The 54,803-nt window shown below is 71.5% G+C and carries 55 protein-coding genes (1 of these 55 only partly in view); 34 read left to right on the top strand and 21 right to left on the bottom strand.

Annotation, left to right across the window (positions count from 1 at the left end; translation table 11 throughout):
• A protein-coding gene (locus ACIPJI_RS23325; RefSeq protein ID WP_402248507.1) for a GMC oxidoreductase crosses the window boundary here: on the top strand, window positions 1-714 show its end. It extends 942 nt beyond the left edge of the window; the window shows 714 of its 1,656 coding nt (coding positions 943-1,656); the start codon falls outside the window, past its left edge; its stop codon occupies window positions 712-714.
• 37 nt (window positions 715-751) lie between these two features.
• On the opposite strand, the gene ACIPJI_RS23320 is transcribed toward ACIPJI_RS23325, so the two are convergent.
• Together ACIPJI_RS23320 and ACIPJI_RS23315 are read right to left on the bottom strand one after the other, a co-directional pair.
• On the bottom strand, window positions 752-1,231 hold the full coding sequence (locus ACIPJI_RS23320) for a carboxymuconolactone decarboxylase family protein (RefSeq protein ID WP_402248505.1): 480 nt from the start codon (window positions 1,229-1,231) through the stop codon (window positions 752-754).
• The gene (locus ACIPJI_RS23315; RefSeq protein ID WP_402248504.1) at window positions 1,228-2,307 is read right to left on the bottom strand and encodes a dihydrodipicolinate reductase; all 1,080 of its coding nucleotides are present in this window, start codon (window positions 2,305-2,307) and stop codon (window positions 1,228-1,230) included. The genes ACIPJI_RS23320 and ACIPJI_RS23315 overlap by 4 nt, the downstream gene beginning before the upstream one ends.
• A 178-nt stretch (window positions 2,308-2,485) precedes the next feature.
• Here ACIPJI_RS23315 and ACIPJI_RS23310 point away from each other — a divergent pair, with 178 nt between their 5' ends.
• The 3 genes from ACIPJI_RS23310 to ACIPJI_RS23300 all read left to right on the top strand — a co-directional run bounded on the left by ACIPJI_RS23310 (window position 2,486) and on the right by ACIPJI_RS23300 (window position 5,775).
• On the top strand, window positions 2,486-3,082 hold the full coding sequence (locus ACIPJI_RS23310) for a gamma carbonic anhydrase family protein (RefSeq protein WP_402248502.1): 597 nt from the start codon (window positions 2,486-2,488) through the stop codon (window positions 3,080-3,082).
• Window positions 3,083-3,214: 132 nt separating this feature from the next.
• Entirely contained in the window at window positions 3,215-4,045 is an 831-nt protein-coding gene (locus ACIPJI_RS23305) for an SDR family NAD(P)-dependent oxidoreductase (protein WP_402248500.1), read from the top strand.
• A gap of 155 nt (window positions 4,046-4,200) precedes the next feature.
• Window positions 4,201-5,775, top strand: coding sequence for an alkaline phosphatase D family protein (locus tag ACIPJI_RS23300; RefSeq protein WP_402248499.1), 1,575 nt, complete (start codon window positions 4,201-4,203; stop codon window positions 5,773-5,775).
• A 92-nt stretch (window positions 5,776-5,867) separates the two neighbouring features.
• Here the strand turns inward: ACIPJI_RS23300 and ACIPJI_RS23295 are convergent, their stop codons facing one another.
• From ACIPJI_RS23295 to ACIPJI_RS23285, 3 genes are all read right to left on the bottom strand, one after another.
• Entirely contained in the window at window positions 5,868-6,428 is a 561-nt protein-coding gene (locus ACIPJI_RS23295; RefSeq protein WP_307710010.1) for a hemerythrin domain-containing protein, read from the bottom strand.
• Between the two features lie 178 nt (window positions 6,429-6,606).
• Window positions 6,607-7,548, bottom strand: coding sequence for a carbohydrate kinase (locus ACIPJI_RS23290; protein ID WP_402248497.1), 942 nt, complete (start codon window positions 7,546-7,548; stop codon window positions 6,607-6,609).
• Window positions 7,545-8,159, bottom strand: a complete 615-nt coding sequence (locus ACIPJI_RS23285) for a TetR/AcrR family transcriptional regulator (RefSeq protein WP_356619371.1) — start codon at window positions 8,157-8,159, stop codon at window positions 7,545-7,547. The genes ACIPJI_RS23290 and ACIPJI_RS23285 overlap by 4 nt, the downstream gene beginning before the upstream one ends.
• 47 nt (window positions 8,160-8,206) lie before the next feature.
• Here ACIPJI_RS23285 and ACIPJI_RS23280 point away from each other — a divergent pair, with 47 nt between their 5' ends.
• Window positions 8,207-9,067 (top strand): alpha/beta fold hydrolase, encoded by an 861-nt coding sequence (locus tag ACIPJI_RS23280; RefSeq protein WP_402248495.1) that lies wholly within the window; start codon window positions 8,207-8,209, stop codon window positions 9,065-9,067.
• A gap of 35 nt (window positions 9,068-9,102) precedes the next feature.
• Here ACIPJI_RS23280 and ACIPJI_RS23275 read toward each other — a convergent pair whose 3' ends face one another.
• The gene (locus ACIPJI_RS23275) at window positions 9,103-9,879 is read right to left on the bottom strand and encodes a YhjD/YihY/BrkB family envelope integrity protein (protein ID WP_402248493.1); all 777 of its coding nucleotides are present in this window, start codon (window positions 9,877-9,879) and stop codon (window positions 9,103-9,105) included.
• Window positions 9,880-10,287: 408 nt separating this feature from the next.
• On the opposite strand from ACIPJI_RS23275, the gene ACIPJI_RS23270 reads away from it, so the two are divergent.
• Window positions 10,288-11,121, top strand: a complete 834-nt coding sequence (locus ACIPJI_RS23270; protein WP_307710015.1) for a class II glutamine amidotransferase — start codon at window positions 10,288-10,290, stop codon at window positions 11,119-11,121.
• Between the two features lie 343 nt (window positions 11,122-11,464).
• Window positions 11,465-12,880 (top strand): DUF2252 domain-containing protein, encoded by a 1,416-nt coding sequence (locus tag ACIPJI_RS23265; protein WP_402248491.1) that lies wholly within the window; start codon window positions 11,465-11,467, stop codon window positions 12,878-12,880.
• 188 nt (window positions 12,881-13,068) lie between these two features.
• Here ACIPJI_RS23265 and ACIPJI_RS23260 read toward each other — a convergent pair whose 3' ends face one another.
• A complete protein-coding gene (locus tag ACIPJI_RS23260; RefSeq protein ID WP_402248490.1) occupies window positions 13,069-16,065 on the bottom strand; it encodes a family 16 glycoside hydrolase in 2,997 nt (998 codons plus the stop codon).
• Between the two features lie 444 nt (window positions 16,066-16,509).
• Here ACIPJI_RS23260 and ACIPJI_RS23255 point away from each other — a divergent pair, with 444 nt between their 5' ends.
• Window positions 16,510-17,946: a Gfo/Idh/MocA family protein gene (locus ACIPJI_RS23255; RefSeq protein WP_402248488.1), complete on the top strand. Its 1,437-nt coding sequence runs from the start codon at window positions 16,510-16,512 to the stop codon at window positions 17,944-17,946.
• A gap of 37 nt (window positions 17,947-17,983) precedes the next feature.
• Window positions 17,984-18,979 carry an NEW3 domain-containing protein gene (locus ACIPJI_RS23250; protein ID WP_356619383.1) on the top strand — a complete coding sequence of 332 codons (996 nt, stop codon included), beginning with the start codon at window positions 17,984-17,986 and terminating at the stop codon, window positions 18,977-18,979.
• A gap of 59 nt (window positions 18,980-19,038) precedes the next feature.
• Here ACIPJI_RS23250 and ACIPJI_RS23245 read toward each other — a convergent pair whose 3' ends face one another.
• Complete coding sequence (locus ACIPJI_RS23245) at window positions 19,039-19,839, bottom strand: DeoR/GlpR family DNA-binding transcription regulator (RefSeq protein WP_307710020.1); 801 nt, start codon at window positions 19,837-19,839, stop codon at window positions 19,039-19,041.
• A gap of 242 nt (window positions 19,840-20,081) precedes the next feature.
• On the opposite strand from ACIPJI_RS23245, the gene ACIPJI_RS23240 reads away from it, so the two are divergent.
• Both ACIPJI_RS23240 and ACIPJI_RS23235 read left to right on the top strand, forming a co-directional pair.
• On the top strand, window positions 20,082-21,032 hold the full coding sequence (locus tag ACIPJI_RS23240) for an SIS domain-containing protein (protein WP_356619386.1): 951 nt from the start codon (window positions 20,082-20,084) through the stop codon (window positions 21,030-21,032).
• Between the two features lie 47 nt (window positions 21,033-21,079).
• Window positions 21,080-21,979, top strand: a complete 900-nt coding sequence (locus ACIPJI_RS23235) for a ketose-bisphosphate aldolase (protein ID WP_402248486.1) — start codon at window positions 21,080-21,082, stop codon at window positions 21,977-21,979.
• Here ACIPJI_RS23235 and ACIPJI_RS23230 read toward each other — a convergent pair.
• From ACIPJI_RS23230 to ACIPJI_RS23220, 3 genes are all read right to left on the bottom strand, one after another.
• Window positions 21,948-22,838: an SDR family oxidoreductase gene (locus ACIPJI_RS23230; RefSeq protein WP_307710023.1), complete on the bottom strand. Its 891-nt coding sequence runs from the start codon at window positions 22,836-22,838 to the stop codon at window positions 21,948-21,950. The genes ACIPJI_RS23235 and ACIPJI_RS23230 overlap by 32 nt on opposite strands.
• A 178-nt stretch (window positions 22,839-23,016) precedes the next feature.
• Window positions 23,017-23,301, bottom strand: coding sequence for a hypothetical protein (locus ACIPJI_RS23225; protein ID WP_402248484.1), 285 nt, complete (start codon window positions 23,299-23,301; stop codon window positions 23,017-23,019).
• Window positions 23,298-23,444, bottom strand: coding sequence for a hypothetical protein (locus ACIPJI_RS23220; protein ID WP_356619392.1), 147 nt, complete (start codon window positions 23,442-23,444; stop codon window positions 23,298-23,300). The genes ACIPJI_RS23225 and ACIPJI_RS23220 overlap by 4 nt, the downstream gene beginning before the upstream one ends.
• Window positions 23,445-23,609: 165 nt before the next feature.
• Between ACIPJI_RS23220 and ACIPJI_RS23215 the strand changes: the two genes are divergently transcribed.
• A complete protein-coding gene (locus ACIPJI_RS23215) occupies window positions 23,610-24,704 on the top strand; it encodes a glutamate--cysteine ligase (protein WP_402248482.1) in 1,095 nt (364 codons plus the stop codon).
• A 233-nt stretch (window positions 24,705-24,937) separates the two neighbouring features.
• Here ACIPJI_RS23215 and ACIPJI_RS23210 read toward each other — a convergent pair whose 3' ends face one another.
• Together ACIPJI_RS23210 and ACIPJI_RS23205 are read right to left on the bottom strand one after the other, a co-directional pair.
• Window positions 24,938-25,789 (bottom strand): class I SAM-dependent methyltransferase, encoded by an 852-nt coding sequence (locus ACIPJI_RS23210; protein WP_356619396.1) that lies wholly within the window; start codon window positions 25,787-25,789, stop codon window positions 24,938-24,940.
• Window positions 25,790-26,027: 238 nt separating this feature from the next.
• Window positions 26,028-26,951, bottom strand: a complete 924-nt coding sequence (locus ACIPJI_RS23205; RefSeq protein ID WP_402248480.1) for an NADP-dependent oxidoreductase — start codon at window positions 26,949-26,951, stop codon at window positions 26,028-26,030.
• A 123-nt stretch (window positions 26,952-27,074) separates the two neighbouring features.
• On the opposite strand from ACIPJI_RS23205, the gene ACIPJI_RS23200 reads away from it, so the two are divergent.
• The 4 genes from ACIPJI_RS23200 to ACIPJI_RS23185 all read left to right on the top strand — a co-directional run bounded on the left by ACIPJI_RS23200 (window position 27,075) and on the right by ACIPJI_RS23185 (window position 31,735).
• On the top strand, window positions 27,075-27,347 hold the full coding sequence (locus ACIPJI_RS23200; protein WP_356619400.1) for a hypothetical protein: 273 nt from the start codon (window positions 27,075-27,077) through the stop codon (window positions 27,345-27,347).
• A 138-nt stretch (window positions 27,348-27,485) separates the two neighbouring features.
• Window positions 27,486-28,634 (top strand): substrate-binding domain-containing protein, encoded by a 1,149-nt coding sequence (locus tag ACIPJI_RS23195; protein ID WP_402248478.1) that lies wholly within the window; start codon window positions 27,486-27,488, stop codon window positions 28,632-28,634.
• Between the two features lie 174 nt (window positions 28,635-28,808).
• The gene (locus tag ACIPJI_RS23190) at window positions 28,809-29,849 is read left to right on the top strand and encodes a hydroxyacid dehydrogenase (protein ID WP_402248476.1); all 1,041 of its coding nucleotides are present in this window, start codon (window positions 28,809-28,811) and stop codon (window positions 29,847-29,849) included.
• On the top strand, window positions 29,846-31,735 hold the full coding sequence (locus tag ACIPJI_RS23185) for a DUF2264 domain-containing protein (protein ID WP_402248474.1): 1,890 nt from the start codon (window positions 29,846-29,848) through the stop codon (window positions 31,733-31,735). The genes ACIPJI_RS23190 and ACIPJI_RS23185 overlap by 4 nt, the downstream gene beginning before the upstream one ends.
• Window positions 31,736-31,792: 57 nt before the next feature.
• Here ACIPJI_RS23185 and ACIPJI_RS23180 read toward each other — a convergent pair whose 3' ends face one another.
• From ACIPJI_RS23180 to ACIPJI_RS23170, 3 genes are all read right to left on the bottom strand, one after another.
• Entirely contained in the window at window positions 31,793-32,338 is a 546-nt protein-coding gene (locus ACIPJI_RS23180) for a tellurite resistance TerB family protein (RefSeq protein ID WP_307710600.1), read from the bottom strand.
• 154 nt (window positions 32,339-32,492) lie between these two features.
• Entirely contained in the window at window positions 32,493-32,849 is a 357-nt protein-coding gene (locus ACIPJI_RS23175) for a PRC-barrel domain containing protein (RefSeq protein ID WP_307710032.1), read from the bottom strand.
• Window positions 32,850-33,086: 237 nt separating this feature from the next.
• A complete protein-coding gene (locus tag ACIPJI_RS23170) occupies window positions 33,087-33,392 on the bottom strand; it encodes a hypothetical protein (RefSeq protein WP_307710033.1) in 306 nt (101 codons plus the stop codon).
• A gap of 189 nt (window positions 33,393-33,581) precedes the next feature.
• On the opposite strand from ACIPJI_RS23170, the gene ACIPJI_RS23165 reads away from it, so the two are divergent.
• On the top strand, window positions 33,582-33,755 hold the full coding sequence (locus tag ACIPJI_RS23165; protein ID WP_307710034.1) for a CsbD family protein: 174 nt from the start codon (window positions 33,582-33,584) through the stop codon (window positions 33,753-33,755).
• Between the two features lie 107 nt (window positions 33,756-33,862).
• Here the strand turns inward: ACIPJI_RS23165 and ACIPJI_RS23160 are convergent, their stop codons facing one another.
• The gene (locus tag ACIPJI_RS23160; RefSeq protein WP_402248472.1) at window positions 33,863-34,819 is read right to left on the bottom strand and encodes an aldo/keto reductase family oxidoreductase; all 957 of its coding nucleotides are present in this window, start codon (window positions 34,817-34,819) and stop codon (window positions 33,863-33,865) included.
• Window positions 34,820-34,980: 161 nt separating this feature from the next.
• On the opposite strand from ACIPJI_RS23160, the gene ACIPJI_RS23155 reads away from it, so the two are divergent.
• Complete coding sequence (locus tag ACIPJI_RS23155) at window positions 34,981-35,208, top strand: DUF6296 family protein (RefSeq protein ID WP_307710036.1); 228 nt, start codon at window positions 34,981-34,983, stop codon at window positions 35,206-35,208.
• Window positions 35,209-35,397: 189 nt separating this feature from the next.
• Here ACIPJI_RS23155 and ACIPJI_RS23150 read toward each other — a convergent pair whose 3' ends face one another.
• The gene (locus ACIPJI_RS23150; RefSeq protein WP_307710037.1) at window positions 35,398-35,715 is read right to left on the bottom strand and encodes a hypothetical protein; all 318 of its coding nucleotides are present in this window, start codon (window positions 35,713-35,715) and stop codon (window positions 35,398-35,400) included.
• 476 nt (window positions 35,716-36,191) lie between these two features.
• On the opposite strand from ACIPJI_RS23150, the gene ACIPJI_RS23145 reads away from it, so the two are divergent.
• Window positions 36,192-36,710, top strand: a complete 519-nt coding sequence (locus ACIPJI_RS23145; RefSeq protein ID WP_402248470.1) for a metallophosphoesterase family protein — start codon at window positions 36,192-36,194, stop codon at window positions 36,708-36,710.
• Between the two features lie 94 nt (window positions 36,711-36,804).
• Here the strand turns inward: ACIPJI_RS23145 and ACIPJI_RS23140 are convergent, their stop codons facing one another.
• Window positions 36,805-37,506 carry a cupin domain-containing protein gene (locus ACIPJI_RS23140; protein WP_402248758.1) on the bottom strand — a complete coding sequence of 234 codons (702 nt, stop codon included), beginning with the start codon at window positions 37,504-37,506 and terminating at the stop codon, window positions 36,805-36,807.
• A 212-nt stretch (window positions 37,507-37,718) separates the two neighbouring features.
• On the bottom strand, window positions 37,719-38,690 hold the full coding sequence (locus ACIPJI_RS23135; protein WP_356619414.1) for an acetylxylan esterase: 972 nt from the start codon (window positions 38,688-38,690) through the stop codon (window positions 37,719-37,721).
• A gap of 409 nt (window positions 38,691-39,099) precedes the next feature.
• On the opposite strand from ACIPJI_RS23135, the gene ACIPJI_RS23130 reads away from it, so the two are divergent.
• The 15 genes from ACIPJI_RS23130 (at window position 39,100) to ACIPJI_RS23060 (ending at window position 53,847) form a co-directional block, all read left to right on the top strand.
• Window positions 39,100-40,581 (top strand): cellulase family glycosylhydrolase, encoded by a 1,482-nt coding sequence (locus ACIPJI_RS23130; protein WP_356619416.1) that lies wholly within the window; start codon window positions 39,100-39,102, stop codon window positions 40,579-40,581.
• A gap of 128 nt (window positions 40,582-40,709) precedes the next feature.
• The gene (locus ACIPJI_RS23125; protein WP_402248467.1) at window positions 40,710-42,011 is read left to right on the top strand and encodes an alpha/beta fold hydrolase; all 1,302 of its coding nucleotides are present in this window, start codon (window positions 40,710-40,712) and stop codon (window positions 42,009-42,011) included.
• A 32-nt stretch (window positions 42,012-42,043) separates the two neighbouring features.
• Window positions 42,044-42,790: a PIG-L deacetylase family protein gene (locus ACIPJI_RS23120; protein ID WP_402248465.1), complete on the top strand. Its 747-nt coding sequence runs from the start codon at window positions 42,044-42,046 to the stop codon at window positions 42,788-42,790.
• Between the two features lie 67 nt (window positions 42,791-42,857).
• Complete coding sequence (locus tag ACIPJI_RS23115; RefSeq protein ID WP_356619422.1) at window positions 42,858-43,445, top strand: XRE family transcriptional regulator; 588 nt, start codon at window positions 42,858-42,860, stop codon at window positions 43,443-43,445.
• Window positions 43,446-43,524: 79 nt separating this feature from the next.
• The gene (locus tag ACIPJI_RS23110) at window positions 43,525-44,493 is read left to right on the top strand and encodes an NADPH:quinone oxidoreductase family protein (RefSeq protein ID WP_356619423.1); all 969 of its coding nucleotides are present in this window, start codon (window positions 43,525-43,527) and stop codon (window positions 44,491-44,493) included.
• Complete coding sequence (locus ACIPJI_RS23105) at window positions 44,490-45,677, top strand: acyl-CoA dehydrogenase family protein (RefSeq protein WP_402248463.1); 1,188 nt, start codon at window positions 44,490-44,492, stop codon at window positions 45,675-45,677. Before ACIPJI_RS23110 ends, ACIPJI_RS23105 begins: the two co-directional genes overlap by 4 nt.
• Entirely contained in the window at window positions 45,674-46,747 is a 1,074-nt protein-coding gene (locus tag ACIPJI_RS23100; protein WP_402248462.1) for an acyl-CoA dehydrogenase family protein, read from the top strand. The genes ACIPJI_RS23105 and ACIPJI_RS23100 overlap by 4 nt, the downstream gene beginning before the upstream one ends.
• A 99-nt stretch (window positions 46,748-46,846) precedes the next feature.
• The gene (locus tag ACIPJI_RS23095; protein WP_402248460.1) at window positions 46,847-48,439 is read left to right on the top strand and encodes an ABC transporter substrate-binding protein; all 1,593 of its coding nucleotides are present in this window, start codon (window positions 46,847-46,849) and stop codon (window positions 48,437-48,439) included.
• 23 nt (window positions 48,440-48,462) lie between these two features.
• Window positions 48,463-49,428 (top strand): ABC transporter permease, encoded by a 966-nt coding sequence (locus ACIPJI_RS23090; protein ID WP_356619608.1) that lies wholly within the window; start codon window positions 48,463-48,465, stop codon window positions 49,426-49,428.
• The gene (locus ACIPJI_RS23085) at window positions 49,421-50,287 is read left to right on the top strand and encodes an ABC transporter permease (RefSeq protein WP_402248459.1); all 867 of its coding nucleotides are present in this window, start codon (window positions 49,421-49,423) and stop codon (window positions 50,285-50,287) included. Before ACIPJI_RS23090 ends, ACIPJI_RS23085 begins: the two co-directional genes overlap by 8 nt.
• 116 nt (window positions 50,288-50,403) lie before the next feature.
• A complete protein-coding gene (locus ACIPJI_RS23080; protein ID WP_402248755.1) occupies window positions 50,404-51,300 on the top strand; it encodes an ABC transporter ATP-binding protein in 897 nt (298 codons plus the stop codon).
• Window positions 51,293-51,955 carry an ABC transporter ATP-binding protein gene (locus ACIPJI_RS23075; protein ID WP_402248457.1) on the top strand — a complete coding sequence of 221 codons (663 nt, stop codon included), beginning with the start codon at window positions 51,293-51,295 and terminating at the stop codon, window positions 51,953-51,955. The genes ACIPJI_RS23080 and ACIPJI_RS23075 overlap by 8 nt, the downstream gene beginning before the upstream one ends.
• A gap of 171 nt (window positions 51,956-52,126) precedes the next feature.
• Window positions 52,127-52,999 carry a phosphatidylinositol-specific phospholipase C/glycerophosphodiester phosphodiesterase family protein gene (locus ACIPJI_RS23070; protein ID WP_356619434.1) on the top strand — a complete coding sequence of 291 codons (873 nt, stop codon included), beginning with the start codon at window positions 52,127-52,129 and terminating at the stop codon, window positions 52,997-52,999.
• A 125-nt stretch (window positions 53,000-53,124) separates the two neighbouring features.
• Window positions 53,125-53,319 (top strand): hypothetical protein, encoded by a 195-nt coding sequence (locus tag ACIPJI_RS23065; RefSeq protein ID WP_005307764.1) that lies wholly within the window; start codon window positions 53,125-53,127, stop codon window positions 53,317-53,319.
• Between the two features lie 81 nt (window positions 53,320-53,400).
• Complete coding sequence (locus ACIPJI_RS23060; protein WP_307710052.1) at window positions 53,401-53,847, top strand: nitroreductase family deazaflavin-dependent oxidoreductase; 447 nt, start codon at window positions 53,401-53,403, stop codon at window positions 53,845-53,847.
• 21 nt (window positions 53,848-53,868) lie between these two features.
• On the opposite strand, the gene ACIPJI_RS23055 is transcribed toward ACIPJI_RS23060, so the two are convergent.
• The gene (locus ACIPJI_RS23055; protein WP_356619438.1) at window positions 53,869-54,450 is read right to left on the bottom strand and encodes an N-acetylmuramoyl-L-alanine amidase; all 582 of its coding nucleotides are present in this window, start codon (window positions 54,448-54,450) and stop codon (window positions 53,869-53,871) included.
• Window positions 54,451-54,803 lie beyond the last annotated feature (353 nt).

Raw genomic sequence — 54,803 nt, 5'->3', positions numbered from 1 at the left:
CAGCTGAACACCGGCGGCGACGTCACCGCGGTCAAGGCCGTCACCGCGGACAAGGTGTTCTTCGCGGCGGGAAGCGTCGGCACCAGTAAACTGCTCACCCGGCTGAAGGCCACCGGCGTACTGCCCGGCCTCAACGGCGAGATCGGAAAGGGCTGGGGCGACAACGGCAACGTCATGTGCGGCCGCGCCAACCACATGTGGGACGCGACCGGCAGACTCCAGGCGTCCATGCCCACCGCGGGGATCGACAACTGGCGGGCCGGTGGCGCCTTCGCCGAGGTCGCGCCCCTGCCCACAGGAATCGAGACCTACGCGTCCTTCTACCTGTCCATCACCAAGAACCCGCACCGCGCCGCGTTCTCCTGGGACGCGGCCGCCGGCAAGGTCGTCCTCGACTGGCAGACCGCGTGGAAGCAGCCCTCCATCGACGCCGCCAGGACGATCTTCGACAGGATCAACGCCAAGGAGGGGACGATCTACCGGACCGACCTCTTCGGCGCGTACAAGATCTGGGGCGACCACCTCACCTACCACCCCCTGGGAGGCGCCGTACTGAACCGGGCGACGGACAACTACGGCCGCCTCCACGGCCATCCGGGGCTCTACGTCATCGACGGCTCGCTGATCCCCGGCAACACCAGCGTCAACCCGTTCGTCACCATCACGGCGCTCGCGGAACGCAACATCGAAAAGATCATCGCCACGGACCTGTGACGGGGACGGCCGGTGCGACCGGTCCGCCTCGGCCGGCTCAGTGCCCGGGGAGCACGCACATGGTGTCCAGCCCCAGCACATGGTTGAGCCGGCCGAACGCCAGCCACGCGCCGATGCTCATGCTCAGCTCCACGATCTCGGTCTGGCTGTAATGCGAGGTCATCCGGCTCCAGAACTCGTCGTCGAGGCCGTGGTGGTCGGTGGCGTACCGCTCCGCGTACTCGGCGGCCAGCCTGGTGCGGTCGTCGAACGTGTCGGCGGTGCGCCAACCGGTCACCGCGTCGGCGAAGCCGTCCTCGACCCTGCGGCCGTCGCGTTCGGTCCGCCAGTCGAGGCAGAAGGAGCAGCCGTTGATCTGCGCGATCCGCAACCGCGCGGCCTCGAACTCCCGCAGGCCGAGGGTGGTGTGGGCGTACACCGCCAGGGAGAAGTCGGAGGCGGCCGTGCCGATGCCGGGGACCATCTCTCCCCATACGTACTCGATCGGGTCCCTGCCCTCGGGTATGTCGATGTTCATCGTCGTGTCCTTCCCAGTCTGCCGACCGCGGGGCGCAGGGGGACGTCGAGCGCGTCGTAGAGGCCCGGCGGCGCGTCCACGAGCCAGTCGACGGCGCTCACCAGCCGGCCCACCGCGGTGGCGTTGCCGCCCGCGGACCGGTTCTCGTCCTCGTCGGTGGCCTCGACCGTGACCTCGATACGTGGACGGCCCTCGATGATCACCCGGTGCGCGCCCGTGCCGTCGGGCGGCGCCGGCCAGCCGGGCGCGCAGGACGGGTGGATGCGGGTGATGTGCTCGACGACGATGCGGGGTTCGCCGCCGACGATTCCCTGCACCTCGAAACGCACCGCGCCCTGGGTGCCCGCCTCGAATTCGCCCATCGTCCTTGTGCTCACGGTGGCGTCCAGCGGACAGCGTTCCAAGGTCTCGCGGATCTCGTCGAGTTCGACGTCGAGGGCCCTCGCCATGAGCCGTATCTGCCCGCCCCACACCATGGTGGGGACCGTCGGCGCGAGCATCGGCGGCGCGTAGTCCATCGGCATCCCCATGCCGATCAGATACCGGACCGAGTCGGGCTGGTCATAAGTGGAGTAGTCGAAGATCTCCTGGCAGCGGATCGCGTCCACGGTGGTGCCGAGCCCGCTGATCAGCAGGGGCAGCACGTCGTTGCCCCAGCCGGGGTCGACGCCGGAGACGAACAGTGAGCCGCCGCCCGCCTCGACGGCGGCCAGCACCGGGTCCCGTAACTCCGCGGGGGCGCTCCGCGGGTCGTAGAGGGCGTACATCGACGGGGTGACGACGACGGCCCCCGCCCTGATCGCCCGGACGACGTCGGCGAGCGCCTCGTCGGGGCGGATGTCCCCGGTCGCCGCGTACACCACCGCCCGCGGACCGGCGGCCAGCACCGCTTCGACGTCGTCGGTCGCCGCGAGCCCGAGCCGGTGGCCGAGACCGCCCAGTTCACCCGCGTCACGGCCCACCTTGGCGGGGTTGTGGACGATGACGGCGGTGAGTGCCAGCGCGGGGTGGGCCGCCACGGCACGGATCGCCGCACGGCCTGTGTTGCCCGTTCCCCAGACCACCGTGGAAATCATGCGCCGGAGGGTAACGCCGGTGCCTGAAGGTTCCTAGAGCCATGACGGCGGGCATTCGGACGGAGCGACCGTCAGCCGCAGAGCGAGAAGGACGACCGCAGCCGTCGCGCTCACGAGGCCACGCTGCCCCGCTGGGACGCCGTGATGTCGTCGGCCGACAGGCCCTAGTCTCAGTGACATGCTGATCGAACACCGCGGCAGGAGCCCTGTAGTCCCCCCGTCCGCCTATGTCGCTCCCTCGGCAGTCCTGTGCGGAGCCGTCGTCCTGGGGGAGCGGGCGCGTGTGCTGCACGGCGCGGTCCTCACCGCGGAGGACGGCGAAGTGCGCATGGGAGCGGACGTGGTGGTGATGGAGCATTCACTCGTCCGCGGCCGGGCGGGGCATCCGGCGGTAGTGGGGGACGCGGTGCTCATCGGCCCGCACACGCATGTCAACGGTGCGATTGTCGAGGACGAGGTCTTCGTGGCGACGGGTGCGTCGATCTTCCCCGGCGCGGTGGCCGGGGCCCGCTCCGAGCTGCGGATCAACAGTGTGCTGCACGTCAACTCCCGGCTGGCGCCGGGGACGGTCGTCCCGATCGGGTGGATCGCCGCCGGAGATCCGGCCGAGTTGTTCTCCCCGGACCGGCACGACGAGCTGTGGGACAAGCAGCGGGAGCTCGACTTCCCGGGCACCGTCTACGGGCTCCCGCGAGGGACCGGGATGCGCACCCTGATGGCCCGCCAGGCCGCTTACTACGGAGCCCACATGGACGATCGGCCGCTGAACGGCTGACATGGCGTGCCCGTGCACACGGCCGTTCAGGCACCGGCGCACACGGCCGTGATCACGCCTGAGCCTGGTGGTGGTGACACCAGGCTCAGCACACACTCCCTGCCCGGTCGTCCGCCCACCAGGATGACCGGCATGAACGGACCCACCACTTTGATCACCGGCGCGACCCAGGGCCTGGGCCGCGGAATCGCGTTCGACCTCGCACGCCGCGGCGGAACCGTGCTGCTCCACGGCCGTGACCGGGGACGCCTCGACGCGGTGGCGGCCGAGGTGCGGGCGACGGCACCCGAGGCCACCGTGCGCACCTACCTCGCCGACCTGGCGGATCTCCGCCAGGTGCAGGCGATGGCCGCCCGGATCCTGGCCGCCGAACCGCGGCTCGACGCACTGGTGAACAACGCCGTCGCCGGTGGCGGCACCGAGCCCTTGCGGCGCGAACTGAGCGCCCAAGGCCACGAGTTGCGTTTCGCCGTCAACCATCTGGCGCCGTATGCCCTCGTCCGTGGCCTGCTGCCCCTGCTGACGTCCTCGTCGCCCGCCCGCGTGGTCAACGTCGCCTCGATCGGGCAGGAACGCATCGACTTCGACGACGTCATGCTGGAGCGGGGCTACGAGGGGCTGCGCGCCTACTGCCGCAGCAAGCTCGCACTGATCATGGCCACCTTCGAACTGGCCGGGGAACTCGCCGGCACGGGTGTCACCGTCAACGCCCTGCACCCGGCGCACCTGATGGACACCCAAGGGGTGCGGGACTACGGCCTCACACCCGTCATCGGCGTCGAGGAAGGCGTCAGGCCGACCGTACGGCTGGTCACCGATCCGGAGGTGGCCGGCGTGACCGGCCGCTACTTCGACCGCTTCACCGACTCCGCTGCCCACGAGCAGGCTTACGACGCCGAGGCCCGCAAGCGCCTCATGGAACTGACGCACCGCCTCATCGGAGAGCCGCACAACGGGCAGTGAGCGGCTGCCGGGCCCGGGGGAGCCCGGCGGCCTCGGCCCGATGGGTGTCGTGTTCACGTAAATCTGGGAAACCGGCCACCACGCGGGCGGCCGCGTGACACCGGCCCACTGAAGACTTCCCGGCGGTTCGCAGACGAACAGCCAAGGAGGACCTTGTGGGCGTACGTCCCGTAACCCGGCGGCAGTTGCTCGGCTTCGGCGGCGCAGGTGCCGCCGCCCTGATGCTCGGCACCGGCGAGTGGGGCTCCGGCTCCGCGTTCGCCTCGCCGGTCATGAAGGACGATCCCTTCTCCCTCGGCGTCGCGTCCGGCGAGCCGTGGTCCGACGGTGTGGTGCTGTGGACGAGACTGGCCCCGGAGCCCTTCGCGCAGGACGGCATGGGCGGCATGCCGGACCGGCCGGTGCGCGTGCACTACGAGCTGGCCCACGACGAGCGGTTCCGGCGGGTCGTCCGCCGCGGCAGCGTCGTCGCCACACCGGAGCTGGCGCACTCGGTCCACCCCGAGATACACGGGCTGCTGCCGGACCGTGAGTACTACTACCGCTTCCGTGCCGGCTCGTACGTCTCACCCGTCGGCCGTACCAGGACCACCCCGCCGCAGTGGAGCACCCCCCGGGACCTGAAGTTCGCGTTCGCCTCCTGCCAGGCCTGGCAGGACGGCTACTTCACCGCCTACGAGCACCTGGCGCAGGAGGACCTCGACCTGGTGGTGCACCTCGGCGACTACCTCTACGAGTACGGCGTCAAGTCCAACAAGCGCGGGCAGGTCACCGACCCCAGGTTCCACACGGAGACGGTCGACCTCGCCCGCTACCGCCTCCAGTACGGTCTCTACAAGTCCGAGGCCCCGCTCCAGCAGGCACACGCCCGCTTCCCGTGGATCATGACCTTCGACGACCACGAGGTCGAGAACAACTGGGCCGACGGCATCCCCGAGAAGGACCAGGACCCGCAGGCGTTCACGCAGCGCAGGGCGGCCGCGTTCCAGGCCCTGTACGAGCACGCGCCGCTGCGCCGAGCCCAGTTGCCGCAGGGACCCGACGTGCAGATGTACCGCAGGCTCTCCTACGGCAGGCTCGCCGACTTCACGATGCTCGACACCCGGCAGTACCGCGACGACCAGCCCTGCGGCGACGGCGTCTCCGCCGACTGCGCCGACCGCTTCGCCCCCGACCGCAGCCTCCTCGGTGACCGCCAGCGCGACTGGGTCCTGAACGGCTTCAGCCGGTCCGCCGCCCGCTGGCAGGTGCTGGGCAACCAGGCGCCGATGGGCCAGACCGACCACGACCCGGGGCCGGGCACGACCGTCTGGATGGACCCCTGGGACGGCTACGTCGCCGAGCGGAACCGTCTCCTCGCGGAGGCGGACGGCCGGGGAGTGCGCAATCTCGTCGTCATCACCGGCGACCGCCACCAGAACTACGCCTGGGACCTCAAGCGCGACTACGAGGACCCCGGGTCGGCGACCGTGGGCAGCGAGTTCGTGGGGACGTCGATCACGAGCGGCGGCGACGGCGCCGACATGACGGCCGAGGGCACCAGGTTCCTCGCGGCCAACCCGCACATGAAGTTCTTCAACGGCCAGCGGGGCTACGTGCGGGTGCGTGTCGAACCCGAGCGCTGGACGAGCGACTTCCGCGTCCTGCCGTACGTGACCCGGCCGGGCGCTCCCGTCTCCACCCGGGCCGGCGTCGTCGTCGAGGACGGCGTACCGGGCGTCCAGGTCTGACGTGCGGCACCGCGTACCCGGACTGGCCGGGTACGCGGTGCGGTCGGGTATGAGGGAGCGGGCCGGACGGGCGCGTGGCACGGACCGGGCGCCTAGCCGGTGGCGCGTCCGGTGAGGAGATCGCGGACCCGGTCCACCATGCCCATGCCGGGAGCGAGCAGCTTGTTGGCCTGGGCGGTGTCCGGGGTGGAGGGGTGCGGACGGGTCGGGGCGCTCTGCTTGGCCCTGCGGACCTTGTCGCCCAGCTCCATCAGCAGGTCCCCGCTGCACGACTCGGCGAGCAGTGGGAACAGCCGCTTCTCCTCGTCGGCGACGTGCGAGGTCACGGCGGACTTCAGCTGGGTGATCAGGGTGTCGAACCGGGGATCGTCGGCCTGGCAGCCCTCGAGCTCCTTGAGCATGCGCTCGATCTGGGCGTGGTCGGAGATCTCCTCGTCCGCCAGGTCGTCGCCGTCGTCGACGAAGCGGCGGACCGCGGGATACAGGTACTCCTCCTCGGCGACGGAGTGCCGGACGAGTTCCTTGGTCAGTTCGTCCGCCAGCTCCCGGCGCCGCGCGTCTCCGGCGGCCTGGGCCTCGATCTCGGCGAACATCTGGTCGACCTCTCGGTGGTCGGCCGTCAGCTCCTGGATGACGTTCCCGCCGTGTGCCATGTCCTGGCGTCCTCTCTCGCTTGCTGCGAAGGATCCCCCCACGGGCGTGGCTGCCGCGCCTCATCGGCGACACTAACGCGCGTACCCCGCTCCGGCGCGCCCACAAGGCCTCGGACACCCTGCGGTTCCGCCACCGGCGGGAAGTTTCCCCGGCAGCCGTTACAGAGCTGTCGGACCGTCACAAGGCCCCGGCGGCAGGCCGTTCCCCGCCGCCCCACAGTTCGCGGGCGTACGGAGGTTCGGCCCCGGCCTTCGTGCAGGTGAGCGCCGCGGCCCTCGCCGCGAAGCCCAGCACCTCGCGCCAGCCGCCCGGCGACAGCGACCCGAGCGCTCCGGGCGAGAGCAGCTCCCGCTCGGCAAGGGCGTGCAGGAGCGCCGCGTTCACGGTGTCACCCGCCCCGATGGTGTCCACGACGCTGACCCGCTCGCCGGCGACGGAGAACCGGTCGCCACCCCGGGTGAGGACCGTGAGCCCGTCCCCGCCATGGGTGAGCACCACCGCCGCGGGTCCCGCCGCGAGCCACGCCCCGACGTCGGCCCCCAGCCAGTCGGCGTCCTCCTCGCTCAGCTTGAGCATCGATACGTGCGGGAGCCAGCTCCTGAACCGGGCACGGTAGGCGTCCGCGTCCGGAATGAGACCGGGCCGGATGTTCGGGTCGAGCGTGACGAAGACACCGCGCGCCGCCTCCCGCCGCATCAGCGCCTCGTACGCGCTCGCGCCCGGCTCGAGGACCAGCGAGCAGGTGCCGAGCGACAGGGCGCGTGTGGTGGCGGGCAGCTCGGGCGGCGCCGTGAACAGCCGGTCCGCGGTGCCCTCGACGTAGAAGGTGTAGGCCGCGGAGCCGCCGGGGCCGATCGCCGCGACGGCCAGCGTGGTGGGCTCGGGGCCACGCTGCACGAGCGCGGTGTCCACTCCCTCCTCCCGCAGCCGCCCGATCAGCGACTCGCCGAAGGCGTCGATGGAGATCCGGGAGCAGAAGCAGACGTCGGCGCCGAGCCGGCCGAGCGCGACGGCGGTGTTGTAGGGGCCGCCACCGCGTGCGGGCAGCAGCGGAGCCGGCAGCTCGCCGCCGGTCTGCGGCACGAGGTCGATCAGCGCCTCACCGGCGACGACGATCACCGAGCCTCCCCTTCGGTCCGGCCCGCGACGGGGGACCGGCCGGCGGCGGCCCGGACGATCGCTGCCGCCGCGGGGGCCGCGTCGAGCACCGGGTCCGTGGACCGCGCGGCGCGGCCGAGCATGAAGGCGCCTTCGAGCAGCGCGATCACCGACCGTGCCGTCGCGCGGGACTCGGCGATACCGAAGGAGCCGTAGAAGGCGGCGAGGGCGTCGGTCCAGGAGTCGAACACCTCCGCGGTCGCCACCCGCAGTGCCTCGTTGGTGCCCGCGATCTCCAGGGCGATCGTGGCGATGGGGCACGGGTCCGCGTAGTCGAGGTCGAGCAGGGTCTGGGCCGCCCTGGTGAACGCCTGGGCGGTCGTCTCGGCCGGGTCGGCGGCCCGGTCCTGGAACAGCTCGCCGATCAGCGCCAGGTAGGCGGCGCCCGAGGTGCGGACCACGTCCTCGCCGAGCTCCGTCTTGCCGCCGGGATAGAAGTGGTAGGCGGACCCGTAGGTCGCGCCCGCCGTCGCGAGGATCTGCTTCATGCCCGTGGCCGCATAGCCCTGACGCCGGAAGAGTTCGGTGGCAGCGGCCAGGATGCGCGCTCGTGTGTCGCCTGTCGTTCTCATCTCGGCTAGTCTCTCACTAGATCGATCGATCCAGTAGGGGGATGCTGATGAACGAGATCGAGCTGAGTGCCGGGATCGTTCAGTACACGGACACCGGCGGAAGAGGCGAGACCGTGGTGCTGTTGCACGGGCTCGGCTTCGACGAGTCGGTGTGGCAGGCGGTCGTCGACGGCCTCCGTGCCGACTTCAGGGTCGTGGTCCCCGTCCTGCCGATGGGGAGCCACCGCCGACCGATGCACCCGGACGCCGATCTGTCGGCGCAGGGCGTGGCGAACCTGCTGGCCGAGTTCCTCGAACGGCTCGACCTGCGGGACGTCACCCTGGTCCAGAACGACGCCGGTACGGCCCAACTGCTCGTCGGGGTGCGCGACGAGCGCGTCCACCGGCTGGTCCTCACCTCCTGCGAGGCGCTGGAGAACTATCCGCCCGGCGCGCAGGGCAGGATGCTGCAGTTCCTGAGCCGGGTACCCGGCGGCATCTTCCTGCTGCTGCAGTCCTTCCGGGTGCCTCTCCTCGTCCGGCTGCCCAACTCGCTCGGCGGCATGGCCCGGCACCCCATCCCGTACGAGCTGGTCCGCCGCTGGTACGGCCCTCTGCTCACGGACAGGAGGATCCGGCGGGACTTCGCCGCCTTCCTCCGCAGCACTCGGAAGGACACCTACCTGCGGGCGGCGGAGCGGCTGCGCGGCTTCCGGGGTCCCGCGCTCGTCGCGTGGGGCGCGGAGGACCGCATGATGCCGCACTCGACCGGCCGCCGGCTCGCCGCCCTGCTGCCGCGGGGCGAGTACGTCGAGATCCCGGACGCCCGCACCCTCGTCCAGCTCGACAACCCCGCCGCCCTCTGCGCGGAGCTGCGCCGGTTCATCAAGGAGTCACCCGGCCCATGCCGCCAGGACCCCGCCGGCTGAAACAGCGGTGCGTCCGGTGCTGACCGGGTGGCGGGTCAGGCGGGGGCGCCGGGGTCCGTCCTGCGGGGACCCGGTGCGGCCGGACCGTCACCCTCGGTGCGGGCCGTGCCCGGGCGATCGGTGATCATGCGGCCGACCACCGCGCCCAGGTGGATGATCACCCCTACCGCCACCAGCCAGGAAATGATGATCATGACGACGCCGATGGGGCCGTACCGCTGTTCGTTCGCCACGATCGATGCCGAGAAGTACAGCGTGGAGAACAGGCCCAGGCCTGACCAGCACACGCCGGTGGCCAGCGCCGTGGGCAGGAGGGTGCGCCACCGTACTGCGCCGGAGAGGAGGACCCAGACCGTGCCCCACCAGAAGGCGACCGCCCAGACCCATCCGGCCAGACTCCTGAGAGGCAGCCCTCCGGTCACACGGCCCAGTGCCGCTTGGACGGCGCTGAAGACCAGCAGGCACACGAGCCAGACCACTTGGACCGCGACGTCGCGCCATCCCCGGCCAGGGACGTCGAAGAGCAGCCGGTACCAGCTCTGCAGAGTTCCCGCCACGGCCATGGCCCCCAGTGCCATCAGGAAGCCGCTCACCACCGTCACGGTGTTCGAACCGGGCCCGGGAACGATGAGCGACGTCACCGCCTGCGCCGCCTCCTGGTTCAGCCCCAGCCACTGGATGACGACCGTCGCGGAGTCACGGCCCGCCGCCTCCGTGAGGACGATGAGCATGGGGAAGAAGCACAGCAGCGCGAGTGCGGCCAGCTGAAGCGCGTGATTGAAGAAGTCGGCCTCGGTGAGCCGGCTCCACATGTCACCCCACAACCTGGCCGGCCGGCTCTCCCTGAGGCGCCGGATCGCCTGCGACGCCCACTGCCCGGCCTGTAGCGGACCCTTGCGCCTGCGGTGAGCCTCGCCTCCCATGAAGGCATTGAAACCCGCGGCTCCCCGCCTGTCGCGCTGCCGTGCCTTTCAGGCATGGGACGTCGTCCTGCGTCCGGACGCTCGGCCTCGCCCGTCCCGCCGGGGTACCGACACTGTGCCGCTGATGGCAGATCACCCGCCTGGCCACCGCCGTTGCGCTGCACGAACCGGGTGATCGTCAAGACTTCCTGGCGGCGATCGCCGCCCTCACCCGAACCGGGTGAGGCGTGCGGCCGGCCGCTGACGGCAGTCTCGGAGTGCGCACCGTAAGCGCTGAACCGAGAGGGATGACGCACAATGTGTCGGTGGCTGTCGTATTCGGGAAGTCCTCTGCTTCTCGACACCATCCTGTACGAGCCCGCGCACTCGCTGATCGACCAGAGCCTGCACTCCCGCCTCGGCGTCGAGACGACCAACGGCGACGGCTTCGGCGTCGGCTGGTACACACCGGACGCCGACGTCGGCACCCCTGGCGTTGTCCGCGATGTCGGCCCCGCGTGGAACAACCGCAATCTCCGGGAGATCTCCAGCCACGTCAGGTCTCATCTGTTCTTCGCGCACATACGAGCCTCGACGGGCACGGCGGTCCAGCAGACGAACTGCCATCCCTTCCGGCACGGCAACTGGATGTGGATGCACAACGGTGCCGTGGCCGGCTTCCCCGCGATACGCAGGGATCTCTGCCTGGCCGTGGATCCCCCGCTGTTCACCGACATGGAAGGGTCCACGGATTCGGAAGTGATGTTCTTCCTCGCGCTCACCTTCGGATTGCGGGACGACCCTCCGCACGCCGTGGCCCGCATGGCCGGATTCATCGAGCACACGGCCCGCGAGCACGGAATTCCCGCACCACTCCAGATGACCGTCGCCACGACCGACGGCGCGAGCGTCTGGGCGTTCCGCTACGCCAGCCAAGGCGACGCCCGATCGCTGTACTACAGCAGCAGGGTGGAATCGCTTCAGGCACTGCACCCGGACGTCTCGTTTCTCCGGGGCCTGTCCCCGGAGACCCGCCTCATCGTGTCCGAGCCGCTGGGCGATCTTCCAGGAGCCTGGAACGAGGTTCCTGACCACAGCTACGGTGTCGTCCGAGCAGGCGCCGATGAGTTGCGCCCGTTCGCGCCGGCTTAGACCGCCCCCGGCGCAGGAGCCCGACCCCGGTGTTCCGTGGTGCGGTGATTTTTCATTTCGGCGCGGCGGGGCCCACGGGGGCCGGTGTCCTGCCCGCCGCCGGACGCAGGGTCACCCCCGGCGGGTGATCCGCTCGCACCGCCGGAGTGATGAGGTGGATGCCTGGAGGCGTGCGCCACATCCGGACGGCTCGCGGTCGGCCCGGCGTCGGTCGTCGTGGTCCTGGTGGGCGTCGCGTGGATCCCGGCGGGCGCGATCCGGGCGGGCTGCGGCGGCAGGAGCGTGAACCGCCGCCGTAGGAGGCCCAACGGCACGTGGACATCCGTCCAGGAGGTGTGCAGCCATGGCGATACCGAGCACGTTCGCGACCGCTTCCTCAGCGGCTCCCTCCGTGGCCGAGAGGGCTGCTCACGGCCGTCGCGCGCGCAGGCGTGCCTCGCGCTCGTGCCACGGCTGGTTCGAGGCGGACGCGGGACGGCCCGACCCCGTGGCAGTGGTTGAGCGGCAATCGGCTTCGCGCCTGCCCGAGTTGGTGCCCATCCGCTACGGCCGGATGCTGGAGTCCCCGTTCCGCTTCTACCGCGGTGCGGCAGCGATCATGGCAGCCGACCTCGGTTGCCTGCCGAACACCGGGCTGACGGTTCAGCTCTGCGGAGACGCCCACCTGCTCAACTTCCGGCTGCTGGCCTCTCCCGAGCGACATCTGGTCTTCGACATCAACGACTTCGACGAGACCCTGCCCGGTCCGTTCGAATGGGACGTCAAGCGGTTGGCGGCCAGTTTCGCGATCGCCGGCCGGGCCAACGACTTCCCGGTCAAGGAGCAGAACAGCGCGGTGGCGGCGTGCGTGAAGGCGTACCGGCAGCGGATCCGGGAGTTCGCCGGCATGCGCACCCTGGACATCTGGTACGCCCAGGACGACATCGACCGCATGCGGCTGTTCGCCTCGTCGATGAGCAAGGAGGCCCGTCGCCGCACCGCCACGGCGACAGCGCGAGCCCGTGAGCGCACCCATCTCCAGGCCTTCGCGCAACTCACCCGCGTCACGGCGGAGGGCCGACTGCTCGCACCGGACCCACCGCTGGTCACTCCGCTCCGGGACCTGGTCACGGAGCCCTCCGAGAACGAGCAGCGACAGCTCACGACCCTCCTGGACACATACGAGCGGACCCTCTCGTCCGAGCGCCGGCACCTGCTGCGCAAGTACCGCCTGGTCGACATGGCCCGCAAGGTGGTGGGCGTCGGCAGTGTCGGGACGCGCTGCTGGATCCTGCTCCTGCTCGGCAGGGACGACGACGACCCGCTGCTGCTCCAGGCCAAGGAGGCACAACGGTCCGTCCTCGCCGACCACACGGGCGGCGAGAGCTACGACAACGAGGGCCGCCGGGTGGTGGCGGGGCAGCGGCTGATCCAGACGACCAGCGACATCTTCCTGGGCTGGACGCACGTGGTGGGCCTCGACGGGCAGGGGCGGGACTTCTACGTGCGCCAACTGCGGGACTGGAAGGGCATCGCCAGGCCGGACACCATGGATCCCGGCCTGCTCCGCCTGTTCGCCCAGCTGTGCGGTGCCTGCCTGGCACGTGCCCATGCCCGCTCCGGCGACCCCGTCGCCATCGCCGCGTACCTGGGCGGGAGCGACCGCTTCGACCGCGCCCTCGCCGGATTCGCCCAGGCCTACGCCGACCGGAACGAACGGGATCACGAGGCACTCGGCGCCGCGGCCCGCTCGGGCAGGATCAGCGTCGAAAGCCGCTGACCCCGCGCGACGCTCGTAGCACCGACGGGGAGGGCGGCGTCGGCCTCGCGGCGGTTGCCGGCGCGGCAGGCTCGGCAGGCGGACGCGGTAGCGGGGGGCCGTCCGGGTGGTCAGGGCCGGCGCCTGTGACGACGGATGCGGCGGCCGTCCCGGATCCCGGGACAGCCGCCGCCTTACGCCCCCGTGTCCTACGTCAGGGGCTCGATCCAGATGTTGCGGTAGCGGACCTTGCTCCCGTGGTCCTGGAGGCGGATCGGGCCCGCGGCCGGCCCCTCCGCTGCTCCACCCCCGGTCGTGCCCGCCACGGCCACGTCGTCATGGACCGTCGTGCCGTTCCACACCACGGTGACGCGGGCGTCCTGTGTCTTCCTGCCCGCCTCGTCGAAACGCGCCGCGCGGAAGGTGATGTCGTACGTCTGCCAGGTGCCCGCCGGTTTCGCCGCGTTGACGTCCGCGGGCTTTCGCTGGTAGATCGCGGCTGCTCCGTCGATCTTGGGCGTCGTCACACCGTAGGAGTCGAGCACCTGGATCTCGTAGCGGTCCTGCAGGTACACACCGCTGTTGGCCCGGTCCTGTCCCGTCACGTCCGGCGGGAGCACGGGCAGCCAGAACTCGACGTGCAGTTTGAAGTCGCCGAACGCCTGCTTGGTGCGGATGTCTCCGCAGCAGACCTCCATCGCGCCGTCCGTCAGAGGCCACTGCGCGGTGCGCCCGTCCGTCTGCTGCCAGGCCGACCGGTCCGCCCCGTCGAACAGGACCACGCGGCTTCCGTGGGGATGGACGGTGATCATGTCGAGGTTGACGTGCCCGGTGTCGCCGCTGTCGTACCGGTAGGTGATCGTGTTGGCGCCGGCGCGCAGCGGCAGTTGTTCGGTCCGGGTGGACCATTTGTTCCACTCGCCGGTGCTGAGCAGCTTCGACTGCCCGATCCTGCTGCCGTTGACGTACACGCTCACGGTCTTGGTGCCGGTGAAGGGATGCGGCCCGTTGGCGTAACGCAGACCGACGTCATAGGTGCCGGCCTCGTCGACGTCCACGTCGAAGGTGGTCGAGGCGCCCTCGGTGCCGTATCCGTCGACGAAGCCGCTGCCGGAGTGACCGGCGTGCTCCGTGTCCGTGCCGGCGCCGCCCGCGAGCCGTGCCTCCTCGGCCTCGTAGAGCGTGACCTTCGGTCGACTTCCAGGCATGGCATTCAGTGTGTACCAGGCCTCCGTGCTCCACAGCGCCTCGCCGCTCGCGGAGCTGAACGGGCGGGGCGAGCGCACATGGACCACTCGATCGGGCTTGAGGCCGGGGATGACCAGCGTGACCTTCTTGCGGTCGGCGGACAGTGCGGCGGACTGCACGGTCAGCTTCTCCTCGTCCACCTTCGGGCCGCCGTACGAGGGTGTGGGGACGTAGCGCCACTGTTCGACCTGGTACCGGGCGGCCAGCGTGTCGGCCGTGGCCTGGGACAGCGGCTGGGTGTACTCCAGCTCGAAGCCGTCGCCCTTGGCGCGCATCGCCAGGATGTCGAAGGCGTCCTCGCCGTTCGGTGTCAGCTTCTGCAGCCCATGGGTGAGCTTGCCCTCCTGGCCCCAGTTGCCTCCCGCGCCCAGACCGCCGGCGTAGATGGCGCCGTCCGGGCCCTGGCTGATCCGGTTGACGCCCGCCTCGAGCCCCTGGGTGTGCCGGAACACGGCGCCCTGGTCCTGGCCCTTGACCTTCTCCAGGAAGGCGCGCTGGAGGCCGCCGTAGGTGACGTCGCCGAACAGCAGCTGCCCCGCGTAGGGGCCCTCCGTGAGGTGGAGCGGTGTGCTGGGCGAGTTCGCGATCTCGTTCTGCGGAAGCCACAGCACGGGCTTGCTGACCGGATTGGCGTCGAAGGGGCCGTCCGGGTTCGTGAAGTGGTTGAAGAAGCGGTCCTGCTTGATCCGTACCAGTTTGGAGGCCGGCAGCCAGCCGCCCTGGTTGTCCGTGACGAAGATGTCGCCGCCGGGGCCCCAGCCGATGCCGTTCGGGGTGCGCAGACCGCCCGCGACGTACGACACCTCGCCCGTCTTCGCGTTCACCTTGACCGTGGTGCCGCGGTTGCGCGCGGGCTGCGGATCGGTCGTCGCGCCGCCGTAGTTGATGGCCACCGACAGGTTGAGGTAGAAGAACCCGTCGCGGTGGAGCAGGCCGAAGGCGAACTCGTGGAAGTTCCCGCCGAAGGGCCAGGTCGCCACCGTACGCCGTTCGTCGATGACATCGTCCCCGTCGACGTCGCTGAGCTCCGTCAGTTCGTGCTTCTGCGACACGTAGATCTTGCCGTCGACGACCTTGATGCCCATCGGTTCCTTGAGGCCGCTCGCGACTTTCTTGACCGTCACCTTGTCCGGCCCGGTGTCATGGGTGACATTGCCGAGGAGGTAGACCTCGCCCGCGGTGTTGTCGGTACCGCCCCATGTGGTGACGGCGAGCCGGCCGTCGGGCAGCCAGTCCATGCCGGTGATCTGCGGCTCGAAACCGGCGGGCCGGAGGTCGGTCAGGTCGTAGCCGGGGTGGACGCCGGTCAGCGGCAGGCCGTCGCCGGGGGAGTCGGTGCCGCTCTCGCACTCCTTGCGGCCCGGCGCGGTCACGCGTACGACACCGGCGTCGGTGCTCAGGACCGAGTTCGGCACGACGGAGAAGCCGGAAGCGCCGGGGGGCCGCCAGGCGAGGGTGATCTGCTGGCCGCCGGTGCGGTCGAAGTGGTCGATCCGCAGCGCGTGGTGACCGGCGGTCAGCTCGACCGTGCCGTCCTTGGGTTCGGCGCCGTGCAGGCCGTCGTGGTCGATGACCGGCCTGTCGTCGATCAGCAGCCGTGAGCCGTCGTCGCTGGTCAGCCGGAAGGTGTAGGAGCCGTCCTGGGGAACGTCGATGTTGCCGATCACCTGGGACACGAAGTGGTCGCCGGCGCCGAAGTCGTCGGTGGAGCTCCAGTCGATCGTGGGCATCAACTTGTCCACGTTCGGCGTCTGTCCCGGCTTGATGGAGCAGATCTTGCTCATGGGCAGCTGTATGTCGAAGACGCGCAGCGTGACGCCGGGTTCCTGCGGTGGCAGGTCCTGCGCGGCGCCGGCCGCTGCGGAAGCCGGCGGCGATATGAGGCAACCGGCCAGGAACGAGGCGGCGACCAGGCCGGTCACCCGTCTGCGAAGTCGTTGGTGCAGCCGTGGATTCATGCATCCTCCCGGGCTCCCTGGCGGCGGGAGCACGTAACGGTGGTGAACGTGGACCACAACGCGGGGCGCGATCGGCCGATGCCGATCCGGAGGTTCGAATGAACGCAGTGCGGAGGAACGCGGTACAGATGGAAGCGGTGCGGAGAGCCGGAAGCTCACAGGAGCGCGCCGCAAACCCTAGGAGCCTTTTGCTGATGCTGTCCATACTTCGTCATCACTGAGAACAAACTTCGCCGTCGCAGAGGTGAAGTGACGGCGTGTCGGCTCGACCCTGGGGCCTGAGCGAACAAAGTTGACGAGTTGTCACTTCTTGCGCGCGAGCCGGTTCGATGCTTGTTCTTGTTCGTAACGGCGCGCTTACGAACATCCATTGACACCCGAGTGTCCATCCCGCCAGAGTCTTCCCCGCCAGTGATGCCGATCGCGGACCGAGGAGCGTTCCATATGCCCGAAATTCCCGCAGTCTCACGCCGCTTGCTCCTGGGAGGAGCCATCGCCACCGGCGCACTCGCGGCCGGTGTCGGCTCCGCACAGGCCGCCCCTCTCACCGAGGCCGCCACCGCCGTCGACCCCGCACCGCGGCGCAGGCCGGGCCAGAAGTCGATGATCGACGTCGCCTTCGAGCCCTACCGGACCGTCCGTGTGGGAGTGATCGGACTCGGCAACCGGGGCCACGGGATGAGCGAGGGCTGGTCCGTCGTCCCCGGCTGCACCGTCACCGCCGTCTGCGACATCCGTGCCGAGCGCGCCAAGCGCACCGCCGACCGGCTGGTCGCCACGGGCAAGCCGCGTCCCGCCGAGTACGGCGGCTCGGACGAGTCGTTCGCCCGGATGCTGGAGCGCGACGACATCGACCTCGTCTACATCGCCACGCCCTGGGAGTTCCACTACCAGCAGGGCAGGGCCGCGCTGCTGGCCAGCAAGCACGTCATCGTCGAACTGCCCATCGCCACCGGACTGGACGAGCTCTGGGACCTCGTCGACACCTCGGAACGGACCCGCAGGCATCTGATCCTCTCCGAGAACTGCAGTTACGGCCGCAACGAGCTGGCCATGCTGAAGATGGCGCACGAGGGGCTCTTCGGCGACGTCACCAACGGGCACGGCGGCTACCTGCACGACCTGCGGGCCCTGCTGTTCTCCGACACCTACTACACCGACGCCTGGCGCCGCCTGTGGCACACCCGCAGCACCGCCTCCTTCTACGCGATGCACGGTCTGGCGCCGATCGCCGCGGCCATGGACATCAACCGCGGGGACCGTATGACGGTGCTGCGCGCCACCGCGACCGAACCCAAGGGACTCGCCGACTACCGGGAGCGCTTCGTGCCGCGCTCGCACCCGTCATGGCAGGAGACCTACATCAACGGCGACCTGGTCACCTGTCTGATCGACACGGCCAAGGGCCGGGTCATCAGGGCCGAGCACGACGTCAGCTCACCCCGGCCGTACAGCCGCATCAACTCCCTCGCCGGCAGCCGGGGCATCTTCGAGGACTACGCGGGCACCTCGACGACCGGCGGACGCATCTACGTCGAGCCCGACCACGGCGGGCACTCCTGGCGCGACTTCGACACCTACCGCAAGGAGTTCGACCACTGGCTCTGGAAGAAGATCGGCGACGACGCCGCGAACAACGGCGGCCACGGCGGCATGGACTACGTCCTGCAGTGGCGCACCGTCCAGCTGATGCGGGCGGGACTGGTCCCCGACATCGACGTCTACGACTCCGCCGCCTGGTGCGCGCCGGTGCCGCTCAGCGTCAAGTCCCTGGCCGCCGGCGGCCGTCCGGTCGAGGTTCCCGACTTCACCCGGGGCTCCTGGGTGAATCTCCGCACAGGTCTGGACTCCCGTACCTCAGAGATGCCCCCCGTCGCCTGAGTTCACCGCTCAGGCGGACCGACAGAAGGAGCAGACAGTGAGATCAGCCGGACGGATAGCTTCTCTCAGAGCCATGGCGGTGGCGGCGGCACTGCTCGTTCCCGCGCCCGCCGCGGCCGCCGCCGAACCGGAGCCCGCGCCGGATCCGGCACGGACCGAGGTGACGATAGCGCCCGTCGACCTCGCGGGCCCGGCCATCTCGACGGTGAAGGTGACCGTCAAGAACGCCGGACCCGACCGTATGCGGTCCCTGAGGGTGTCGTTCGCCGGGCCGGTGGGCTGGGCGGTCCAGCCCTCGGTCCGCAGCGTGGACGGCACATTCGCCGCCGGCGCCACGGCCGCCGCCGAGTTCCGCATCCAGGTGCCGGAGCCGCGGTCCGGATTCACCGTGCGGACCTTCACCGCCACGGCGACCTACAAGGGCGGCGACGGAGCCGGAACGGCGACGGCGACCCGCTCCCAGCGCAGCGGCACACCGCTGGCGGACCTGGCGGACGCCTACAACAACGTCGGCGTCACCGACGAGAGCAACACCAAGCCCGGCAACTACGACGGCGGCGGCAACAGCTTCTCCGCCCAGAAGCTCGCCGCCGTCGGCCTGACCCCGGGCGCCACGGTACGGGCGCTGGGTGCCGAACTGACCTGGCCGGAGGCTGCCGCGGGGACCAAGGGCAACGTCTCGAGTGCCGGCCAGGCCGTCACCCTGAGCGGCCGGGGCAGCAAGCTGGTCTTCCTCGGCTCCGGTGTCGGCAGCGGCGCGACCGGAACGGCCACCGTCTACTACAAGGACGGCAGCACCGGCACCGGCTCGTTCGGCTTCCCCAACTGGTCGTTCGACCCGGCGAACGCCCACGGCGCGACGCTGGTCGCGTCCTCCGACGGCCGTAACCGGCAGAGCGGATACGGGAACGCGGGGATCGCCTACCGCATCTTCGCCCACTCGATCCCGCTCGACGCGGCCAAGGAGGTCGACTTCGTGGTCCTGCCCGGCAACGGGAACATCCACGTCTTCGACATGGCCGTCGCTCCCTGACAACCCCGGCCTCGCTCCCCGGGCCCGCCGCGCATCAGGCGGGCCCGGGGACCGCGGGCTCAGACGGCGTGGACCTTGATGCCCGCCTCACTGAGCCGGGCCGCCATCTCGGAGGGGAGCGCGGAGTCGGTGACCAGCACATCGACGCGGTCCAGGCCGCAGATCCTTGCGAAGGCACGCCGGCCCATCTTGGACGAGTCGGTCGCCACGACGACCCGGCGCGCCCGCTCCGCGAAGAGCCGGCTGATGCTCGCCTCGTCCTCCTGATGCGTCATCAGCCCCAACTGGGGATCCACTCCGTCGACCCCGAGGACGGCCACGTCCAGGACGACCTCGTTCAGCACGCCCACGGTCAGCGGGCCGACGAGCTCGTAGGTCTGCGGCCGGGCGACACCCCCGGTGACCACGATCTTGATCTGGGGGCGTACGGCCAGCTCGCCCGCGATGTTGAGCGCGTTGGTGACGACGGTCAGCGAAGGCGCGGTCACGTCGGACAGATCCCGCCGCCCACCGCCGGCGGCCCGGAGCGCCAAGGCCCGCGCCACTTCGGTCGTGGTCGTGCCCCCGTTGAGGCCCACGACATCCCCCTCGCCGATCAGCTCCGCGACGGCCGCGGCGATGCGCTGCTTCTCGGAGGCGTGCCGGGAGGACTTGTAGCGCAGAGGAAGCTCGTAGGAGACGCCGTGCGCGACGGCGCCGCCGCGGGTACGCACGAGCATCTGCTGCTCCGCGAGCTCGTCGAGGTCCCTTCTGATGGTGGCGGGCGACACCTCGAGAGTCGTCGCGGCCTCCTCGACCTCCAGCTTGCCCTCGGCGGCCAGCAACTCCAGCAATCTGCTCCACCGCTCGTGCTTGGACATGTGTGGGACTCCTCCGGGGCCTGGATCCTGCGCTCTCACACGCTAAGGGACGCGGAGCGGCCACTTGCCCGAGGGGAGCATGCTGCTGGATACTGCGCAATGATGTGCTTGTAATTGCTCGGAACTTCGTCCAATCACGCAGAATCATGCATGTGCCGCTGGATCGGTGCAAGGAAGCCCGCACCGGGCCGTCCTTGTCCCCGTACGACGTCCCGCCACCCCTCACGAAGGAGTTCGTCACCTTGTCACCCCACGGTTCCTCCCGTACCTCGGCCGAGATCGCTTCCCAGCCCGACGTCTGGCGCCGGGCGGCCCGGTCGCTCCCGCGACATGCCGCCGCCCTTCCCCGCCGGGGCGAGCGCGTCGCGGTCATCGGCTGCGGAACCTCCTGGTTCATGGCCCAGTCCTACGCCGTGCTCCGCGAGAGCGGCGGCCACGGTGAGACGGACGCGTTCGCGGCCTCCGAGTTCCCGCACCACCGCCGCTACGACCGCGTCCTCGCCATCACCAGGTCGGGCACCACGACCGAGGTCCTGGACCTGCTGCGGCGGGTGAAGGGCACCGTGCCCACCGGCGCGATCACCGCCGACCCCACGACGCCCGTCATGCAGGCGGCCGACGAGGTGGCGGTCCTGGACTTCGCCGACGAGGAGTCCGTCGTCCAGACCAGGTTCGCCACCGCCAACCTCGCGCTGCTGCGCGCCCATCTGGAGGCGGAGGGCGCCCTGCCCGAGGGCGTACGCCCCCTCGACCGGGCGATCGAGGACGCCGAGCGGGCCGTTCTCGAGCCCCTCGACCCCGAGGTGTGCGCCGCCGAGCAGTTCACCTTCCTCGGAACCGGCTGGACCTACGGCCTGGCGCTCGAGGCCGGGCTGAAGATGCGTGAGGCGGCGGGCGCCTGGACCGAGGCGTACCCGGCGATGGAGTACCGGCACGGGCCGATCAGCATCACCGGCCCGGGGCGCGTGGCATGGGCCTTCGGCCGGCTCCCGCACGGCCTCGCGGACGACGTCGCGGGGGTCGGCGGCACGCTGGTCGCCGGCTCCACGGACAGCGCCGAGGGCCTGGACCCGCTCGCCGACCTCGTTCGCGCCCAGCGCCTCGCGGTCGCGCTCGCCGAAGCGCGCGGCCACAACCCCGACCGGCCCCGCAATCTCACCCGGTCCGTCGTCCTCGAGGACAGCCATGCCTGAGGCGCACGACCGCCGTTCCCGTACGACCGTAACCGTGGAGGAAGTCCATGCCGCTCACGCCCACTGAGGACATCGTCCGCTCCGCAGTCCAAGGCGGTGTGGGCGTCGGAGCGTTCAACGTCGTGCAGCTCGAGCACGCGGAGGCCATCGTCGCCGGCGCGGAGGCTGCCGGCACGCCCGTGATCCTCCAGGTCAGCGAGAACACCGCCCGCTACCACGGGGCGCTGGAACCGATTGCGCTCGCGACCCTCGCCGTCGCCCGCGCCTCGAGCGCCCCCGTCGCCGTCCACCTCGACCACGCACAATCGCCGGACCTCGTGCACCAGGCCGTCGAACTCGGGTTCACCTCCGTCATGTTCGACGCGTCGAAGCTGCCCTACGACGAGAACGTGGCCGCGACGGCGGAGATCACCGCCCACTGCCACGCCCGTAACGTCTGGGTGGAGGCGGAGCTCGGCGAGGTCGGCGGCAAGGACGGCGCGCACGCGCCCGGCGTACGCACCGACCCGGCCGAGGCACGCGAGTTCGTCGCCGCCACGGGCGTCGACGCCCTCGCGGTGGCCGTCGGCAGCTCGCACGCCATGCTCACCCGGGACGCGGTCCTCGACTTCGCGCTGATCACCCTGCTGCGGGACAGCGTGAGCGTCCCGCTGGTGCTGCACGGATCCTCCGGCGTCGGGGACGAGGGACTCACGAAGGCCGTCGCGGCCGGCATGACGAAGGTCAACGTCTCCACCCACCTCAACAAGGCGTTCACCCACGCCGCGCGGGCCTACCTGGACGCCCATCCGGAGACCGCCGACCCCCGCAAGTACCTCGGCCCCGCCCGGGACGCCGTCGCCGAGGCCGTGGCCGGGCTGCTGGCCGTCCTGCACGGGGAGCGCTCGGGCGGGCACGCGGCGACGGGAGCCGCGGTCACGGCAGTGGCGTCCCGCCCGTCGCGTTGACGATCTCGGCCGTGATGTAACCGGCCTGCGGGGAGGCGAGGAAGACGTACGCGGGCGCCATCTCCGCAGGCTGTGCGGGCCGGCCGAACAGCGACTTCTTGCCGAACTCGGCGGTGTCCGGCATGGTCGCGGGAATGAGCGGCGTCCAGACCGGCCCGGGCGCCACCGCGTTGACGCGGATCCCGTCGGACGCCACCATCTGCGCCAGACCCTGCGTGAAGGTGACGATCGCGCCCTTCGTCATCGCGTAGTCGAGCAGGTGCGGGCTCGGCTTGTAGGCCTGCACCGACGTGGAGTTGATGACGCAGCCGCCCCGGGGCATGTGGGGCAGGGCCATCTTCGACACCCAGAACATGCCGTAGAGGTTGGTGCGCATGACGCGGTCGAACTGGTCCGTGGTGATCGCGCCGATGCCTTCCGGCTGCGACATCTGGTAGGCGGCGTTGTTGACCAGGATGTCGATGTGCCCGAACTCGGCCACGGCTCGGTCGACGAGCCGCCGGCACTGCTCCTCCTCGCGGATGTCGCACGGCACCGGCACCGCCTTACGACCCGCGTCCACGATCAGCCGCCGTGTCGCCTCCGCCTCCTCCGTCTCCTCCGGCAGATGGGTGAACAGCACATCGGCGCCCTCACGCGCGAAGGCGAGCGCCACCGCGCGGCCGATGCCCGAGTCGCCGCCCGTCAGCACGGCCTTCAGATCACGCAGCAGACCGCTGCCGCGATAGCTCTCCTCGCCGTGATCCGGCGGCGGGTCCATGGGACCCGTCCAGCCCGGGTGCTGCTGCTCCTGCTTCGGGAACTCCGGCTCCGGGTGCTTGGCCCCCGGATCCCTGGCCTCCTGGTTCTCCTCGGGCACGGCCGACTCCTCCCTTGCTGCGGATGTGTGCTCGGCGGGTTACCCCGCCTACCCTCCGGTGCGGCAGGAATGCCCGCAAACGGGACGGAGGAGACTGCTCGGTCCGCTCGGCGGCTGTGTCACCGGTGACTCGCGCGTGGGCGGGCCCCACCCGGTACGGGAAGACCGGATCACCGCGTCATGGCCTTGCCAGGGGCGGGCCGGTGGGGGCGGGGGCCGTCCGCCGCGGAGGGCCGGGTGGTGAAGGGGGTGGACCGGTCGCCCGGCGCCGTTCGCGGGCCCGGCCGCGCCTCGCGTGCCGGCCGCCCGAGCGGGGGCCGGGCTGCGGGGCCTCGGCTTGCGGGGCCCTGGGCGGGAACAGGCTCTCCTCGTAGCGGTCCAGTGCGAGCACCAGCCCGAGGAGCAGAGCCGGCAGCAGCAGCGCGACCACCATCGCCACGGCGCCCGCGGGGCCCGCTGTCACGGCAACGGCTCCGTGTCCGGGAGCGGACAGCCGGCCTGCAGGTCTCTCGCCCCCGCTCCCGGACGGCGGGCCACGAACGCGGCGCGGTCCAGGAAGTGAATGCGCTGCGTGGGCTGCTGCGGCAGCCGTGCTATGTCTGCCATGACAGTGCGCCTGCCCCGCCCGGCCCCGCTTACGCGGCGGCCGCACCGCGCCGGCCGGCGTCCGGGCGTTCGCGGCTTCCGTGGCGGGGGTGATGCGCCGGCGAGGCATCGAGCTCCCGTGAGCGGGCACACGACAGATCTCGAACTCGGCGGGGAGTGGTGAACATGCGCACTGTGGGCGTGGAGGAGGAGCTGCTCCTCGTGGATCCGGACTCGGGCGAGCCATGTGCCCTGGCCGGGGCGGTGCTCGCTTCCGCTGAGCGGGAGAGCGGCGACGGCCAGGAGGTGTTCGAGGCGGAGCTCCAGCGTGAACAGCTCGAGTTCGCCACGCATCCGCAGGAGTCGATGGACGATCTCGCGGACGAGATCGACCGTCGCCGCGCCGAAGCCGCCCACCACGCCGAACGCCTCGGCGCGGCGGTCGCCGCGCTGGCCACCTCGCCGCTGCCGGTCAGCCCGTCGCTGTGGGGCGGCGAGCGGTACGGCTGGATGGCGGAGGAGTTCGGCCTGACCACCCAGGAACAGCTCACCTGCGGGTGCCACGTCCATGTGGCGGTCGAATCGGACGAGGAAGGCGTCGCGGTCCTCGACCGCATCCGCCCCTGGCTCCCGGTCCTCGTGGCGATCAGCGCGAACTCACCGTTCTGGCAGGGCAAGGACAGCGGCTACTCCAGCTACCGCAGCCGCGTCTGGGCCCGCTGGCCGTCGGCGGGTCCGGTGGAACTGTTCGGGTCCGCCGACCGCTACCACGAGCAGGTCGAGGCGATGGTCGGCACCGGGGCCCTGCACGATCAGGGAATGATCTACTTCGACGCCCGGCTCTCCCACCGGTACCCCACCGTGGAGATCCGTGTGGCGGACGTCTGCCTGGACCCGGGGACCACGGTGCTCGTCGCCACGCTCGTCCGCGGGCTGGTGGAGACGGCGGCACGTGAGTGGCGGGAGGGTCTGCCGCCCGTGCCGCACGGTGTCGGCCTGTTGCGGCTCGCGGCGTGGCGCGCGAGCCGCTCCGGACTGGAGGAGCGGCTGATCCACCCGCTCACCATGCGCCCGGAACCGGCCGACGACGTCGTACGGGTGCTGCTCGATCACGTCGGCGACGCCCTGAAGGACACCGGCGACGCGGACCGCGCCGCCGAGGCGGTCGCCGCGCTGCACGCGGACGGTAACGGCGCCCGTTTCCAGCGCGACGTGCTGCACCGGACGGGAAGCCTGCGGGACGTGGTCACCGCCTGCGTGCGCAGGACCGCCGGTCACTGACTCCGCGGCCCGGATCCGTACGTGTCACGGTCGCCCGCCGTCGGAGCGGACCCGAGGCGGCACCGCCACTGTCCAGGGCGCGCGGCGGACGTGCGGCGGCAGGAGAACCGGAAGGCACGGACCCGCCGCGCCGAAGAGGCATGGATCTCCGCTCCTGGGGCATACGCCCATCGGGCCCCGCCGCGCATCCCCCGTCGCGGCGGGGTCTCCCTCTGCCCCGGGTCAGCCGCGGGTCAACCGCTCCGGCGGGCGGTCACCAGGAGGTACTCCCACTCCATGGCGAATTTTCCCGAGCCGGAGCCGTGCTCGCGGGCCAGTTCGGCGAGCGCGCGGTCCAGTTCGGCGACCCGGTCCGGGGAGTCGGCGATGTTCCGGTAGACGGCGATGGTCGGCCCGTACACGGCCTTGAAGTAGTCGCGGAAAGCTTCCGGCCGGTCGAAGCGGTCCACCCGTACCGGCTGCCGACGCATCTCCAGACCGGTCACCCCGTCGCCCAGGAGCGTCCTGACGTGCTCCTCCTTGCCCCACAGCGGCGGGGGCTGCGCACCGGGCGGCGGCGGTGGGGCGTACGGCTTCATCGCGGCGAACATCTGCCCGATGAAGCCCTCCGGCGTCCAGTTGATCAGGCCGACGGTCCCGCCCGGGCGGCAGACCCGGAGCAGTTCACCGGCGGCGGCCTCGTGGTGCGGGGCGAACATGATCCCGACGCAGGACATGACGGTGTCGAACTCGCCGTCGCCGAAGGGGAGCGCCTCGGCGTCTGCCTCGCGCCACTCCAGTTCCACGCCCTGCTTGCGCGCCTGTTGCCGCCCGGCCTCCAGCAGTTCCGGCGTGAGGTCGCAGGCGACGACATCGGCGCCGGCCTGGGCCGCGGGGATCGCGGCATTGCCCGTCCCGGCCGCGATGTCCAGCACCTTGTCGCCGGACGCCACGCCGCAGGCCTCCACCAGGGCCGTGCCCAGCTCGGGGATGAGCTCACCGGCGAGGGTGGGGTAGTCGCCCAGCGCCCACATCTTCCGGTGCTTCGCCTTGAGCGCGGCGTCCGCCTGGACGTCGGTCCGGGCCGCTTCGGTCGCGTCAGTCATGACAGACCTCCTCGGGAGTCTGGCCGGCGGCCCTCGGGAAGCGGCGCTTTTCCGACCGTTTTAACCAGCTCTGCCGAATTTCTGCCGGTGGTTCCCACGATAAAGAGCGGTGGGTGGACTCCGCCTGGTTTCCCTGTTACCCCTCCGGCGGTCCCCGGTCGGGGTCGGCGCTCCGTTGCCGCCCCGTCGCGGTCGGGCGCGCTGCGTGCGGCCCGTTCCGCCCCGCCGCACCCGAGACTCAGGAGACCTCCAGCACGATCTTTCCCCGGGTACGGCCCTCCGCGCTCAGCCGGAACGCTTCGCCCGCCTCTGCCAGGGGCAGCGCGTGCTCGACATGCACGGTGAGGCTGCCGGACTCGGCGAGCCGGCCGAGGTCGGTGAGATCGGCGGTGCTCGGCCGCACCCAGACGTGGTGCCCGCCGCGCTGTGTGACCGAGGCGTCCACGACGGACGCGACGCGGGTCCGGTCGGTGAGCAGCTGCTGGGAGACCTCCACGGCGTCCTCGCCGACGTAGTCGACGGCCGCGGTGATGCCGTCGGGTGCCAGAGCGCGTACGCGCTCGGCGAGGCCCTCTCCGTAGACGACCGGCTCGGCGCCCAGCGAGCGGAGGAAGTCGTGGTTGCGTTCGCTCGCCGTGCCGATGACCCGGGCGCCCAGGGCCACCGCGATCTGCACGGCGAACGAGCCCACGCCGCCGGCGGCGGCGTGCACCAGGACCGTGTCGCCGCGTGTGACGCCGATGCGGGCCAGCGACTGATGGGCGGTGAGCCCCGCGAGCGGCAGGCCCGCGGCCTGCCGCCAGTCGAGCGAGGAAGGCTTCCTCGCCAGCGTGCGGACCGGCGCGGCGACCAGCTCGGCGAACGTGCCGTGCTGCACCTCATCCTTCCTGACGTAGCCGCAGACCTCGTCGCCCACGGAGAACTCGGTCGCGTCCAGGCCGACCGCCTCGACGACGCCGGACATGTCCCAGCCGGGGATCAGCGGGAAGTGGGCATGCATGATCGGGTCGAGGTAGCCGGCGACGATCTTCCAGTCGACGGGATTGACACCGGCGGCCTTCACACGGACCAGGACGGCATCGGGTGCGATCTTGGGATCACTGGTTTTCGTGAGCTTCAGGACTTCAGGACCGCCGTAGCGGTCGGCTGTGATCGCTCGCATGGTTCTTTCTACACCGCCGGTGCGCCGCCGCCCGGATCGTGCGGCCGCCTCGTGTCGGCGCCGCCTGGGCGGGTACCCGCCAAGCGTCCGGCACCGCTGGAGACGTTCGACGAAGGAGGCGGAATGAGCGACGATTACCGGCCGGAGGGCTTCGAGGACAGTGACGCCCCGCTGCCGCGTGACATGCCCGACCAGCAGGCCGGCGCGGAGGAGGAGACGTCGCCCGAGCAGGACTCGCCGGACCGGGCGGCCGGTCAGGGCCGCGACGCCGAGCAGTCCGAGAAGACGGGGGAGGACGTGCCCGACACGGACGAGGCAGGCGCCCACCGGCGCGGAGCCCCCGGCGACGAGGGCGGGCCGCCCGGGACGCCGACACCGGACGAATCCACCGGCTGACCCCGCGACGCACCCGCACCGCGCTCACGCTCCCGCGGCGGTGACGCCACCGGGGACGTGCCCGTACGCCCGTGATCGGTATTCTCCTGCCGAACGGTCGAACGATCAGCGGTGACTCGTCAGGGGAGGCCACGGGGCATGCGGGAGCCGAGCGAGGTGCGGCGGCGGCGGATCCTCGCTGTGGTGCGGTCGAGAGGGTCGGTGCGGGTCAGCGACCTCGCCGGCGAACTGGCGGTCTCGGTCGTGACCGCCCGCCGGGACGTGGAGGAGCTCGCCAGGGCGGGCCGGCTGCGGCGCGGGCACGGGGTCGCCCGTTCGCTCGAGTCCGTGGAGCAGGCGCAGGGGCCGTCCGCCTCTTCGGATGCCGCGGACGGTGCGGCGGTCGCTCTCGTCGTCCCTGAGCGCCACACCTATCTGTACGAGACCATGCACGGCGCCCGAACCGTCCTCGACGCCGCCGGGATACGGGTGGCCCTGCACATCACCCCGCAGGCCACCAGGGCCGAACGCCCGCTCGTGGAGCGTGCCTTGGCCGATGGTGCGCGAGGGCTGCTGATCGCCCCGCGTTGGCGCACGGTGGCCGAGGAGGAGGCGGGCCACGCCTGGCTCGCGGGCCTGGACGTGCCCACGGTACTGATGGAGCGCAGGCCACGCCGGGGGAGCGCGCTGCACGCCATGGACTCCGTCTGTTCCGACCATTGGTACGGGATGCATCTCGCGGTCGACCACCTCGTGTCGCTCGGGCACCGCAGGATCGTGCTGGCCGCGCGGGACGACAGCCCGACGGCGCGGGCGCTGCGTTCGGCCTTCGCCGGGATCGCCGAGGACCGCGAGGAGATCGAGGACTGGGCCGTCGTGCTGAGCGCCTCGACCTCGGAGGCGGCAGGCGACGCTTCTGGTCCGGCGGAGCGACAGGGGGCAGGCGATCGGGGCGGCCCTGTCTCCGGCGACGGTCTCGCCCGCCTGCTGCGCGAGCGCGCCTTCACGGCTGCCGTGCTGCACGGCGACGTCGACGCCCTGATGCTGGTGCAGCAACTCGCCGACAGCGGGGTGCGGGTGCCGCAGGACTGCTCGGTGGTGGCCTACGACGACGTCGTGGCGGCCTTCGGCAGTACCCCGCTCACCGCCGTCGCACCGCCGAAGGCCGCTGTGGGGCGGGTGGCAGCCGAACTGCTCGTGCAGCGGCTGACCCGGCCGGGCGCCCCGCCTCAACGGGCCGAACTGCTTCCCGAGTTGAAGATCCGCGGATCCGCCCAGGGACTTCGCTCCGATCGTTCGACCGTTTGAGTCTCCTCTGATCGTTCTCTTGACCTTGATCGAACAGTCGCTCAGGATGCTCTGTGGTCCGTGCTCCCGAGTCGCCCCGCCGTCCCGCTGTCTTCCTCCGCAAGCGGTTTCTGTCCGGGACCACGGTGGGACGGACGCAGCCGCGGCCCGTCCGCCCACCCCGCGAGGAGAGAGATGCCCCGCTCCACCGGTGCCGCCCCCGGCCGCTCCGCCCGCCCCCGTGCCGCGCTCGCCATGGCACCGGACGCGGCAGCCGCCGTACTCGACCCCATCGCCCTGGCCGCCCTCGCCGACGTCTGTGATCTCGCGCCCGGACCCGCCCTCGACGACTTCTCCACCGGGCGGGCGCGCGAAGTCCTCCGCGACACCGAGGTCCTGGTCACCGGCTGGGGCTGCCCGCCGCTGGACCGAGCGGCACTCGACGCCGCCCCCCGGCTGCGCGCCGTCGTCCACACGGCCGGATCCGTGCGCGGCCACATCACGGAGGCATGCTGGGAACGCGGCATCGCCGTGTCCTCCGCGGCCGCGGCCAACGCCCTGCCGGTCGCCGAGTACACCGTCGCCATGATCCTCCTCAGCGGCAAGCGTGCGTTGGAGAGCGCGCGCACACTACGCTCGGAGCGCCGCCGCCCCGCGCTGCTCGGGACACCGCGCGACATCGGCAACTACGGCCGGACGGTCGGCATCCTGTCCGCCTCGCTGATCGGGCGCCGGGTGATCGAGCTGTTGCGCGCGTACGACTTCGAGGTGCTGCTGCACGATCCGTACGTCGACGAGGAAGACGCTGATGCGCTCGGCGTCGAGGCCGTGGGCATCGGCGAACTGTTCGCCCGCAGCGACGTGGTCAGCGTCCACACCCCGCTGCTGCCCGACACCCGCGGTCTCGTCAGCAGGGAACTGATCGGCGCCATGCGGCCGGACGCCGTCCTGATCAACACGGCCCGTGGAGCCGTCGTCGACCAGGATGCCCTCACCGACGCGGCCGCCAGGGGCCGCATCCGCGCCGTGCTGGACGTCACCGACCCCGAAGTCCTGCCGCCCGAGCACCCGTTGTGGGACTGCGACAACGTCACGATCACACCGCACATCGCCGGCTCGCTGGGCAACGAATGGGAGCGGCTCGCGCAGCTCGCCGTCGCGGAGGTCGCCCGCTGGGCCGGCGGCGAGGAATTCGCCCACCCCGTACTGCGTGAGAGGCTGGCCCGTCTCGCATGAGCCTCCAACTGCCCGGCGACGACCGGGTCCTGAGTCCGTACACCGGGTACACCCGTGAGCACTGGGAGGCGGCGGCCGACGGCCTGCTGACGGCCGCCCGGCGGTGGTCGACCCCGCGGGGCGCTCTGCTGGACCTGCCAGGACGCCCCTCCGTCTCCGGGGTGCGCTCCGACGGACTCGAGGGATACGCCCGCACCTTCCTCGCCGCAGCCTTCCGGGTCGCGGGAGCCGGCGGCGACGACCCGCACGGATGGCTGGAGCGGTACGCCGAGGGCATCGCCGCCGGTACCCGCACCCCGGGCCGGGACGACACCGAGTCCTGGCCCGTGATCCTCGGCCACGACATCGCGGGCCAACCCATGGTCGAATCCGCGTCCGTGGCCCTCGGCCTGCGGATGACCCGGCCCTGGCTGTGGGACCGGCTCGACGAGGACGTCCAGGACCGGGCCGAGGAATGGCTTCGCGGCGCCCTGCGCCATGTGCCCTCGCCCAACAACTGGTACCTCTTCCCGTACACCGTGGCCGGGTTCCTGGAGTCGGTGGGCCGCGGCGACGAGGAGACCGCGCGTGCCCGTGAGCGCGCTCTCGAACTGCTGGAGAGCTGGTACCGGGGCCAGGGGTGGTACGCCGACGGCGACGGACGGGCGTTCGACCACTACAACGGCTGGGCCCTGCACCTGTATCCGGTGCTCGACTCCCATCTCGCCGGCGCCGCGGCAGACCCGTACGCGCAGCGGCTGCGTGAGCACCTGGAGAGCTACGGGCTCCTCTTCGGCTCGGACGGTGCACCAGTCCACTTCGGGCGCTCCCTCACCTACCGTTTCGCCGCCGCCTCCGCGGTCGGCCTGGGGGCCGTCACCGGCCGCACGCCGCTCGAGCCGGGAGTCTCCCGCAGGCTGATCAGCGGGGCGCTGCGCTACTTCCTCGACCGTGGCGCCGTCGGCCGCGACGGGCTGCTCACTCTCGGATGGCACGGGCGGCACGAGGAGACGCTGCAGAACTACTCAGGGCCGGCGTCCCCGTACTGGGCGTCGAAGGCGTTCGTCTGTCTGCTCGCCCCGGCCGGACATCCGCTGTGGACCGCCACAGAAGAGGCCGCGCCGAGCGAGGGACCTGACCGGGTGCTGGCGCTGCCCGCACCGGGGCTGCTGGTGCAGAGCACCCGCGCCGACGGAATCGTCCGGCTGCACAACCACGGCAGCGACCATGTGCGCCCGCAGGAGGGTGAGTCGGCCGCCGACGACGATCCGCACTACGGCCGTCAGGCGTACTCCACCCGCACCGGCCCGACGTCCACCGCCAACACCGCCGACAACCACCTCGGGCTCGTGGTCGGCGGCGTGCACAGCGTCCGCCGCCGTATCCACCCGCTGGGCGCGGGCGGGGGCGACGGCTGGGGCTGGGCCGCGTCCTGGCACCGGCCGGTGTTCCCCGCGGGGCCGCCCATGGTGCCCGGCCTGCGGGTGGAGAGCGTCACCGTCGCCCGCGGACGGTTCGAGCTGCGCGTGCACCGGGTGACCGGCGCTCCGCCCGGCGCCCGCGTCGAACAGACGGGCTGGGCGACCGGCCCGGACGAGGCGCTGTATTCCGGGCTGCATCCGCTGCACGGCTGGCTCGAAAGGGACGAGGTACGCGCGCCGCAGGGGACCGCGTACACGCCATGGGCCGTGATGCCGCGGCTCACCGCCCCGGCGCGGGGCACCTGTGCCTATGCGGCGCTGGCTGTGCTCTCCGGCGAGCCGGACACCGCTCTCGAGGCCGACGCTGTCGCCGCTGTGACCGTGGACGACGGCGGCTTCGAGGTGCGGTGGGCCGACGACGGCTCGCTGACCCGGATCACCTTCGATCCCGTCGCCGTCACCTGCCGAGCTGTTCACCGGCCATGACCCGCCGCCGGGGCGGCCGGGGCTCCGGACCCGCCCCGGCCGGCGCAGGAGTGCTGCTCAGATGCCGAACTCCGTGGGGGAGAGCCCCAATACGGAGCAGGCCTCGCGGAGGATCTCCAGCTCGGACGGCTCGACGTAACCGTCCGCACCGGCGATGACGATGCCCGTCTGGATCACGGCCCTGGCCTCCGTGGGCTTCTTGGCCGCCTTGGCGACCTCCTGCATCACCTGCGCCTTGCCCAGCAGGAAGTTGGCGGAGAGCTGGTCGGCGTGCTTGTTGAACCGCTGGCGCAGCTGGTCCGCCGGGAAGTTCTGCAGGACGTCGTTGCCCAGGATCAGCGACTCGACGTGCTGCCGCTCCGCCGGGTCCACATGCCCGTCGGCGGCGGCGACCAGGGCGCACATCGCCATGCTGGCATCTCTGAAGGCCCCGCTCTTCAACTCCGTCTTCAGCGAGGTGAGCTGTGTCTTCAGCGTGTTCACCAGCTGGGCGCGGGAGCCGCCCGAGGACCGTGAGCCCGAGCCGTGCCCGCCGGGGCTCCGGCTCCCCTGGCCCTGCTGCAGATTCTTGGCCTGGTCCTTGATCCGGTCCCACATTGCCACTGGTGCCACCTCGGCTTCTGTCGAGCGTCGTTCGTGCGGGCGGCCGCGTGTCGCGGCCGCGTCACCCTGCCAACGCTCGGGCACGCCCACACGTTCCGGCCCCGGGGACCCTGTCCATTCGGACCGGTCATGTCGTGGGGTCCATTCGGACCGGTCATATCGCGGGCGGTTCCGAGAGGTCGAGTCCGGCGTAGTAGCGGCCAACACCGTCGAGATAGCCGGCGTCCGTCGTCTCGCTGTCCCTGCTGAACGGCGGGGCGTTCTTGATCTGCTCCTTCGTGGGGACGACGGTGACGGTCCGCTGATCGGCGTTGATCCGCCGGACGAACCCCGCGGGTACGAGGACGCTCCGCCCGAAGACCCACGCCCCGGTGTCGACGACCAGATGCTGTCTGCCGGGGGCGTCGGACTGCCGGTCGACGTGCCCGAGGACCCCGTCCGGTGTCTCCACGGTGAAACCGGTCAGGTCCCGTCCCGGTCGATGGCCGATGCCGGGCGAGTAGATCCACATGTCCTGCAACGTGAATCCTCCTGATCGTCGAATCGCGGTCGAATGACTGTCCCTGCGGAGCACCGGGTGTCCGCACAGGGATGCCCGGTCCGCAAGATTGTGCCCCTCAGTGGCGGCAGAGATGCCGACGTGTCCCGGACACACCGGTCGCGTGAGCCCTGTGCGCTCTTTCGACTCTTTCGGATCGTTCACGCGGCTTTCCGGCACAGAAGGAGCCGTGGCCTGTGACGACTGCTCTCAGTGCCCGGTCGTCCTCCCCTCCTGTGGTGCCCACGCCGGAACCACGGCGCCCCCGCCGTTGCGGACGGCCTGGACCACCGCGTCGTGCAGTGCCCGGCTCGCTTCCTCGGAAGGGCACGGTGTGGGACTGCCGGCCATCGTGAACCAGTCCGTCGCACCCGTGAACTGCAGAGCGACCTGTGCGGTGTCGTCGGCCCATGTGGTGTGGACGGTGAGGTTCCCGGTCATCACTCCGGTCTCCTCCGTGAGGGCACCGCCGCGTCCCGTGTATACATCGCGAGTTGTCCATGACGCCCAGCTCATTACTCCAGACTCACACCACGGCGGCGGATTCGCGAACGCCCTTCTTTTCCGCCGCCACGTGTTGCCCGAAAGATGCCCCAGTAATCGCTTTCCAAATGTCACGGGCGGGGAACCGGCATGTTTGAGGCGGGACCGATCGGAGAGCAGACAGTAAGCCATGACGTCGAATACAGCTGGGATGTGAATTCCGTGGCTGAGAAGAAGAAGACCCGCGCCAAGATGGAACAGGCCAAGGGCAAGGCCAAGGAAGCCGCGGGCCGTGCCGTGGGCAACGAAAGGCTCACGGCCGAAGGGCGAGCGGAGCAGGCCAAGGGCGACGCCCGCCAGGCCAAGGAGAAGACGAAGGACATCTTCCGCCATTGAGAAACCTTTACGGTCCGTGAAGCGCTGATGCCGCCGACGGGCCGGCCGGGCCGGATCCAGGGGCTGTCGTCCGGATCGGGCCCGGCAGGAGACCAGGAACAGGCCCTCTAGGGCAGAGCGGCGCCGCGCGCGGTGATCCAGAGCTCGTACCACTCCTCGTGGGTGAGCTGCGGGTCCCGTCGCGCGGCGTCGGCGCACGCGCGGATGCGTTCGGGCCTCGCACTGCCGATGACCGGCGCGATCCGTGAGGGGTGCCGCTGGAGCCACCACAGCAGAACCGTCTCCGGCGAGGTGCCCTTGGCCTCTGCGAGGGACGTGACGAGTCGTGCCGTCGCCTGCTCCGCCGGGGTCTCCTGGCGGCCCGTGTAGCGTCCCTGCGCCAAGGCGCCCCACGCCTGCAGACGAATGCCGTTGGAGCGGCAGTGCTCCACCGTCCCGAGCGGGAAACCGGTCGACGCCGCCTCCGGGGTGTTCACGAGAACGCCCCCTTCGAGCCAGTCGCGGCGGTGGAGGCTCATCTCGAGCTGGTTGGCGGTCAGCGGCAGCCCGAGGAAGCTCTGGAGGAGCGAGATCTGCGGACCGCTCATGTTCGAGACACCGAAGCGGCGCACGAGCCCCTGCCGGTGCAGCGATGTCAGTGCCTGTGCGATGTCCTCCGGGTCGGCCAACGGGTCCGGCCGGTGCAGCAGCAGTACGTCGATGACGTCGGTGCGCAGGCGCACGAGACTCTCCTCGACGCGCCGGACGATGCTCTCCCCCCGCAGGTCGTACATGCCCGGCCGTTCACCGTCGGCGAGCCGGATACCGCACTTGGTCTGCAGGACGATGCGTTCGCGCAGCCCCGGAGCGCGCGAAAGGACCTCGCCGAACACCGCCTCCGCCTTGCCGTGCCGGTAGATGTCGGCATGGTCGAACACCGTGATCCCGCTGTCGAGCGCCGCCTCGACCGCCGCCTCGGCGTGGGCGACGTCCGCCGCGCCGTACGGCGTCGTGTCCCAGGTCCCGCCCAGTCCCATGCATCCGTAGAGCAGCCGCTCCGCGCCCGTGTCCGCGTTCTTCGTCACGGGCTCACCTTTCCACGGCCGGGACCGGGGCCCAAACGAGTATTCACGGCGGCTGCTGCCCGGACAGGCGAGGGCCGCGCGCCGGAGTCACGATGGAAGGAAGGCGCCGCGCTGCCGGCACGCGTTTCCCGGTCGCGCGGTGCAGGGACCGGGAGGCGGTCATGGAATATCCGGAGAGCTACGAACTCATCTTCCAGGCGGCGGCTGTGGACGACGTGGTCGTGGTGCGGCGCACCGACAAGACAGGGCCGGGAGGCAACCCGATCTACGAGGACGAGACGGGGATCGTACGCGCCGAGGTGAGCGGTCATGGTGAGGTACGGATGCTCGCCAGCGGCGGCCATCAGGCGCATGAGCTGCCGGTGGCCGCGCGCACCGCGCAGGTATGAAGTGCAGGTGTGAAGTGCAGTACGGACCAGAAGGGGCGAGACGCCCGAGGGTGTGAGGCGCCGGCTTGACCATGAGGTGCGAGCCGCCGGAAGGCAGGTTGAGGCGGCGCCGGAGCGCGCACGTCACGGTACGACGGGCGTCACAAGGTGACGGACGGGGCGAAGCCCGCGCACGGGGCGGTGGCCGCGTCACACCCGGCGATCGCTGTAACCGCAGATCCAGGCCAGGGCGGAGTGCACGCCACGCACGTAGTCCCGCGTGGCGGGATCGCCGGCGGCCTCGTCCTCCCGTACCACCGCGGCGTCGATCTCCGCGGTCAGCAGCTCCATGTCCGGGACGCCGTCGGCGCCTGCTCCGGTGACGGGCGAACGGGCGTCCCGGCCCAAGGCCCACCGGTATCCCGCCGACACCCCGTCCCGGTAACCGGGCGGGGCCTCCCGGGACGAGAGGAGCCCGGGCAGCTCTCGTTCTGTCGCTTCGGCCTCTTCGTACGCCCTTACCCCCACGGGTTTCCCTTCGTCCCGCTGCGGTTGCGCAGGAGCGGTCACTGGTTTCACCTTTCCTTCCGGCCCCGGGCCGTCGTGGCGGGCCGCCGACGACACCCTCGTAAGGGGCTCTCGCCGACAGCTTGTCCATGTCGGGTACCCGCGTCGGACGTCGAGTCACAGGCGTGTTTCGGCGTATCTGCTCAGGGTGTACCCGTCGCGCCGGGCTCGTCGGCACCGTCGCGTCCGGCCGTCGGACGAGCGGCGGCATGCAGGAGTGGGGAGACAAAGGCGGCCCCGCCTCCGGGGGGGGGGGGGGGGGGCGGGGCCGCGACGTCTCGCCGGCGGCCAGGGGGGTGGGCCGGGCGAGCGCTCGAGCTTCTCGTGCCCCTTTCACGCAGGGGTATGCACACGACTTTCCGGAAGTCCGGAATCCGCCCGGACAGCCCGGAAGGAACCGGGCTGCGATCGGCCCTGGCACGGCGCATGGTGGTGGCATGCGGCTGCTGCTGACCTCCGACACACATGTGCCGAAACGGGCCCGGCGACTGCCCGGGGAACTTCTCGGGTCCATCCGCCGGGCAGACGTCGTGATCCACGCCGGCGACTGGGTCGACGGCGCGACCCTCGACCTCTTCGAATCCTGCTCCACGCGTCTTCTCGCGGTGTACGGGAACAATGACGGGCCCGAGCTGCGGGCCCGCCTGCCGGAGGTCGCGCTGGCGGAGCTCGACGGGTTGCGCATCGGCGTCGTCCACGAAACGGGTCCCGCGCAGGGCCGGGAACGGCGGTGCGCCGAGCGTTTTCCCGATCTCGATGTGCTGGTGTTCGGGCACAGCCACATTCCGTGGGACACGACAGCCCCCGCCGGGCTGCGGCTGCTCAATCCAGGTTCGCCGACCGACCGCCGACGCCAGCCGCACTGCACGTACATGACCGTCTGGGTGTCGCGCGGCAGGCTGTCGGAGGTCGAACTGCACCGCCTGCCACGCTCCGGGACGGCCATGAGTTTCTGAGACCCGTGGGCCCGCCCGAGAGCCCGCGTCCGTACGACCGAGGACCGTGTGGTCCGTTGTGGCCGGTGGGTCGTGACGTGGCAGGGAACGCCCGTCAGCCGATGTCGTAGACGTCGAGGCGCCCGCACATGCCGAAACGGCCGTGCGCGGAGGGCTGTTCGGCCCGGACCCGCGCCTGTGCCAGGTGGCCCGCGCCGCCCTTCTCCAGCTCGTCGAGCTGTGCGGCCGTCGCTGACGCGGCGGCGGCCGCGCCGTCGCGCCAGCGGTCGCGCCATGCGCCGACGAGCGGCCGTACCAGGGCCGCGGCGGCCCGGTGGAACGCGGCCAGCGGCTCGAGGTCACCGGCCTTTGTCGCGCTGCGCAACGCCGTGAATCCTTCGACGGCCAGGTCGCGGCGGCGGCGGGCCGCTCGCTCCAGCTCCTCCTCCCTCCCGCCCTCCGGCAGGGCGACGGCGGCGCGGTAGGCGGCGGGGTCGGCGAGCAGACGCGGCGGCAGCGTGAGCACCGCGTCGCCCGCCTCCGGGAGACCGCAGTTCTGCATGAGCACCACGATGGTCAGGCCGCCCTCGTTGACCAGCCGGTGGATCGTGCCCGGTGTGAACCAGACCAGTGCGCCCGGCGCCAGGGCGGTCTCCTTGAACCCGGAGGCGGTCAGGGTCTGCACCGCGCCGCGCCCGCCGGTCACGGCGTACCCCTCCGAGCAGGTCAGGTGGATGTGCGGGGTGCCGCCGCGCAGGCCGTCGGCGGCGGGCCAGTCGTAGACCCGCAGCCGCGAGACGCCGATGCCGCCGGGCAGCCCGCCGTAGCCGGTGGCCTGACCGGCCGGACGGGCAACGGCTGCCGTCGCGCCGGCAGCCGTTGCCGCGACCGTGTCCGCAGGGTCAGCCGTGCTCACCACTCGTCTCCTTCGGTCGGGCGGCGGGCCGCCGAGCCGGGATAGTAAGCGCTTTCTCGGTAAACGTAGGCTCTCCTGCGGACACGGTCAAGGCCGCGTCCGTACCCCAGGCGTCAGGTCGTCAGTCGCTGCGGCAGCCAGCGCAGCCGGGCGGCTTCCTGGAACGGGCCGCCCCCCTCGTGGTCGTTGAAGTCGTAGACCTCGATCTGCTTGTCCTCGTGGGTGTACGCGTTGAATGCGGCGAACACCGTCGACGGCGGGCAGGTCTGGTCCTCCATCGCCACGGAGAAGAGCGCCGGCGCCCGGCCGCGGGCCGCGAAGTGCACGCCGTCGAAGTAGGCCAGGGTCCGCGCGGCCTGCTCGCTCCGGCCGCGGTGGGTCTTCAGATAGTGGCCCACCTCCCGGTACGGCTCGCGGTCCGTGAGTGTCGTCGCCCGCGGGAAGTCGCACAGGAACGGCACGTCGGGCGCGACGGCCGCGAGGTCGGGCACGAGACCGGCGGCGGCCAGGGTGATCCCACCGCCCTGGCTGGCGCCGACGGCCGCGGTGCGGGAGGCGTCGGTCAGCGGGTGCGAGCGTGCCGCCTCGATCGCGCGGACCGCGTCGGTGAACACCCGGCGGTAGTAGTACTCGTGCGGGTCCTCGATGCCCCGCGTCAGGAAGCCGGGGTAGGAAGGCGCACTGCCCACCGGGTCCGGGGTGTTGCCGGTCGACCAGCCGCTGCCCTGGCCCCGGGTGTCCATCACGAAGTGCGCGTATCCGGCCGACGCCCACAGCAGATGTGTGTGCGGCAGGCCCCGGCCGCCGCCGTAACCGAGGAACTCGACGACCAGGGGCAGCGGCTCCTCGGTGCCGGCGGGCAGTATCAGCCAGCCTTTCACCGGGTGGCCGCCGAAGCCGGCGAAGGTCACGTCGTGCACGTCCACCGTGCTGAGGCCGGTCGGTACCGCCTCGAAGCGGGCGTCGAGGTCGTGGCCGCGGGCCTCTTCGAGTGTCTTCGTCCAGAACGCGTCGAAGTCCTCCGGCTCCGCGGAAGCGCTGCGGTATGCGCGGAGCTCGGGCAGAGGCAGGTCGAACAGGGCCATGGGGCCGCCTTTCCTACGAGATGTGTCAGCAGATCAACACGGACCGCCATCACGGGGCAAGAGCCGCCCGACAGGTGGAACGGTGAGGGCGGGACGCGCGGGCCCGCCCTCCCGCGGCGCCGCGTGACGTCGGACCGCGGCCGGGGCGCCGGCGCGCCCGACCTCCGTTCGGCCTCTCTGACCTGCCGGAACCGGCTCGGGCCCGGACGCTGGTAGCGGCGGACGGCCGCCTGCGCGGGCCGGACCGCCTCTGTCGGGCGTGCGGCGGCCGGAGGTTCTTGTTTTGTCATGCCCCTTGTCGCGGGTGCGAGGCCCTGCTAAACCCTTCGGTTAGGAAAGTTTCCTTCCAATCATTTCCCGGCCGATTCTTCGGCCTGTCCGGCTATCCGCCCAGCCAACGGAGTCCCCCATGAGACCGGCACGGTTCTGGCTACGCCCCCTGGGCAGCATCGGCGCCCTCGGCGCCGCTCTGCTCCTCACCCTCACCACCGCACCCGCCGCCCCGGCGACCCCCGCACCCGACCGGCCTGCCCCCGCCCCGGCGGCCGTCGCAGCTGTCACCCACGAGGCCGAGAACGCGACCGTCTCGCGGGGTCTGGTCGAGTCCGACCACGCCGGCTTCACCGGCAGCGGATTCGTCAACTACGACAACGTCAGCGGCAGTTACGTCCAGTGGACGGTCGACGCGGCGCAGGCGGGACGGGTCGCCCTGAAGCTGCGCTTCGCCAACGGCACCACGTCCGGCAGGCCGATGGACATCACCGTCAACGGCGCGCTCGCCGCCGACAACCGCGCCTTCCCGGGCACCGGTGCCTGGACCACCTGGTCCACGACCACCCTCACCGCGGACCTCAAGGCGGGGACCAACACCATCAGGGCGACCGCCGTCGGACCCGACGGCGGGCCGAACGTGGACCACCTCGCCGTCGAGACCACCCCCACCACGGGCGGCACCCCGGCCGGTGTCAACGGACAGCTCAAGGTCTGCGGCACCAAGCTCTGCAACCAGTACGGCAACCCGATCCAGCTGCGCGGCATGAGCACCCACGGCCTCCAGTGGTACAGCCAGTGCGTCACGAACGGTTCCCTCGACGCCCTGGCCACGGACTGGAAGGCCGACGTCCTGCGGATCTCGATGTACGTCCAGGAGGGCGGCTACGAGACGGACCCGCGCGGCTTCACCGACAAGGTCCACTCGATCATCGAGCAGGCCACCGCACGCGGTATGTACGCGATCGTCGACTGGCACATGCTCAGCCCCGGTGACCCGCACCACAACCTCTCGCGGGCGAAGACCTTCTTCACCGAGATCGCGCAGCGCCACAAGGACAAGACCAACGTGCTGTACGAGATCGCCAACGAGCCCAGCGGCGTGAGCTGGTCGAGGATCAAGAGCTACGCGGAGGAGCTCATCCCGGTCATCCGGCGCTACGACGCCGACACCCCGGTCCTCGTCGGCACCCGTGCATGGTCCTCCCTCGGAGTCTCCGAGGGGTCGAACGAGAGCGAGGTCGTGAACAGCCCGGTCAATGCCTCCAACATCATGTACACGTTCCACTTCTACGCGGCCTCGCACAAGGACGAGTACCTGAGCGCCCTGTCCCGGGCGGCCGACCGCGTCCCCATGTTCGTCACCGAGTTCGGCACCCAGGACTACGCCGGTGAGGGCGCCAACGACTTCACCATGTCGCAGCGCTACATCGACCTGATGGCGAGCAAGAAGATCAGCTGGGTCAACTGGAACTACTCCGACGACAACAGGTCGGGCGCCGTGTTCAACAGCGGCACCTGCGCCGCCAACGGCCCCTGGACCGGCACCGGCTCGCTGAAGCCGGCCGGCGTCTGGGTCCGTGACCGGATCAGGACGGCGGACAACTTCCCGACCGGCTGACCCGGCCGGCCTGCCCTACCTGGTGCCATCGGCGAGCACTCCGCCCGCCGCCGGCCACCCCGCGGCACCCCCGCCCGTCCACTGTGATCCACTGGACGGGCGGGGGAGCACAGGGAACAGGAGCAGCAGTGGCCAGCTACCGGCAGCCGGGAGTCGTCCTCACCGACCACCACTTCACCGTCCCGCTCGACCACGGTGCCCCGGCCGGGGAGCAGATCGAGCTCTACGCCCGCGAGGTCGTGTCCGCCGCCGACCACCCGGACACCGGCAAGCCGTGGCTGGTGTACCTGGAAGGCGGCCCCGGCAACGCGGTCCGCCGGTTCATCGGCAAGCAGGCCTGGTTGGGGCGGGCGGTACAGGACTTCCGCGTACTCCTGCTCGACCAGCGCGGCACCGGCCGCTCCACGCCGCAGAACCGCCAGACGCTCGCACAGCGCGGCGGACCGCGGGCGCAGGCCGACCACCTCGCCCAGTTCCGGGCCGACAGCATCGTCCGCGACTGCGAGACGGTCCGGCGGCGCCTCACCGGCGGAGCGCCCTGGACGGTGCTGGGTCAGTCCTTCGGCGGCTTCTGCGCGACGCACTACCTGTCCGCCGCGCCGGAAGGGCTGGACACGGTCCTGATCACCGGCGGCCTGCCGTCCCTCGACGCGCACGCCGACGACGTCTACCGGGCCGCCTACCCGCGCATCCGGCGCAAGGTCGAGGCACACTACGCCCGTTACCCGCAGGACGTGGAGCGCGCCCGGCGGATCGCCGCCCATCTCGCGGAGCGCCCGGCGCGGCTGCCCGGCGGCTACACCCTCACGCCGGAGGCGTTCCAGTCGCTGGGCATCCTGCTGGGCGGCGGGGACGGCAGCCACCAGCTGCACTACCTGCTCGAGAACGCCTTCGTGCGCACGGCGTCGGGCCATGAACTGTCCGACGCCTTCCAGGAGGGCGTACGCCCGGTCCTCTCCTTCGCCGCGAACCCGCTGTACGCGGTGCTGCACGAGGCCATCTACGCCCAGGGCGGGCGGCCGACGGGCTGGGCCGCGCAGAGGGTGCGCGCCGAGTTCCCCGAGTTCGACGCGGTGGCGGCACTCGAGGGCGACCGGCCGCTGATGTTCACCGGCGAGACCGTCCACCCCTGGCACTTCGAGGTGGACCCCGCCCTGCGGCCGCTGCGCGAGGCCGCGGAGCTGCTCGCCGCCCGCAGTGACTGGGGGCCGCTGTACGACCCGGCCCGGCTCGCCGCGAACGAGGTGCCGGTGGCGGCGGCCGTCTACCACGACGACATGTACGTCGACACCGTCCACTCGCTGCGCACCGCCCGTGCCGTGCGCGGGCTGCGCACCTGGGTCACCGACGAGTACGAGCACGACGGAGTGCGGGCGAGCGGACCGCGGGTGGTGGACCGGCTCCTGGCACTCGCCCGCCAGGAGCTCTGACACATGATCAGTGGATCCGTATCCTGCGGGACATGACCGATCAGAAGACCGAACAGCTCGAAGAGATGCCGGCCGACTGGCAGCGCGCGCTCGCGGTCGTCGCCCATCCCGACGACCTCGAGTACGGCTGTGCGGCCGCCATCGCCGGATGGACCGACCAGGGCCGCGAGGTCGCCTACCTCCTGGCCACCAGGGGAGAGGCCGGCATCGACGGCATCGCCCCCGCCCAGTGTGCGCCGCTGCGCGAGCGGGAGCAGCGGGCGAGCGCGGCCGTCGTCGGCGTCTCTGTCGTCGAGTTCCTGGATCACAAGGACGGTGTCATCGAGTACGGGACCGGCCTGCGCCGGGACATCGCGGCGGCCATCCGCCGGCACCGGCCGGAGCTGGTCATCACCCTCAACCACCGTGACACCTGGGGCGGCACCGCCTGGAACACGCCGGACCACCGGGCCGTCGGCCGGGCGACCCTCGACGCGGCCGCTGACGCCGGCAACCGCTGGATCTTCCCCGAGCTCATCTCCGAGCAGGGCCTCGAGCCCTGGGACGGCGTGCGCTGGGTCGCGGTGGCGGGTTCCACCAGCCCCACCCACGCCGTCGACGCGGGCCCCGGCCTCGAGAGGTCCGTCGCGTCGCTGCTGGAGCACCGTCTGTACATCGAGGGCCTGACGGAGCAGGACCCGCAGGAGTACTGCCGTACGTTCCTCACCCGCATGGCCGAGATGGCGGCTCCGCGCTTCGGTGGCCGTCCGGCCGTCACGTTCGAGCTGTTCGGTCGCTGACGCCGCCGCTTGCCGCCGTGCGGTTTGTTTGTTTGACAAATGGCGTTGCTGTTCCTGCAATGGGTGCATGAGTGATGACGACGCACGGCTGGACGCCGTACTGAACGAGGTGGGCCCCCGGCTCCGCCGGATCCGGCGCGAGCGGGGGGCGACCCTCGGCGCGCTGTCCGAGGCGACCGGCATCTCCGTGAGCACGCTGTCCCGGCTGGAGTCCGGCGGGCGCCGCCCGAGCCTCGAACTGCTGCTGCCGATCGCCCGGGCGCACCAGGTCCCGCTGGACGAACTCGTCGGCGCCCCGCCCGTCGGCGACCCGCGAGTGCGCGCCAAGCCCATCGTCCGTGGCCATCGGACGATGTACCCGCTCACCGCGCGGCCGGGAGGGCTCCAGGCGTACAAGGTGATCCACAAGCCGTCCGGGGAGCAGCCGGAACCGCGTACCCATGAGGGGTACGAGTGGATGTACGTCCTGTCCGGCCGGATGCGGCTGGTGCTCGGTGACCACGATGTGGTGCTGGGGCCGGGCGAGGTGGCGGAGTTCGACACCCGGGTGCCGCACTGGTTCGGGTGCGCCGACGACCGGCCGGTCGAGTTTCTGAGCCTCTTCGGGCCGCAAGGCGAACGCATGCATGTGCGGGCCAGACCCAAGGAGGCGTGAGAGGGTCTTCACGGACGGGCAAGCGACCGCTTAGTATGCGGCGCAGCACAGTACTGCCCTACGTGTGGGAGGCCCCGAAATGCAGGCATGGCGAGTGCACCGCAACGGCGAGCCGAGTGAGGTGATGCGGCTCGAAGAGGTGGACCGGCCCACGCCCGGCGAAGGACAGCTCCTCCTGAAGGTCCGTGCGGCCAACATCAACTTCCCCGACGCCCTTCTCTGCCGGGGGCAGTACCAGGTGAGGCCGCCGCTGCCGTTCACCCCGGGAGTCGAGGTCTGCGGCGAGACGGAGGACGGCCGGCGCGTCATCGCCAACCCCGCCCTGCCGAACGGCGGGCTCGCCGAGTACGTGGTCGCCGACGCGGCCGCCGTACTCCCCGCGCCCGACGCGCTCGACGACGCGGAGGCCGCCGCCCTGCACATCGGATACCAGACGGGCTGGTTCGGACTGCACCGCCGGGCCGCCCTCAAGGAGGGCGAGACGCTGCTCGTCCACGCCGCCGCGGGCGGCGTCGGCAGCGCCGCCGTGCAGCTCGGCAAGGCGGCCGGCGCCCGGGTGATCGGCGTCGTCGGCGGTGCGGAGAAGGCCGCCGTCGCGCGGGAGCTGGGCTGCGACGTCGTCATCGACCGCCGCACCGAGGACATCGTCGCCGCCGTGAAGGAGGCGACAGGCGGACGCGGTGCGGACGTCGTCTACGACCCGGTGGGCGGCGACGCGTACGCCAAGTCCGCCAAGTGCGTGGCCTTCGAGGGCCGCATCGTCGTCGTGGGCTTCGCCAGCGGCGACATCCCGGCCCCCGCTCTCAACCACGCCCTGGTCAAGAACTACTCGATCATGGGCCTGCACTGGGGCCTGTACGCCACCAAGGACCCGCGCGCCATCGGCCGCTGCCACCAGACGCTCACCGACTACGCGGCCAAGGGCCTGATCAAGCCGCTCATCAGCGACCGGGTCGCCTTCAAGGACGCCGCCGGAGCCGTGCAGCGCGTCGCCGACGGCACCACCACCGGCCGCTTGGTCGTCGTTCCGGACGGAGCGGGCCGATGACGGACGCAGCCGAACTGCTCGACCTCACCAGGAAGCTGCTGGCCGCGCACCCGCCGGCCACCACCGACCGCGCCGACTTCCTGAAGGCGCGCTTCGACGCGGGCCTCGCCTGGGTCCATTTCCCCGAAGGCCTCGGCGGCCTCGGCGCCCCTCGCTCCCTGCAGGCCGTCGTGGACGCCGAACTGGCCGCCGCCGGAGCGCCCGACAACGATCCGCGCCGCATCGGCATCGGACTCGGCATGGCCGCGCCCACGATCCTCAAGTACGGCTCGCAGGAGGTGAAGGAGCGCTTCCTGCGCCCCCTGTGGACCGGTGAAGAGGTGTGGTGCCAGCTGTTCAGTGAGCCCGGGGCCGGCTCCGACCTGGCGGCCCTCGGCACCCGCGCCGTACGCGACGAGGACTCCGGGGACTGGATCGTCGACGGCCAGAAGGTGTGGACCTCCAGCGCGCACGTCGCCCGCTGGGCGATCCTGATCGCCCGCACCGACCCCGACCTGCCCAAGCACCGCGGCATCACCTACTTCGTCTGCGACATGACCGACCCCGGTGTGGAGGTCAGGCCGCTGCGCCAGATCACCGGCGAGGCGGAGTTCAACGAGGTGTTCCTGACCGGCGTGCGCATCCCCGACGCCCACCGGCTCGGCGAGGTCGGCGAGGGCTGGAAGGTCGCCCAGACCACGCTGAACAACGAACGCGTCGCCATCGGCGGCATGCGCCTGCCCCGCGAGGGCGGCATGATCGGCCCGGTCTCGCGGACCTGGCGCGAGCGGCCCGAGCTGCGCACCCACGACCTGCACCAGCGACTGCTGACGCTGTGGGTCGAGGCCGAGGTCTCCCGGCTCGCGGGGGAGCGGCTGCGCCAGCAGCTCGTCGCCGGCCAGCCGGGCCCCGAGGGCAGCGCGATGAAGCTCGCGTTCGCCCGCCTCAACCAGGAGATCAGCGGCCTGGAAGTCGAACTGCGCGGCGAGGAAGGGCTGCTGTACGACGACTGGACGATGCGCCGGCCCGAGCTCGTCGACTTCACCGGACGCGACGCCGGCTACCGCTATCTGCGGTCCAAGGGCAACTCGATCGAGGGCGGCACCACCGAGGTGCTGCTGAACATCGTCGCCGAACGCGTCCTCGGGCTGCCCTCCGAGCCGCGCAACGACAAGGACGTCGCCTGGAAGGACCTCGCGCGATGACGGATCTGCTCTACTCGGAGACCGAGGACGACCTGCGCGCCGCCGTGCGGTCCCTCGTCGCCGCCCGCGGCGACACGGCGGCACTCGCGGCCCGCGCCGAGGCCGGTTCGCCCTACGACCCGCGGCTGTGGAGCTCGCTTGCCGCCGAAATGGGCGCCGCCGGCCTGCTCGTACCCGAGAAGCTCGGCGGCCAGGGCGCGTCCCACCGGGAGGCCGCGGTCGTGCTGGAGGAGCTGGGGCGTGGCGTGGTCGCCGCGCCGTATCTCACCAGCTCGGTCGTCGCGACGCAGGCGCTGCTGTCGCTCGACACCGAAACGGAGGCCGTCGCCGCGCTGCTCGCGGAACTGGCGGAGGGCAGGCGCACGGCCGTTGTGGCCGTGCCGCTGTCCGCGGCGCCGGACGGTCCGCTGCCCGACGGCGCCGGGCGTATCACGGGTGTCGCCGACGCGGCGACGGCCGATGTGCTGCTGGTGCTCAGGGCCGACGGGCTGTACGCGGTCGAGGCGGCGCAGGCCGGTGTCGAACCGCTGACCTCCTTCGACCTCACGCGTCCCCTCGCGGCCGTCACCGCCGGGGAGGGCGGGACGCGACTGGCGGACGCCGCGGCGGGCGCTGCCGCCGTGCGCCGGGGCCTGCTCGCCGGGGCCGGTCTGCTCGCCTCCGAACAGCTCGGTCTCGCGGAGTGGTGCCTGGAGGAGACCGTCCGGCACACCGGCGAACGGCACCAGTTCAACCGCCCCGTCGGCTCGTTCCAGGCGCTCAAGCACCGCATGGCCGAGTTGTGGCTCGAGGTCGTCTCCGCGCGGGCGGCTGCCCGTGCCGCCGCCGACGCGCTGGCGACCGACAGCCCGGAGGCGGCGCTGTCGGTGGCCGTCGCCCAGGCGTACTGCTCACGGGTCGCGGTCCACGCGGCCGAGGAGTGCGTGCAGTTGCACGGCGGCATCGGCATGACGTGGGAACACCCCGCCCACTTGTACCTCAAGCGCGCCAAGGCCGACGAGATCGCGCTCGGCACGCCCGGACGGCACAAGGAGGCACTGGCGGCCCTCGTCGATCTTCAGGCTCCATAGCCCACGGCCGTAACACCCCCCGTTCCGTCGCACCCTTTACATGCTGTTTAATGCGAGAGGTTTGCAACAACAGCTGATCTTCAACAGGGGTGGACGTTCATGACGGGCCGATCGATACGGGCTGCCGCCGCCACGGCCATGGCCGCCGCGCTGACCTTCGGCGCGGCCTGCTCGAACCCGGGCGGCGGCGCCGCGGGACCGGGAGCGAAGGACTCGGCGGTCGTCGGCATCGCCTACGAACCGGACAGCCTCAGCCCGCTGCTCGGCTACGGCAAGGACGGCAACTCCAAGATCTTCGACGGGCTGCTCGCCTTCGACAAGGACATGAGCCTGCGGCCCGCTCTCGCCGCCGAGCTGCCCGAGGTCAGCGCCGACCGCCTCACCTACACGTACAAGCTCCGCAAGGGCGTGAAGTTCAGCGACGGCACACCCTTCAGCGCCAAGGACGTCGTCTTCACCTACCGCACCGTCCTGGACGAGAAGACCAACAACGCCTCCAGGACCGAGCTCGACGCGGTCAAGGACGTCAGGGCCGAAGGCGACGACACCGTCGTGTTCACACTCAAGTACCCCTACGCGCCCTTCGCGCAGCGCACCGTCCTGCCCATCGCCCCCGAGCACATCGCGGGCCGGCAGGACGTCAACACCGGCCCGTTCACCACGAAGCCGATCGGGACCGGCCCGTACATCCTCACCGGCTGGTCCAAGGGCGAGAAGATCAGCTTCAAGGCCAACCCGGACTACTGGGGCGGCGCACCCGCGGTGAAGAAGTTCACCATGGCGATCATCAAGGACGACGACGTCCGCGCCACCCGGCTGCGCGCCGGTGACCTCGACGGCGCGATCCTGCCGCCCAACCTCGCCAAGGGGTTCGAGGGCGAGCAGGGCAGGAAGACGTACCGGGCCACCACCTACGACTACCGGACCGTCACACTTCCCACCCACAACAAGGTCGCGGGCGACACCGCGGTGCGACGGGCGCTCGACATCGCCGTCGACCGGCAGGCCATGGTGGACAGCATCCTCGACGGCGCCGGCAAGCCCGCCTACGGCCCCGTGCCCACCGGCAGCGAGTGGTTCACCGAGGGGACGGAGCGCCGCCACGACCTGGCAGGCGCCAAGAAGATCCTCGACGAGGCAGGCTGGAAGCCCGGCAAGGACGGCGTCCGCGTCAAGAACGGCGTCCGCGCCGCGTTCCCGCTCTGGTACCTCACCGGCGACAAACTCCGCCAGGACCACGCCCTCGCCTACGCCTCCGACGCCAAGAAGGCCGGCATCGACATCACCACCAAGGCCGGCACCTGGGAGGTCATCGAACCGCGGATGGAGCACGACGCCGTGCTCGCCGGCGGCGGCGCGCCCGGCGACCCCGACTTCGACCAGTACCTGCTGCTCAACTCCGCCCTCGCCGGCGACGGCTTCAACAACATGGCCGGGTACGACAACCCGGCCGTCGACAAGGCCCTCGACACCGGCCGCCGCAGCGACGAGAAGGCCACCCGCAAGGCCGCGTACGACACCGTCCAGCGCGAACTGGTCAAGAACCCCGGATACACCTTCCTCACCCACATCGACCACCTGTATGTCGTGAACGACACGTGGGACGGCCTCACCACCCAGGTCGAGCCGCACGACCACGGCCTGGCCTCCGGCCCCTGGTGGAACGTCGAGGACTGGACGCCGAAGAAGTGAAACGCGCCCTCCCCGCCGCGGCGATGGCGCGGATGGCGGGACGGCGGGCCCTGCTCGCCGTCCCGGTCCTGCTGACCGTGACCTTCGGAGTCTTCGCCGTGGCCGCCGCCTCGCCCTTCGACCCCGTCAAGGCGTACACCGGCAGCGCCGGCCTCACCGCCTCGCAGGAGAACCTCGACCAGATCCGCGCCAACCTCGGCGTGGACAAGCCGCTCGTCACCCGCTGGTGGGACTGGCTGACCGCCGCGCTGACGGGCGACCTCGGCGACTCCAGCGTGATGCGCCAGCCGGTCGCCGACGTGATCGCCGAGCGGATCGGCTGGTCCGCGCTGCTTGCCCTCACCGCCTTCGCCCTGGCCGTCGTGCTCGGCACCCTCCTCGGAGTGCTGGCCGCCCGCCGCCGCGGCGGACTCCTCGACCGGTGCGTGAGCTCGCTGGCGTACACCCTCGAAGCCGCACCCGCGTTCTGGCTCGGCCTCCTCGCGATCTGGTTCTTCGCGCTCGAACTCGGCGTCCTGCCGGCCGGCGGGCTCACCGACACCGCCAGTGACACCGTGACCGCCGGGCAGGTGGCGAGGCACCTGGTGCTGCCCGCCGCGGTCCTCGGCGTCAGCCAGTTGCCGTGGTTCTTCCTCTACGTGCGCCAAGGCGTCGGCGACGCCCTCGACGAGGACCCGGTGCGCGGAGCGCGCGCACGCGGCCTGGCCGAACGCACCGTCCTTCTCGGCCACGCGCTGCGCTCCGGCATGCTGCCCATGCTCACCCTCATCGGCTCGCGTGTACCCGAACTCATCACCGGGGCCCTGCTGGTGGAGACGGTCTTCAGCTGGCCAGGAATCGCCGCCGCGACCGTGCAGGCCGCGACCTCCGTCGACTTCCCGCTGCTCGCCGCACTCACCGTGCTCGCGACGGCGGCCGTCCTGCTCGGCAACCTCCTGTCCGACCTGCTGTACGGACTGGCCGACCCGAGGGTGGGCTTCGATGGCTGACGTCGCCTGGAAGTCGCAGGGCCGCACCCGCCGCTCCACCCGCACCGTGCGCGTCGCCGTCTCCACCGTGACCGTGGTGACCGTGGCGCTGGCCGTCCTGCTCGTACCGCCGCTCGTACAGCTCGACCAGCAGGCCGTCGACCTGTCGATGAAGCTTCGGCCACCGTCGCTCGCCCATCCTTTCGGCACCGACGACGTCGGCCGCGACCTGCTGCTGCGCTGCGTCTACGGACTTCGGGTCTCGCTGCTCGTGGGGCTGGTCGCGGCCCTTGTCGCCACCGTCATCGGCACCGTGGTCGGCGCGGCCGCCGCGGTGTTCGGGGGCTGGACCGACCGGGCCCTGATGCGACTGGTGGACACGTTCTCCTCGGTGCCGCACCTGCTGCTCGGGATCTTCGTCGTGGCCATGTTCCGCCCCGGGGTCGGGCCCGTGATCGTGTCCGTCGCGGTGACGCACTGGCTCTCGACCGCCCGCATCGTCCGCTCCGAAGTGCTGTCGCTGCGCGCACGTCCGTACATCGACGCGGCGATCAGCGGCGGCGCGACCCGGTGGCGGGTGGCCGTACGGCATCTGCTGCCAGGGGTGCTCCCGCAGGCCGGACTCGCGGCCGTACTGATGGTGCCGCACGCGATGTGGCACGAATCGGCGCTGTCGTTCCTCGGCCTCGGCCTGCCGACCCACCAGGCGAGCCTCGGCAACCTGGTGCAGTCCGCACGGGGTTCGCTGCTCGCCGGCGACTGGTGGCCGACGCTGTTCCCCGGCCTGTTCCTGATCGTCCCCACGCTCGCCGTGGCCGGGCTGGCCGGTGCCTGGCGCGAACGGCTCAACCCCCGCCGCCGATCGGAGCTGATGCTGTGACCGCGCCGTCCACCGACCCGTCACCGGCCGTGGGCACCGGGACCCCGGCCGCCTCCTCCGCCTCCTCCGCGGCGCGGCGCGTGCTCGCCGTGCGCGGCCTGTCCGTCCGCTTCAAGATGCGCGACGGGCGGCATGTGGCAGCCGTCAGCGACGCGACGTTCGACCTCGCGGCCGGCGAATGCCTCGCACTCGTCGGAGAAAGCGGCTGCGGCAAGTCCGTCCTCGCCTCCGCCCTCCTCGGACTGCTCCCCGCGAACGCCCGCACGGCCGGGTCCGCCGTCGTCGACGGCGTGGAACTGCTCGGCGCCGGCGAACGCACCCTCGCACGCACCGTACGGGGACGCCGGATCGGTCTCGTCCCCCAGAGTCCCGCCGCGCACCTCACCCCCGTGCGCACCGTCGGCGCGCAACTCGCCGAGACCGTGCGCGCGCTGACCGGGCTGCGCGGCACCGACGCCCGCGAAGCCGCCCTCACGGCGGCGGCACGGGCCGCGTTCCCCGCCGGGCACCTCGACCGGTACCCGCACGAGCTCTCCGGGGGGCTGGCGCAGCGCGCAGCCACCGCGATCGCGCTGGTCGGCGACGCGCCGCTGCTGCTCGCCGACGAGCCGACGACCGGCCTGGACCGGGAACTCGTCGACCACACCGCCGACGAACTGCGCCGGCACGCCGACGAGGGACGTGCACTCCTGCTGATCACCCACGATCTCGCGGCAGCCGCCCGGACGGCCGACCGGGTCGCCGTCATGTACGCCGGCCGCATCGTCGAAGTCACCTCCGCCGAGACCTTCTTCGGCAGCCCGGGGCCGCGCCACCCGTACGCGCGCGGCCTGCTGAACGCCCTGCCGGAAAGGGAGTTCGCCCCCATCCCCGGCCTGCCGCCCGAGCTGGGCGACCTGCCGGCCGGCTGCGCGTTCGCCCCTCGGTGCGCGCGGGCCGACGACGCCTGCACGGTCCTGCCACGGCTCGCCGGCGGCGTCGCCTGCCACCACGCGGAGGACCAGCATGTTTGAACTGAGGGACGTCACCGCCGGGTACGACCGCCGGGAGCCCGTCGTGCGCGGCGCCTCGCTGACCATCGCCCCCGGCGAGGCGGTCGGGCTGCTCGGGCCCAGCGGCTGCGGCAAGTCCACCCTCGCGAAGGTCGCCGCGCTGCTGCACCGGCCGGCCGACGGCCAGGTCGTCATCGACGGCGAACCGGTGAACGGATGGCGCCACGCGGCCCCGCGTACCCTGCGCACCGCAGTCGGCGTCGTCTTCCAGCAGCCCCGGTTCTCCGCGGACCCACGGCTGCGGCTGCGCGAGGTGATCGCCGAGCCGTTGCGGGCCGCGGGCCGAAGCCGTGCCGACGCCGCCGCCCGCGCGCTGGAGACCGCCGAGGCCGTGGGTCTCACCGTCGAACTCCTCGGCCGGCGACCGCACGAGGTCAGCGACGGCCAGCTCCAACGCGCCTGCCTGGCCAGGGCGCTGGTGCTGCGGCCGCGCTGGCTGGTCTGCGACGAGATGACGGCCATGCTCGACGCGTCGACGACCGCCGCGCTGGTGAACGTCGTCGAGGACTACCGCCGCGAACACGGCGCGGGTCTGCTCGCGGTGGGCCACGACCGAGTCCTGCTCGACCGCTGGTGCGACCGGACGGTCGAGTGGTCCCGTATCGCGCGGGCGTGAGCCCCCTGAGCGGATCCGGGGGCGCGTGTGACGCCGGAGCCGGTGGGACCATGGCGGACGGACACGGCACATGACCGATGGCCGAACTCTTGGTGCTGCCCTGCCCATTGGGGCCGGTCCGGCGGATACTCACCGGTGTCCCTCCCGACCCGCAGAGCCCGGAGGTCATTCGTGCCGACCACTCGTCGCAGAGCCGTCACCACTCTCGCCGCCGCACTCGCCGGTGCCGTCGCGGTGCCGTCCCAGGCCCGCGCCACGGCGCGCAGCGGCGCACCGGACGGCCCGGCGCCGCTGCGCCGGGCCCATGCGCACAACGACTATCTGCACGAACACCCCCTGCACGACGCGCTGTCGCACGGCTTCACCAGCGTCGAGGCCGACATCTTCCTCGTCGACGGCGAGCTCCTCGTCGCCCACGAACCGGCCGAACTCGACCCCGCCCGCACCCTGCGCTCGCTCTACCTCGACCCCCTGCTCGCCCGGGTGCGCGCCAATCACGGCAGCGTGTACCGGGGCCGCCGCCGTCCCGTCCAGCTGCTGATCGACATCAAGACGGACGGCGTCGCTGCCTACCTGGAGCTCGACCGCCAACTGCGGCAGTACCGGCGCATGCTGAGCAGCTGCGCGCACGGGCACGTACGCCTCGGCGCCGTCACCCCGGTCGTCTCCGGGGACCGCGCGGCCCGCGCCCCGATGGAGGCGCAGCGGGTGCGGTACGCCTTCTACGACGGCCGCCTCGACGACCTCGCCGCAGCCGATCCCGCTCCGGCCTCCTTCATCCCGCTGATCTCCAGCAACTGGACGCACAGCTTCAGCTGGCTCGGCACTGGTGAATTCCCGGCGGCGGAACGCGAGAAGCTGCACACTCTCGTCACCACGGCCCACCGGCGCTCCCAGCGGGTCCGCTTCTGGGCCACGCCCGACCTCGAGGGACCGGCCCGCGACGCCGTCTGGCGTGAACTGCTCGCCGCCGGCGCCGACCACATCAACACCGACGACCTGGCCGGTCTGGAGCGCTTCCTGCGCGTTCACGACCGCGGGTGACACCTTTCCGCCGGATCTTAGAGATGCACCCGTACGGCGGACACGCCAGTAGGCCGTACGCAACCTCCGCTGCGCCAGACTGGCCGCCGAATGCCGCAATTCCGGCGCGGCGAAGGAGGTTGGCCATGGCCATTTCGATCTCGGTGGTGCTGCTCCTGCTGGTGCTCGCAGTGATCTTCCTGCGCAGCGGAGGGCTGAAGATGAGCCACGCGGTCGTCTGCGCGCTGCTCGGCTTCTTCCTGGCGGGCACCAGCATGGCGCCTACCATCCAGGAGGGCATCGCGGCCACGGCCAACGTCGTCGGGAGCCTGCGGCCCTGAGTGAGCAGCCCGCAGGCCGGGCATCCGCACGGCGTACCGGTGCCGAATCGACGGCAGAGCCACAGGCGATGGGAAGAACGAATGCCACTCGAGGGTGAGTACGAGCCGAGCCCCGAACAATGGGTCCGTGATCAGGTCGAGGAGTACGAGAAGTCCGGCGGTACGAGCGGCACCACGCTGCGCGGGATGCCGGTCGTCATCCTCACCACGCGCGGCGCCAGAAGCGGAAAGATCCGCAAGACACCGCTGATGAGGGTCGAACACGCGGGCGCGTACGCACTGGTCGCCTCCCTGGGCGGATCGCACAAGCACCCGGTCTGGTACTACAACGTCAAGACCCACCCACAGGTCGAGCTCCAGGACGGCCCGGTGCGCAGGGACATGACGGCACGTGAGGTGACCGGCGCGGAGAAGGCCGTGTGGTGGGCGCGCGCCGTGGAGGCGTACCCCGACTACGAGGGCTACCAGCAGAAGACCGAACGGGAGATCCCGGTCTTCGTCGTCGAGCCGCCGGACCGGGACCGCTGATCCGCGAGGACCGCCGCCGGATCAGGAGAGGTTGACGAGGCGGATGTAGCGCACCCAGTCCCAGTGGGGGCCCGGATCGGTGTGGGTGGCGCCGGGCACCTCGGAGTGGGCGATGATGTGCGCCCGGTCCTTGGGGATGCCGTACCGGTCGCACACCGACGCGGTGAGCGCCGCGGAGCGCTCGTAGAGGGCATGGGTGAAGTACGCGGGCCGGTCCACCCAGCCCTCGTGCTCGATGCCGATGCTCCACGTGTTGTAGTTCCAGTTGCCCGCGTGCCAGGCGACGTCACGCTCCCGCACGCACTGCGCGATGTGTCCGTCGGAGGAACGCACCACGTAGTGCGAGGACACCCGCCTCGCCGGGTCGCGGAAGATGGCGAGCGTGTCCGCGTAGGTCTCCTGGGTGACGTGGACGACGACGTACCGCACCGGATAGGCCGTGGGCCTGCTGGAGGCGGTGTAGTTGGCGGACGAGGCGGGCCGCCACTCGGCGGCCGGGTAGTCCGTCACCGCGGTGGTGCCCGCCTGCGCACGGGTCGGGGCCGGCAAGGCGTGCGCGGCGGCCGTCGCGGCAGCGCCCCGAAGCAGATATCTGCGGTCCATGGGCCATCTCCTGGTGGGGGTGCGGGGACACGGCAGGACAAGGCCGGTGAGAGCCTCGGGGCATCACGGTACTGGCGGCCGGGTGGACGGGATAGAACGCGACTGCAGCCAACCGTTGTGGTCAACAACGGAGTTGAGGTTCATTCGGACGCCACCGGCCCGGTCGCTCCTCAGCTCCGGAAGTGGTCGTACGGGCCGGTCGCGGGGGGGGGGGGGGGGGGGGGCGGCGCCGCCGCCCCCCCCCCCCCCCCCCCCCGGGGGGGCAGCCCCCCCCCCCCCCCCCCCCCCCCCCCCCCCCCCCCGCCCCGCTCACCACCGAGCCACGGGCCTGCGGCCGAGCCCAAGGACGCCAC

This window comes from Streptomyces sp. NPDC086835 (genome assembly GCF_044745705.1).
Taxonomy (GTDB): Bacteria; Actinomycetota; Actinomycetes; order Streptomycetales; family Streptomycetaceae; genus Streptomyces.
The sequence above is the reverse complement of the archived record's forward strand: the minus strand, read 5'-3'. Positions and strand labels throughout refer to the sequence as shown.

Excerpts from the sequence above, each read along its gene's own strand:
- ACIPJI_RS23320 (WP_402248505.1), bottom strand. The coding sequence starts at position 1,231 with ATGAACATCGACATACCCGAGGGCAGGGACCCGATCGAGTACGTATGG.
- ACIPJI_RS23315 (WP_402248504.1), bottom strand. The coding sequence starts at position 2,307 with ATGATTTCCACGGTGGTCTGGGGAACGGGCAACACAGGCCGTGCGGCG.
- ACIPJI_RS23310 (WP_402248502.1), top strand. The coding sequence starts at position 2,486 with ATGCTGATCGAACACCGCGGCAGGAGCCCTGTAGTCCCCCCGTCCGCC.
- ACIPJI_RS23305 (WP_402248500.1), top strand. The coding sequence starts at position 3,215 with ATGAACGGACCCACCACTTTGATCACCGGCGCGACCCAGGGCCTGGGC.
- ACIPJI_RS23295 (WP_307710010.1), bottom strand. The coding sequence starts at position 6,428 with ATGGCACACGGCGGGAACGTCATCCAGGAGCTGACGGCCGACCACCGA.
- ACIPJI_RS23285 (WP_356619371.1), bottom strand. The coding sequence starts at position 8,159 with ATGAGAACGACAGGCGACACACGAGCGCGCATCCTGGCCGCTGCCACC.
- ACIPJI_RS23280 (WP_402248495.1), top strand. The coding sequence starts at position 8,207 with ATGAACGAGATCGAGCTGAGTGCCGGGATCGTTCAGTACACGGACACC.
- ACIPJI_RS23275 (WP_402248493.1), bottom strand. The coding sequence starts at position 9,879 with ATGTGGAGCCGGCTCACCGAGGCCGACTTCTTCAATCACGCGCTTCAG.
- ACIPJI_RS23270 (WP_307710015.1), top strand. The coding sequence starts at position 10,288 with ATGTGTCGGTGGCTGTCGTATTCGGGAAGTCCTCTGCTTCTCGACACC.
- ACIPJI_RS23265 (WP_402248491.1), top strand. The coding sequence starts at position 11,465 with ATGGCGATACCGAGCACGTTCGCGACCGCTTCCTCAGCGGCTCCCTCC.
- ACIPJI_RS23260 (WP_402248490.1), bottom strand. The coding sequence starts at position 16,065 with ATGAATCCACGGCTGCACCAACGACTTCGCAGACGGGTGACCGGCCTG.
- ACIPJI_RS23255 (WP_402248488.1), top strand. The coding sequence starts at position 16,510 with ATGCCCGAAATTCCCGCAGTCTCACGCCGCTTGCTCCTGGGAGGAGCC.
- ACIPJI_RS23245 (WP_307710020.1), bottom strand. The coding sequence starts at position 19,839 with ATGTCCAAGCACGAGCGGTGGAGCAGATTGCTGGAGTTGCTGGCCGCC.
- ACIPJI_RS23235 (WP_402248486.1), top strand. The coding sequence starts at position 21,080 with ATGCCGCTCACGCCCACTGAGGACATCGTCCGCTCCGCAGTCCAAGGC.
- ACIPJI_RS23220 (WP_356619392.1), bottom strand. The coding sequence starts at position 23,444 with ATGGCAGACATAGCACGGCTGCCGCAGCAGCCCACGCAGCGCATTCAC.
- ACIPJI_RS23215 (WP_402248482.1), top strand. The coding sequence starts at position 23,610 with ATGCGCACTGTGGGCGTGGAGGAGGAGCTGCTCCTCGTGGATCCGGAC.
- ACIPJI_RS23210 (WP_356619396.1), bottom strand. The coding sequence starts at position 25,789 with ATGACTGACGCGACCGAAGCGGCCCGGACCGACGTCCAGGCGGACGCC.
- ACIPJI_RS23205 (WP_402248480.1), bottom strand. The coding sequence starts at position 26,951 with ATGCGAGCGATCACAGCCGACCGCTACGGCGGTCCTGAAGTCCTGAAG.
- ACIPJI_RS23200 (WP_356619400.1), top strand. The coding sequence starts at position 27,075 with ATGAGCGACGATTACCGGCCGGAGGGCTTCGAGGACAGTGACGCCCCG.
- ACIPJI_RS23195 (WP_402248478.1), top strand. The coding sequence starts at position 27,486 with ATGCGGGAGCCGAGCGAGGTGCGGCGGCGGCGGATCCTCGCTGTGGTG.
- ACIPJI_RS23190 (WP_402248476.1), top strand. The coding sequence starts at position 28,809 with ATGCCCCGCTCCACCGGTGCCGCCCCCGGCCGCTCCGCCCGCCCCCGT.
- ACIPJI_RS23185 (WP_402248474.1), top strand. The coding sequence starts at position 29,846 with ATGAGCCTCCAACTGCCCGGCGACGACCGGGTCCTGAGTCCGTACACC.
- ACIPJI_RS23175 (WP_307710032.1), bottom strand. The coding sequence starts at position 32,849 with ATGTGGATCTACTCGCCCGGCATCGGCCATCGACCGGGACGGGACCTG.
- ACIPJI_RS23170 (WP_307710033.1), bottom strand. The coding sequence starts at position 33,392 with ATGAGCTGGGCGTCATGGACAACTCGCGATGTATACACGGGACGCGGC.
- ACIPJI_RS23155 (WP_307710036.1), top strand. The coding sequence starts at position 34,981 with ATGGAATATCCGGAGAGCTACGAACTCATCTTCCAGGCGGCGGCTGTG.
- ACIPJI_RS23145 (WP_402248470.1), top strand. The coding sequence starts at position 36,192 with ATGCGGCTGCTGCTGACCTCCGACACACATGTGCCGAAACGGGCCCGG.
- ACIPJI_RS23135 (WP_356619414.1), bottom strand. The coding sequence starts at position 38,690 with ATGGCCCTGTTCGACCTGCCTCTGCCCGAGCTCCGCGCATACCGCAGC.
- ACIPJI_RS23130 (WP_356619416.1), top strand. The coding sequence starts at position 39,100 with ATGAGACCGGCACGGTTCTGGCTACGCCCCCTGGGCAGCATCGGCGCC.
- ACIPJI_RS23120 (WP_402248465.1), top strand. The coding sequence starts at position 42,044 with ATGACCGATCAGAAGACCGAACAGCTCGAAGAGATGCCGGCCGACTGG.
- ACIPJI_RS23115 (WP_356619422.1), top strand. The coding sequence starts at position 42,858 with ATGAGTGATGACGACGCACGGCTGGACGCCGTACTGAACGAGGTGGGC.
- ACIPJI_RS23110 (WP_356619423.1), top strand. The coding sequence starts at position 43,525 with ATGCAGGCATGGCGAGTGCACCGCAACGGCGAGCCGAGTGAGGTGATG.
- ACIPJI_RS23105 (WP_402248463.1), top strand. The coding sequence starts at position 44,490 with ATGACGGACGCAGCCGAACTGCTCGACCTCACCAGGAAGCTGCTGGCC.
- ACIPJI_RS23100 (WP_402248462.1), top strand. The coding sequence starts at position 45,674 with ATGACGGATCTGCTCTACTCGGAGACCGAGGACGACCTGCGCGCCGCC.
- ACIPJI_RS23095 (WP_402248460.1), top strand. The coding sequence starts at position 46,847 with ATGACGGGCCGATCGATACGGGCTGCCGCCGCCACGGCCATGGCCGCC.
- ACIPJI_RS23090 (WP_356619608.1), top strand. The coding sequence starts at position 48,463 with ATGGCGCGGATGGCGGGACGGCGGGCCCTGCTCGCCGTCCCGGTCCTG.
- ACIPJI_RS23085 (WP_402248459.1), top strand. The coding sequence starts at position 49,421 with ATGGCTGACGTCGCCTGGAAGTCGCAGGGCCGCACCCGCCGCTCCACC.
- ACIPJI_RS23080 (WP_402248755.1), top strand. The coding sequence starts at position 50,404 with ATGCGCGACGGGCGGCATGTGGCAGCCGTCAGCGACGCGACGTTCGAC.
- ACIPJI_RS23075 (WP_402248457.1), top strand. The coding sequence starts at position 51,293 with ATGTTTGAACTGAGGGACGTCACCGCCGGGTACGACCGCCGGGAGCCC.
- ACIPJI_RS23065 (WP_005307764.1), top strand. The coding sequence starts at position 53,125 with ATGGCCATTTCGATCTCGGTGGTGCTGCTCCTGCTGGTGCTCGCAGTG.
- ACIPJI_RS23060 (WP_307710052.1), top strand. The coding sequence starts at position 53,401 with ATGCCACTCGAGGGTGAGTACGAGCCGAGCCCCGAACAATGGGTCCGT.
- ACIPJI_RS23055 (WP_356619438.1), bottom strand. The coding sequence starts at position 54,450 with ATGGACCGCAGATATCTGCTTCGGGGCGCTGCCGCGACGGCCGCCGCG.